Below are 56,119 nucleotides of genomic sequence, written 5' to 3'. Positions count from 1 at the left end.
ACCAGCTCGGCTTCGTAGTCCACCTGCTGCGCTTCCGGCGGCAGCACGATGTCGTCGGAAGCGCCGACGAGGCTGCCGGCGAACTTCGTGAACAGGACCGGGTAGGTCGGCAGGTCGCGGCCGGTCTCCCCCACGTGCGCGTGGTAGTTGAGCCCGACGCAGAAGATCTTGTCCGGGTGCGGGACCACCGGCAGGAGCCGGACGTCGGCGAGGGCGACGGGGCCGCCCTCCGGACGCAGCGTCGCGAGGACGTCGGCCGGCGTGTCCCGGCCGAGCTCGGCGGGCCCGGCCAGCGCCTGGACGAGGTCGCCGTCGACCCGGCCGATCCGGCGCGTGCCGGCGTGTTCGAACGTCACGTACCGCATGTCAGTTTCCCTCCGAGGTCTTGCGCCACTTCGCGAGCTGCCCGCCCCACAGGTTCACGCTGGCGGGGACGGGTTCCCAGCGGCGCGGCGCGCCGTAGGTCACCCGGTCGTCGTGGAACTTCTCCATCTCCGCGGACAGCTCGATGTGGTGCCCCGCGGGGTCGTCGAAGAAGACGAACAGGTTGTTGCCGGGACCGTGCCGGCCCGGGCCCCAGGTGACGTCGACCCCCTCCTCGGTGAGCCGGTCGCACCAGGTCTTGAAGTCCTCCCACTCCGCGAGGTCGTAGGAGTAGTGGTCCAGCCCGGTGTCCGAAGGGGACGCCACGACCGCCAGCGTGTGGTGGTCGCGGTCGCTGCGCAGCCAGGCGAAGCGGCCGTCGGCGAGCTGGTCGGAGATCCGGAAACCGCACACGTCGGTGTAGAAGGCGACCTTGCGCGCGACGTCGCCGGTCGCCAGGGTGACGTGCTGGTACTTGACCGGGCGCCGGCCCGTGTCGGCGCCGTGCTCGCCCGCGCGGCGGACCGGACCGTGGAAGTGCGCGGTGAGGCCGTCGGGGTCGGTGGTCGCGAACCCGGCGGTGCCGGGCTCGGCCTCGTCGAGCAGATCGCCGTCGAGCGGGCGCACCGCGGCACCCGCCTCGCGCAGCCGCTTCTCCAGAGCGTCGAGGCCACCCTCGTCGCGCACCTCGAAGGCGATGTAATCGACGGCCGGCTCGCCCGGGCGCAGGTCGAGCACGTGGTGCCCGCTGCCCCAGCCCAGCCGTGCTCCGCCGTCGGGCAGTTCGCCGTGCGGGCGCAGGCCGAGGATGCGGCCGTAGAATTCGGCGGCGGCCGCGACGTCGGGCACGCACAGCCCGAGGTGCGACGTGGCGGTGCGCCGGAGGCTGCCCGCGGCGGCCCCCTCCGCGAACGTTGTCCTGGTCGGTGTGGTCATCTCGATTCCTCTCGTGGGCCGCCGGCACCGCAGCCGGGCCGGGGTGGTTCGAAGCGGCAGGTGGTTCATCCGGCCGCGGGCAGGGGCGCGCCGGCGGGCTCACGCGCGGTGGCGTGCAGCGCGGCCAGACCGGCCCCGGGGCCGCCGGCGGAAACCTCGGCGGAAACCTCGGCGGCTGACCAGGTGGCCGCCACGAAGCGGTCGGGCCGCAGCAGCACGACGCGTCCGAGGTAGGGCTCGGCTTCCCGGTCGAGGGCGCCGTCGAGGTCGACCAGCACCCGCACTCCCCCGGTCTCGCGGGGCAGCCGGTCGCCCCCGGGAACGAGCGCGACCACCGGTTCGAGCGGCCAGATCTGCGCCGCCGCGCCGGCGAGCACGGCCGCGGGCACGTCGACGCCGAGCAGGGCCCAGCCGGAGCCGAGCACGTCGTCGAACATCCGGGTGCGCCCGGTCCCGGTGTCGTACACCCGCGGCTGGCCGAACGGCACGCCGGCGGCCGGGCCGTTCGCCGGTGCGGGCACGACCAGCCCGTCGAGGTAGCGCAGAGCGGGCCGGTACCGCATCTCCTCGAAGTAGGCACGGCCTTCCGGTTCCCGCAGGATCCGCTCGACGACGCGGTCGCGCCGCTCGGCGAGACGAGCGTCGGTGGTCATGACGATCCGGCCCAGCCGCACCGAAAGCGCGACGGTGGCCCGCGAATGCGGACGGCGTTCGGCGTCGTAGGTGGCGAGCGCCGTCCCGTCGAGCCGCCCGGCCAGCACATCCGCGATCTTCCAGGTCAGGTTGGCCGCGTCCCGGATGCCGGAGTTCAGGCCCTGTCCGGCGAACGGCGGCATCATGTGCGCCGCGTCGCCCAGCAGGAACACCCGGCCGTGCGCGAACCGCTCGGCGACCAGGGCGTGGAACTTGTAGGCGACGCAGCGTTCGACCTGGTCGGCGGTGATCCGGCGGTGGGGGCGCAGCAGCCGGGCGATCAGCTCGAACGGCGGCCGGGCGCCCGCCTCGCCCTCGCCTTCGTGCAGGAGGAACTCGTAGCGGCACCGGCCGCCACGGCCGGGCACGATGACCGTGGGCCGCGCCGGATCGCCGTGGTGCATGCCGTAGCGCTCGTCGTGCGGGTCGCCGAGCACGTCCACGACCAGCCACACGTCGTCGAAACTCCGCCCCGACATCCGGACGCCCGACTGCTCCCGCACCGTCGAACGGCCGCCGTCGCAGCCCAGCACGTAGCGCGCGCGGAAGGTCTCGCCGTCCGCGGTGGCGAGGGTGACCCCGGCGGGGTCCTGGTCGAGCGAGACGACGTCGGTGCTCATCCGCAGCGTCACCTCGGCGCGGCCCCGCAGGTGCTCGGCGAGCTCGCGCTCCAGGTCGGGCTGGGCGAACGGGTTCTTGAACGGGTGCCCGAGCCGGTAGGGCCAGCCGGAGCGGGCCTGGAAGACGGCACGGCCCGCCGCGTCGTAGTACCGGGTGCCGGTGCCCGGCACGATGATCCGCTCGAGCCGAGTGCCCAGCCCCGCCGCCTGGAAGGTGCGCAGCGCCTCGTCGTCGATGCTGATCGCCTTGGGCTCGTCGCTCGTCGACGCGTTGCGCTCCAGCACCGTCACACCGACTCCGCGGGCGGCCAGGAGGGCGGCAGCCGTCATCCCCACGGGGCCCGCCCCGACGACCACCACGTCGGTCGTGATCGGTGTCTGCCAGGTCCGTGTCACCACGGGCCACCTCCGTCCGGTCTCGCTGTCGTCGAGATGACGGTAGCAGAGCTTGTCCTACAAACAAGGACTTGTGTCTCGAATTTAGGGACACTACTGTCCGAGGGACTCAGCGGAGAGGGGTTCGTGATGACAGAACCGAGACCCGGGGCCGCCGCGGCCGGCTCGTGGCAGGTGGTGGTGCTCGGCGCCCTGATCGTCGTGGCCGAGGGCTACGACCTGATCGTCTACGGCGCCCTGCTGCCGAAGCTCGTCGCCGAGCCGGGTTGGCACCTGACCAGCACGAGTGCGGGCTCGATCGGCAGCCTGGTGTACCTGGGCATGCTGGTGGGCGCCCTCGCCGGCGGCCCCGTCTGCGACCGGGTCGGGCGCCGGAACTTCGTCAACGCGTCCGTCGCGTGGTTCACGCTCTGGACCGCGGCGAGCGCGCTCGCCCAAGCGCCGTGGCAGCTCGGCGGCGCGCGGCTGCTCACCGGTGTCGGCATGGGGGCGGTGATCCCCGCCGCGGTCGCGCTGGTCAAGGAGTACAGCCCCGGCCGCCGCACCGGGCTCGTCGTCACCATCCTGATGGCGGGCATTCCCCTCGGCGGCACCGCCGCGTCCCTGCTCGGCATCGGCTTGCTGGGCACGCACGGCTGGCGGCTGATGTTCCTCGTCGGCGCGGCGATCTCACTGCTGATCCTGGTCTTGTCACTGGTGCGGCTGCCCGAATCGGCGGGCTTCGGGACCCGGCAGGACACCGTCGCCGCGCCACGGCCGTCCGCCGTCACCACGTTCGCCGCGCTGTTCCGCGAACGCCGCGCCCTGCTGACCGTGCTGTTCGCCGTGGCCACGTTCGCCAACATGCTCACCTGGTACGGGCTCAACACCTGGCTCACGACGCTGATGCGGGAGCTGCACTACCCGCTGGGCTCGGCGCTGACGTTTTCGTTGTGCCTCAACGCCGGAGCCATCGCCGGTTCGCTGGTGCTGGTGCTGGCCGCCCACCGCTGGGGACTGCGGGTCGTCGCCGCGGTCTGCGGTGCGCTGACGGCGGCGGGCATCCTCGTCTGCGCCGCGGGGCCGCAGCAGACCGGCACGTTGCTGGCGACGATCACGGTGATCGGGGCGAGCACGCAGACGGCGCTCACGCTGATCCTGGCGTCGGTCGCCGACTCGTACCCGACCCGGATGCGCGCGTCGGCCGTCGGCTGGGCCAACGGGACCGGCCGGGCCGGTGCGGTGCTCGCGCCCGCGCTCGGCGGCGCCATCCTCGCCGCCGGGCTCGCGCCGCGGGGCGTCTTCTTCGCCTTCGCCGCCAGTGCCCTGGTCGCCGCGCTGGTGATGGCGATGCTGGCCGCGCAGGGCCGGCGCACCGGCCCGGTCGTGGAGCCGGCACTCGCCGAGGCGCGGTCGTGAACCCCGCCGAAGCGGTGGTGCTCGCCCACCACGCGCTCGCCGCCGCGGGCCAGGGCGACCTCGTGTGGGGTCACGCGGCCCTGCGGGACCCGGCCGGGCGGGGCGTCTGGACGAAGGCGTCGGGCTGGGGGTTCGAGGAGATCACCCGCGACCGCGTGGTGCTGGTCTCGCCTCAGGGCGAAGTCCTCGACGGCACGGGAAAGCGGCACATCGAGTACCCCATCCACACGGAGATCCTGCGAGCCCGCCCCGACGTCGGCTGCGTTGTCCACACCCACCCGCGCGCGGCCACCGCCTTCGCGGCACTCGGCGTGCCGCTGCGCGCGCTCGACCACGACGGGGTCCTGTTCAGCGAGCCCGACGTGCCCCGGTTTTCCGGGACCGGCGGCCTGATCCGCAGCGCCGGGCTCGGCGAGGCGGTCGCCGGCGCGCTCGCGGACGCCAGGGCGCTCCTGCTCCCACGCCACGGCCTGGTCGCCGTCGGCGCCACCGTCGCCGAAGCCGTGATGCACGCGGTGCTGCTCGACCGGGCGTGCCGCACCCAGCTCACCGCGATGGCCGCGGGTGAGCTGCGGGGCTGGTCCGACGCCGCGGAGTGCGCGGCGAAACGGGCCGAGTGCTGGAACCCCACCCAGATCGAAGCCGGCTGGCAGTACTTGCTGCGCACGGCCGGCGCCACCGACGAACCCTTGGAGGAAACCCGATGACCGAGACCGTGGTCGCGCCCGCCGCGCGACGAGCCGAGGAGCTGACCGAGTCGACGCGCGCCCACGACTGGCGGCTGCTCGTCGGCGGCGAACTGGTGCCCGCACGTTCCGGTGCGACCTTCGCCAACCCGTCGCCCGTGACCGGCGAGGTCATCGCGACCGTGCCGGACGCGGACGCCGCCGACGTCGACGCGGCTGTGCGAGCGGCCCGAGCCGCTTTCCCGGCCTGGGCCGCCACGCCGTTGCCCGAACGCGTCGCCGTCGTCCGGGAGATCGCGAACCGGGTCCGCGCGCACGCGGACGAGCTGCGCGCCCTCGACACCTTGGACGGCGGCAACATCATCCGCCTCTCCCGCTCCGACGCCTTTGCGGGCGCGGCGATGCTGGACTTCTTCGCCGACTCGGCGCACGCCCTGACGGGCCAGACCATCCCGGCGTCGGAAGGCGCCGTGCACTACACGACGCTGCAGCCGATCGGCGTCGTCGCGCGGATCGTGCCCTACAACCACCCGATCATGTTCGCCGCGGGCAAGATCGCCGCGCCGCTGGTCGCGGGCAACTGCGTCCTGCTGAAGCCGCCGCACCAGGCGCCCCTGTCCGCGCTGCGGCTGGGTGAGCTCATCGCCGACCTCGTGCCGGCGGGCGTGGTGTCGATCCTGACCGGCGCCGGTCCCGCCACCGGCGACGCGATCGTGCGCAACCCCCACACGCGGCGCATCGCGTTCATCGGCAGCGCCGCGACCGGCCGCAAGATCCAGGAAGCCGCCGCGCAGACCGGTGTGAAGGACGTCAGCCTGGAACTCGGCGGCAAGAACGCCCTGATCGCCTTCCCCGACGCCGACCCGATCGCCGTCGCGGAGTCGGCCGTGCGCGGGATGAACTTCTCGTGGTCCGGCCAGTCGTGCGGCTCGACGTCCCGGCTCGTCGTGCACCACAGCCTGCGCGAGCGGGTCGTGGCCGAAATCGTCCGGCTGATCGGCGAACTGCGCATCGGCGACCCCTTCGACGAAGCCACGGACGTCGGCGCACTGGTGTCGCAGGAGCAGCACGCCAAGGTTCTGCGCTACCTGGACATCGCCCGCGCGGACGGCGCCACCGCGGTCGCCGGCGGCGCCCCGGCCGAAGGCGTCGGGAAGGCCCTGATCGTGCCACCCACGGTGTTCACCGGCGTCACCCCCGACATGCGGGTCGCCCAGGAGGAAGTGTTCGGCCCGCTGCTGTCCGTCCTCGAGTTCGACACCGAGGACGAAGCCGTGGCGATCGCCAACGGCGTCGAATACGGCCTCACCGCCGCCGTCTGGACCGACGACGTCCGCCGCGCCCACCGCGTCGCCGCCGCCGTGGAAGCCGGCTACGTCTGGATCAACGGCTCCTCCCGCCACTACGTCGGCACCCCCTTCGGCGGCTTCAAGTCCTCCGGCATCGGCCGCGAAGAGTGCGTCGAGGAACTCCTGAGCTTCACCGAAACCAAGGCGGTGCATGTCGTGTACCGGTGAGCAGCGGGGCCCTCGGAAGGACTGTGGCCGGCCCGTTCCCGGGCCGGCCACGTGTCAGTTCACTGCGCTCCCAACGCGCACGCACGCCGCGCGTCGGTGGCGGACACCTTGATGGCTTCCAACCCCACTTCACACAAGGCCGGGAACCCGTCGGCAGCGGTATTGCAAACGCTCGTCGACTTCGGACCGACGACGTACCCGGCGCCGGCCAGGTAGAGCTCACAGCTCAACGCCGTCCGCGGCACGGCCGGTGCGGCCGAGGCGGCCGTCGCACCCGCGGCACAAAGTGTGCCGGTCGCGAGCACCGCGATTCCGAGCTTTGCCAGCAGTGTTTTCGCCATATCCCTCTCCCCTGCGGATTGTGTCCACGCCAGGGCAACCAGCGGCGGCAAGAGATCTGTGCGGTTCGGCGAAAATGGTCATGGCCGTTCACCATTTCGCGGCGCGAATCGCCGCCCGGCCTCCGGTCAGCGGGTGAGGGCGGTGTAACCGGAAGCCAGCAAGGCGCCACTGTGGCTGCTGAACTTGTCCGACCGTGCCCGGAAGGTGTAATGCCCACTGACCCCGTTGACCTTCGGGGTCCAGCAGCGGCGCTGCGTCGGGGCGACGTGGCCGTTGCCGCCCGTTGCCGTGTTGTCGCACGTGACGTCACTGACCCATGAGCCGTCACGGTAGGTCTGGAGGTAGGCCTGGGCGTACTCGCTGGCCGTCATAGGACTGCTGTAGATCACGAACGCCCAGTACCGATACGCGCTGTCCCGGCAGAGTTCCACGGTGCCGACCCGCGTGCCGCCGGTCAGTGCCGACACGGGCGCGGTCGCGACGATCGTGCCGTATCCGTCATTGCTCTGACAGTCGGGCGCAGCCTGCGGCTGTGCCGATGCCGGCACCGCCAACCCGAGCACCGCCGCCCCCGCAATCCCCAACGTCGCGATGATCTTTCTGATCATGAGCCCTCCTTTTCTCACGGCCGACTCCGCGTGGTGCGGAAGTACCACGCCAGGATCGAACCTGGTAGCGATCCCGAAATTACCGACCAGTTCTACAAACCCACTACACGCGTTCTACAGCCAATTCCCGAAACAACTACACAAAAAACTGCGGGGCCCGAGAAAACTCCTCGGGCCCCGCAATTCATCCGGCCGCGATCAGCTGGGCACCACGAACAGGTGCGTCATCGCCGAGGTGTGGTTGGGTGTCGAGCCGTTGACTCCGGTTTGGTCGGTGAGGCCGGGGGCCGCGCCGCCGACGGTGCCGGGGTTGCCGCCCAGGTGGGTGGTCGTCACTTTGGCGCTGAGCTGTGTGCAGCCGGGGTTGACGGGCACCTTGGTGTAGAGCGGGATCGCAGCGTGGTTGACGCCCCGCACCACGGTTTCCTCGGTCTGGGCGACGGGTGCGCTCGCGCAGTTCGGGCCGCCGGAGGTGGTGACGGTGAGGGTGAAGCGGGCGGTGGAGTAGTGGATCTTGCTGTCCGGGGTCGGCTCGGGGCCGCGGTGGTACTCGACGTCCGCGATGACGGCGAGGTTCCGGTAGCCCGCGGGCATCGTCGCGTTGACGATCGGGGCGACGGTGCTCGTGGTGACGGGCAGGTTCCCGGCCGGCAGCGACCGCTGCATGGCCGTGCCGTTCACGTCGCCGCCGACGGCGGTCGAGGCGAACCGCAGGGTTCCCGCCACGGTCTCCTGGGCCACCGACGGCGAGGTCGACGCCGTCCGCAGGTACAGCGTGCAGTTCAGGGCGCCGGTCGTCGACGCAGTGACGAGGAACCGGTTGACGATCGTGATGTCGCGCAGCGCCGGGTTCGGGTTGGTGGCCGGGAGGACGTTCTCCCCCATCACGACGTTCGACGCGCCCGCGCCGGAGCACCGGATCTCGTTGTCGATGAGGTTCGCCTGGTCGGCGTTCCAGGCGCGCAGCTCCGAGTAGACGTAAGCGGTCGCGCCGGCGTCGAGCTGCGTGCTGATGGTGGCCAGCGGCACGACCTTCTGGGTCGGCTTCTCGGGCGGCTTCGCCTGCAGGTCGGGTGCGTGGGGAACGCCGGTGATGACCGTCGGGCCGAAGTCCTGGCTGGTCGCGGCGGGCGCGGCGACTGCCGGTGCGGCACCGAGCCCGGTCAGGGTCAGCGCCACGGCCACGACGGCGGCAGCGGACCGGGCCCGCTGTGCGCGGATTCTCATGCGTTCCTCCGAGGCCAAGGCCGTGGCCGTCCCGGTTGCTCGACACGGGCGGGTGGCGGACCGTCCCCCTCGTCGACGGCCCACCACCCGCACCGGAACCACTGGGTCACGAAGAGCCGACGCGAGGTGGCCGCGTTCGTGAGCCCGGAGGAATCTAGACAGCCGCCCCTACACAGCCCCTACACGTCGCCTACAGAGCAGCGCCGGAGGACGAGCGCTGCGGGTGCCTTCTCTGCTACGCTGCGTTGTCGTTTGCTCAGCTTGGGCGGGGAGCTGTGGGAAACACCGCGAGGTTCGGGATCTTGGGCCCGCTGTGCGTGACGAACGCCGGCCGGCCGTTGAAGTCCGCGGGGCCGCGGCAGCGGGCGCTGCTCGCCGCGCTGCTGGTGCGTACCCGTCAGCCGGTCGGTCTCACCGGTCTCGTCGAGGCGATGTGGGGCGAGTGTCCCCCGAACTCGGCCGTCGCGAACGTGCACACCTACGTGAGCCGCCTGCGGCGCGACCTCGCCGAGATCGGCCTTCGGGACCTGCTGGTCACCGACGGTGGCGGGTACCGGTTGCTCGTCGAGCCCGACCAGCTGGACAGCCACGTTTTCCAGGCGGCGGCCGAGGAAGCGCGCACGACGCTGGCCTCCGGCGACACCGTCAAGGCCGTGGCGGTGTGGGAGGACGCGTGGTCGGCGTGGCGCGGCGACCCGCTGGAAGACGTTCCCTGCGCCGGGTGGCTGGAAGCCGAGAAGGTGCGGCTGGAGCAGACGGCCGCCGCGGCCCGCGAAGACTTCGCCGACGCGCGCCTGGCAGTCGGCCAGTACAGCACCCTCATCCCCGAGCTGGCGGCGCTGGTGCGGCAGCTGCCGTTGCGGGAAGGCTTGTGGCAGCGGTTGATGCTCGCCCAGCACCGGGCGGGCCGGCGCGCCGAAGCCCTGGAGACGTACCACGCGCTGCGCGAGGTGCTCGTCGACGCGCTCGGCGTCGAGCCGTGCGGCCCGGTCCAGGAGCTGCACCAGGTGATCCTCAGCGGTGAGCCGGCCGAGGCCGACCACAGCGTGCGGCCGATGCAGCTGCCACCCGACATCGACGACTTCACCGGGCGGGCGGCCGAAACGGCCGAGCTGTGCGGCCTGCTGATCCGGCCGTCGAGGTCGGCGGTGGCCGCCATCACCGGCAAGGCGGGCGTCGGCAAGACCGCGCTGGCGATCCGGGTGGCGCACGAGGTCGGCGAGCACTTCGCCGGCGGTCAGCTCTACGTCCGGCTGGGCGGTGCCGGATCGGCGCCGCAGGAACCCGCGACGGTGCTCGCGAACCTGCTCGTCGCGTTCGGCGTGCACCCCCACGCGGTGCCGGAGGACTTCGAGGCCCGCGCCGCGCTGTACCGGTCCCAGCTGGCCGCGCGGCCGGTGCTGATCGTGCTCGACGACGTCACGAGCATGGCCCAGGTCCGCCCCCTGCTCCCGGGTTCGGCCGGGTCCGCCGTGCTCGTCACGAGCCGCGTGCAGCTGGTGGGCGCGCGGACGGTGCACCTCGACGTGCTCGGCCCCCAGGACTCGGTGCGGCTGCTGTCGTCGATCGCCGGCCCGGCGCGCATGAGCGCGGAGCCGGACGCCACGGCCGCGGTGGCGCGCTACTGCGGCAACCTCCCGCTGGCCCTGCGCATCGCCGCGTCCCGGCTGGCCCGCCGCGGCCAGTGGACGGTCGGACGGCTGGCGGACCGTTTGGCCGACGAGGGCACCCGGCTCAACGAGCTGCGCATCGACGACCTCGAAGCGCGCGCCAGCCTGGCGTGGAGCTACGAGGGGCTGGACGAGGTGCAGCAGCGGGCCTTCCGGCTGCTGGGCCTGCTCGACGTGCCCGACTTCCCCGCCTGGGTGGTCGCCGCGCTGCTGGAGGTGGACCTGTCGGCCGCCGAAGACATCATCGACGGCCTCGCCGACGTCCATCTGGTCGAGCTCGCCGGCACCGACCCGGCCGGTCAGGGCCGCTACCGCTTCCACGACCTGCTGCGGGTGTTCGCCCGCGAACGCGCCAACGCCGTCGAGTCGCCCGCCGACCGGACCGCCGCGCTGCGCCGGGCGTTCGGCGCCTGGCTGGACCGGGCGGTGCGCGCGGAGGCGGGTCTGCCGTGCCGGTTCCTCAAGGTTCAGCTCACGTCCGGGCGACCGCCGACGGCCGAGGAGCAACCGGCCGATCCCCTCGTGTGGCTGGACGCCGAGCGGGAAGCGCTCGTCGCCGTGGTCGACCAGGCCCTCGCGCTGGAGATGACGGCCCTGGCGTGCGACCTCGCCTGCGCGCTGACCACCTTGTTCGACCTGCGCAGCCACTACGACCTGTGGCGGCACACCCACGAGCTCGCGCTGGCGGCGGCCGTGGCCACCGGGGCGCGGCGCAGCCGGGCGATCCTGCACCAGGGCCTCGGCGCGCTGGCGTTCTACCGGGACCGCTACGGCGAGGCGAGCGAGCACTTCGAGCAGGCAAGGGGAATCTTCGCCGAGATCGGCGAGATCCGGGGCCACGCCTACTCGAACCTCGGCCTCGGCAGCGTGCACCTCTACCACGGCAAGCACGACGAGGCGGCGGCCGAGCTGGGGCAGGCGCGGGCCGCCTTCGGCCGGTGCGCGGACGCCAGTGGCGAGGCCTTCGCCCTGCAGGCGCTGAGCATCGTCCACCGCAACCGCGGAAACCTCGAGGCGGCCGCCGAGTGCCTCGACCGCGCGCTGACGACCTTCCGCGGCCTGGGCAGCCGCTACGGCCAGGCGTGCACGTTGTTCAGCCTCGGGCTGCACCACCAGGCCCGGGGCGACCGCGAGCCGACCGAGCGCGCGCTGGTCGAAGCCGTCGAGCTGTTCCGCGCGGCCTCCTGCCCGCGGGACGAAGCGCTGGCCCTGCACGTGCTCGCCGCCACCTGCGCCGCACACGGCGACGCGGACCGGGCGTCGCAGCTCATGGCTCAGTCGCTGACGGTGTTCTCGCCCGAGGACGAGAGTGTCGGCAAGGCCTGTTCCCTGTACAGCCTCGGCTGGGTGGCGCACCGCAACCAGCGCCTCGACGAGGCCGCCGCCTGCTTCGACGAGGCCTCGCGCCTGTTCGAACGGCTCAGCATGCCGCTGCACAACGCCCGCGCCCTCTCCGCGCTGAACGACCTCGGGCTCAGCCTCCCGGGCCGGTGAAGCTGATCGTCTTCGTCAGGTGCCGCTGCAGCACCACGAAGACGAGCAGGCACGGCAGCCCGGTGATCGTGGCGGCGGACATCAGCTCGCCGGCGGTCGGGTTCCCGGACTCCAAAGTGGACAGCCCGACCGTCAGGGTGCGCATCGCGTCGGAGTGCCCGACGACCAGCGGCCACAGGAAGTCGTTCCAGTGCCACAGGAACACGAACACGGCGAGCGTGGCCAGCACCGGACGGCACAACGGCAGCACGATGCTCAGGTACACCCGCCAGTCGCCGGCGCCGTCGACCCGCGCGGCGTCGAAGACCTCGTCGGGCAGGGCCCGGATGAACTGCCGCAGCAACAGCACGGCCTGGGCGTTGGCCAGCGTCGGGACGATCAGGCCCCAGTAGGTGTCGGACCAGCCGAGCTGGGCGATCACCACCAGCGACGGCATCAGCAGCGCCTGGAACGGCACCATCATCGTCGACAGCATCGACCACAGCAGCACTTCGCGGCCGGCGAACCGCTTCCTGGCGAACACGTACGCGGCCATCGACGACGAGAGCAGCACGGCCACCACGGACACCACCGAGTAGACGACCGTGGTGAGCGTCCAGCGCAGGAAGCTCTCGGTCGAGAGCACCTCGGCGAGGTTGTCGAGGGTGAGCGAGGTGGGCAGCCGGTACGGGATCGTCGGCGCGTTGCCCGGGGAAAGGGCGACGACCAGCATCACCACGAAGGGGCCGATCGCCACCAGCGAGGACAGGGTCAGCAGGACGACCGGCCAGATTCCGTGGCGCATCACGGGTTCCGCTCGAAGGCCCGGCGCTGGGTGAGCGACACCAGCAGCACAATCGCCCACAGCGCCACCCCGATCGCGGCGGCGGCGCCGACGTCGAAGTACCGGAACCCGTAGTCGTACACCGCGTACGCGAGCGTGTAGCTGGCCCGCACCGGGCCACCGCCCGTCATCACGTACACGGTGTCGAACACCTGGAAGGCGGCCATGGTCTCCACCACGACGACGAAGAACACCGCCGGCCGCAGCGCGGGCAGCAGGACGTGGCGGAAGCGTTGCCACGCACTGGCGCCGTCCACCTTCGCCGCCTCCAGGCAGTCGGCGGGGACGTTCCGGATGCCCGCGAACAGCACCAGCATCGCGTACCCGAAGCCTTTCCAGACGCCGACCACGGCCAGCGTGGGCAGGACCAGCGCCGGGTGCTGCAGGAACCCGGTGGGTTCGAGGACCCAGCGCCAGACGACGCCGCTCAGCACCAAGCTGGTGGCGTACGGCGCGAACAGCGCCGCGCGGAACAGGCCGCGGCCCCACGGCACGGCGTGCAGCAGGACCGCGGTGCCCAGCGCCACCACGACGGTGAGCGGCACGTAGACGGCGACGTAGCCGAGCGTGGTGCGCAGGCTGCCCAGGAAGATCTCGTCGTGGGCGAGGCTGACGAAGTTCGCCGCGCCCACGAACCGCGAGCCGCCGCCCGGGTGGTAGTCGGACACGCTCAAGCCCACCGCGCCCAGCATCGGCAGGAACCGGAACAGGGCGAACAGCACCAGCACGGGGAGCAGGAAGACGAGCACCGTCAAGGACTCCCGCCATCGCGCCATCACCCGCTGCCGAGCAACGCGTCGACCTCCTCGGCGGCGTCGGCGAGCGCCGCCTCCGGGGTCTTCTCGCCGAGCAACGCGGCCTGCAGGTGGGGTGCGAGCAGGCCCATCACCTTGCGGGCCTGGGGATGGGCGTCGCCGGCCGAGGCGAACGGCAATGCCCGGGCGAAGCTCCGGTGCACGTCGTCGCCCGCCGGTGGCGACGCGTCGGGCCAGGGCGGGAAGAAGCCGGAGTCGGCGCAGAGCTCGCCGACCAGCTCCGGGGACGTCAGGTAGGCGAGCAGTTCCCGTGCCTCGGCCGGCTTCTTCGTGCCGCGCAGCAACGACACCGCGCCGGGCGTCCCGAACGTCACCTCGCTGCGGTCCCGCAGTGGTGCGCCGACGACGGTGTTCTGCGCGCCGATCGCGGCAATGACGTTGCGGGCCGCGGCCTCGGTCATGGCGGGCGACATCGCGGCCCGGCCCGTGGCCACGGCGTCTTCGGCCACGCCGCTGCGCTTGGTCGCCACGTCGTCCGGCAGGCCGTGCACGGCTTCGAGGCCGACCAGGAACTTCAGCGCCGACACGCCCTGCGCCCCCGCGAACGCGCTTTTCGTGCCGTCTGCGGTGAACACGTGGCCGCCGGCCTGCCACAGCAGCGGGTAGAAGGTGAGGTTCAGCGGCTCCTCGGTGGAACCCGAGTAGTCGACGATCGGGACGCCGCGCGCGGCGAGCTTCGGCGCGTCCGCCTCGACCTCGTCCCACGTCCGCGGGAGCCGGGTGATTCCGGCGTCCGCGAACAGCTTCCGGTTGTAGACGGTGGTCGTCACGGTCCGGTACAGCGGCACGCCGTAGGACTGCCCGGCCACCCGCAGCGCGTCGAGCACCGGCGGCGAGTACGCACGTTCGCTGCCGGCGAGCACGTCGTCGACCGGTTGCAGCGTCTTCTCGGCGACGTACTGGGGAATCATGTCCGACTGCAGCAGGACGACGTCCGGGCCGTCGCCCGCCATGAGCGCGGCGCCGAGCTTCTCCTCCCGGCCCGCCCAGGGCTCCAGTTCGATGTCGAGGTCGACGCCGCACTCGCGTTCGAAGCCGCTCTCGACCTTCTGCCAGAAGGCCCGGCTCTGCGCCTGATCGTCGATGACCGGGTTCATCCACAACGTCACCGCGTCGCCGCTGTCCCCGCCGCACGCCGCGAGGGAAGCGGCGGTCAGCACGAGCACCGCGGCGGCTTTGGTGGAGCCGGGTCTCATGCGGCCGGGTCCGTCCCGGCCTCGAGGCCGAAGAGGCGGGCGGCGTTGCGCCCCATCACGTGCTCGTACTCGTCGTCGGTGAGGTCGGCCTCCAGCACCACGCCCATCGCGATGGCGGGATCGACCAGGGTGCTGTCGGTGCCGAACAGCATCTGCCCGAGCGGAACGCGGTCCAGCGCGTAGCGGAACCGGCCGCGGTCGGTGATCGAGCAGCACGGCTCGAGGTAGAGCCGGTCGCTGCGGCGGGCCGCCTCGACGGCCGTGCGCCACGCCGGGCCGCCCATGTGCCCGGCGATCACGCGCAGGTCCGGGTACCGCTCCAGCACGTCGACCAGTCCCAGCACCGTCTCGTCCCACGTGTGGACCAGCACCGGCAGCCCGGCCTCGGCGGCCAGCCCCAGCGCGTCGCGGACCGCCGGCGACATCAGCGGCCGGCCCGGGTAGGTCGTGTGCACCTTGACCCCGACGAACCTTCCCGTGGGCCGGTACTTCTCCAGCTCTCGTGCCGCGGCGGCGAGGTCGTTGGGGTTCACCACGACGTAGCCGAGCAGGCGCGGCTGCGTTTCGAGGACCTCCGCCAGCCGCCGGTTGCCGGAGACCATGTCGTAGGTGACCGCCTCCGACGCCGAGACGACCTGCCGGTCGATGCCGTAGCGGTCCATCAACGCGAGGTTCAGCTCGACGCTCCCCACTTCCGTGCTGAAGAACCAGGGCCCGGTGTGGCCGTGGACATCGATGATCATGCCGGGTCCACCAGCCACGCCGCAGCGGTGCCGCCCGCCACCTGCCGCCATTCCCGGTCGTCGAGCGCGGCCGTGCGCAGCCGCAGCGCCGAGGGCAGGACGTCGTGCAGCGGAGCGCGCGACCCGTAGGCCAGGTGGTGCGCGCCCACCTCCCCCGCGATCCGCTCGATGGAGTCGGGGCCGCACAGCATCCGCGTCGAGGCCACGAACCCCGGCTCGCGGCGGGCGAGCACCACGAAGTCGGCCACTCGGTAGGCGTGTACATCGAGGAAACACACGCGCGCGCCGCGGCCGGCGAACGGCCGCCAGAAGCTGCTGAGGTCCCCGCTCGTCAGGAGCACCATCCCGTGGCCGACCGCGACATCCACGAGGTGCGCCAGCCCCGGCGAGTCCGCCTCGACCCACTGCTCCGGCGGGAAGAGCCGCAGCAGCCGCACCCCGGACTCGACGAGCCGCTCGATCTCGGCCTCCGCGGTCAGCGCGTCGCGCACGTCGACGGCGCCGACCGGGACGAACTCCGCTCGTTCCCGGGCCTTGCGCATCTCGTCGTTGCCGGTGCAGGCGTCGAACAACGCGCCCCGCAACGAACAGACGAGGCCGCGCCGGATCCGGTGTTTCTTGTGGAGCGCGGTCACGGTCTCCAGCGACGCGTCGAGCCGGCGGCTCGGCACCACGCCGAACAGCACGTCGACATCGAGGTCGATCTCCTGCCGTTCGACGGGCACCGGGGGTAAGGGCGATCGGTTCAAGCTTGCTCCCCGTCCGTTGCGGATGGGGGCAGCCTCCTGCGTGGTGCTACAAGATCACTACACACGGGTGCCCGGTCGGCTAGCGCCCGTACACCGCGGCGGTGAAACCGGCCTCGGCCGCGAGCGTGCCGAGGCCGGCGGCGTGGGTGGCCGGCAGGAGGACGAGGGGGTAGCAGTCCGACTCGATGTCGAGGACCGCGAGGGCCGTGCCGGTGGTGAGGAGCTGCTTTCCGGCCGCTTCGAGGAATTCGTAGGTGGGCAGGTCGAGCTCGGCGAGGGCCTTCCAGAGCTCGTCGGCCGCCGGCGCGGAGCGCAGGGCGAGCAGCCGCCCGGCGATCTCGTCGGGGGCTTCCTTCCAGTCGACCTCGGCGAGCAGGCCGTGGTCGGTGAGGGCGTCGACCAGGGCGATCCACGGCAGGAGCTCGAACGGTTCGTCGATGCCGCGCTCGTCGAGGCGCTCGGCGTGGTCCCGGACGTAGGCGTCGGGGTCGTCGTGGGCGGCCAGCGCTCGCTCGGCCACCTGCGGGGCGTTCGGTGCCAGCAGGGTGGCGACCTCGGCGAGGGCGGCACGGGTCGGGGTGGTCATCGACGTCCTCCGCGGGGCCGGGTGGTTCAACGCCAGGATGATCGCACCCCGGAGTGGCCGGGCGTCGCCTCGCCCGGGGTGTCGGCCGCGCAGGGCACGGCGACGGCACGTGTGAGACCCGCCGAATCCGGCCCGGCACCAGCGGAAACACCCCTATACTCGGCGCCTGTGATCGACGTCCGACCGCCGGCGCCGGAACGAGCTCGGGCGTTCCTGGACGACCGGAGACCCCCGACTCCCTGCCTCGTGATCGACCTCGACGCGGTGCGGGACAACCACGACCGGCTGCGCGAGGCGCTGCCCGAAGCGCGGATGTACTACGCGGTGAAGGCGAACCCGGCGCCGGAGGTCGTGCGGTTGCTCGTCCGGGCCGGCGCGGGGTTCGACGTCGCCGGCCGCGAGGAGATCGAGCTCTGCCTCGCGCAGGGCGCCCGGCCCGAGCTGATCTCGTACGGCAACACCGTGAAGAAGGCGCGGGACATCGCGTTCGCGTTCCGGGCCGGGGTTCGCCGGTTCACCTTCGACAGCACCGAAGACCTCGGCAACCTGGCCGAGCACGCGCCCGGGTCGACGGTGTCGTGCCGCGTGCTCGTGGACAGCTCGGGCTCGCAGACGCCGTTCGGCCGGAAGTTCGGCTGTGCGCCGGAGATGGCGGCAGACCTGCTCACGCGCGCGGCCGCCCTCGGGCTGGACCCGGAAGGCGTCGCGTTCCACGTCGGCTCCCAGCACCTCGACCCGCGGGCGTGGGACGCCGGGATCGCCACCGCCGCGAGGGTCACCCGCGAGGTGGCGGCGCATGGCATCGCGTTGCGCGGCTTGAACATCGGCGGCGGGCTGCCGGGCCGGTACACCGCCACTCCCCCGCCGCTCGCCGACTACGCGGCGGCCATCCGCGCGTCGATCGCACGGCACTTCCCCGTGGCGCCGGACCTCGCGTTCGAGCCCGGGCGGGCGGTGGTGGCCGACGCCGGGCTGATCCGCAGCGAGGTCGTGCTGGTGTCGCGCAAGTCCGCGGCCGACGAGAAGCGCTGGGTGTACCTGGACATCGGCCGGTACGGCGGGCTGGCCGAGACCGAGAACGAGGCCATCGCCTACCGCCTGGAGACCGCGCACGACGGAACTCCCGACGGCCCGGTCGTCGTCGCCGGCCCCACGTGCGACGGCGACGACGTGCTCTACCTCCGCACTCCGTACCGCCTGCCGCTCGGGTTGGCGGCCGGGGACCACGTCGACATCCTGAGCGCGGGTGCGTACACGCAGAGCTACTCTTCGGTGTCGTTCAACGGGTTCCCGCCGTTGAAGACGTACTTCCTCGGCGGAGAACCGGACGAGATCGGCGAGTTCGCCGGCCGGCACGTGCTCGCGGAGTTCTCCGGAGTGGCGGCCGGGCTGCTCGACGACGTCGAGTTCCTGTGCGAGAGCTTGGAACGCGCGCTGCGCAAGGCGGGCGCGACCGTGCGCGAGGTGACGTCCACGCGCTTCGCCCCGCAGGGCGTGACCGTGGTCGCGCTGCTGTCGGAGTCGCACGCGTCGATCCACTCCTACCCCGAGCGCGGGTCGGTGTTCGTCGACGTGTTCACGTGCGGTCGCCGCGCGGACCCCGAACTGGCCGTGCAGCTGCTGCAGGACATGCTCGGCGCGACGGCGGCCCGGACCAGCACCATCCACAGAGGACAGGACACCCGGTGAACATCACGGAACCGATCGGCGCCGGCCTGACGCGGATCTGGCAGGTCTCGGACGTGCTCGTCGACACCCGCACCGACTACCAGCACCTGGTGATCGGCAAGACCGCCCAGGGCATCTCGCTGTTCTGCGACGACGAGCGGCAGAGCACCGAGCTGAGCCAGCTCGTCTACCACGAGGCCCTGCTCGTGCCCGCGCTGCTGCTGGCCGCCGAGGTGAACCGCGTGCTGGTCGTCGGGTCCAGCGAAGGCGTGGTGTGTCAGCTGGCGGTGCGGGCGGGCGCGTCGGTCGTCGACCACGTGGACATCGACGCCCGAGCGGTGCGGCTGTGCGCGGAGCACCTGCCCTACGGCTACTCGGCTGAGGAACTGTCCACCGCCGAGCGCGGCGACGGCGCGATCCGCGTGCACTACGCCGACGGCTGGGAGTTCGTCCGCACCGCCACCGCGAAGTACGACATCGTGGTGGTCGACCTGCCCGACGAACAGGACAGCACCGACGCACAGCACAACCGCTTGTACGGCACCGATTTCCTGCGCCTGTGCCGGAACCTGCTCACGCCCGGCGGGGTCGTCGCGTACCAGGGCGGCTGCCCGACGCTGTGGCGCAACGCGACCCTGGTGAAGTGCTGGCGGCGGTTCACGGAGACGTTCGCCGCACCCGTGTACTTCGGCTCGGACGAACACGAGTGGGCGTTCCTCTTCGGCACCCGACTCGACGCGCCGGTGGACACCATGGTGCGCCGCTGGCCGACCCTGCCGTACCGCCCGCAGACGATCGACGAGCTCACCCTGCGCGGAGCCACGGTGCCACCGCTCGGTCTCCGCCGCTGATCGGCTGGTGCTCCCCCGCTCGCGCAAGGAGGCGCCGGGCGAGTCCGAAGGTCCAGATCAGACCTGCGCGAGCTTCCGTTTCGAAGCAACCACCTGCGGAGCACCGCATCGCGCGCACATCACGGCGCGCCGGGCGCGTTTGGCGACCAGTACGCCGGGCGCCGCGGCCTCGAACTCCTGCACCACGGCGTGCGACTTGCACGTGGCGCCTCCACAGTGGACGCAGCAGCCGATCGCCGGGGTGGTCGTGTCGGTTTCGGTGCAGTCGATACAGATCACAGCAGGTTCTCCTGTCCAGAGTGGTGCCACGGGGTCACCCGGCCGGCATCGGGGTGCCGGGGCGGAGGTTCACTTCCGTGGTGAGGTGCCTTCAGCCTCGCGGCTGAATTTGATTCAGTCAAGAAAAGGCGAGTTGTCCTCCGTCACAGCAGGTTCGCGACGACGTCGGGCAGCAGGCGGAGGAACGCGCCCATCGCGGCGCTCTCGTAGGCGCCGGCGCGGCGGAGCAGGACGACCGTGCGCGGGGGAAAGCCGGGGTCGAGCGGGATCGCCGTGAGGTCGGGGTGGTCGTGGGCCAGGACGTCGGGCAGGACGGTCGCGACGGGGCTGCGCCGCACGATTTCCAGCAGCGCCTGGATCGAGTGGGCTTCCACGGTGATCCGGGGATTGACGCCGTGCCGCGCGAAGTACGCGTCGATGTGGGTGCGGGTGACGAAGTCGCGGGTGAGCAGCGCGAGTTCCGGATCTTCGAGCGAAGCGGCCGCGCGGCCGCGGACGAGGCTCAGCGTCTCCTCGAACAGCGCCGTGGCACTGATGCCCGGCGTGACGCTGTCGCCGAACCCGATGCCGGCGTCGAGGTCGTCGGCGAGCAGGCGGGCCTCGATCTCGTCCTGCGCGCGCTCCTCGATCGTGAGGGTCACGCCCGGGTGGCGGGTGCGCAGTTCGGCTGCCAGCGGGCCGACGAGGTAGGTGGTGAACGTCGGCGTCGTCGCCAGGCGCAGGTGGCCGCGGGAGAGGTCCTGCACGTCGTGCACGGCGCGTTCACCGGAGGCCAGGTCGCGCAGGGCTTCCCGGACGTGGCGCACGTAGGCCTCGCCGGCGTCGGTGGGCCGCACCGCGCGGCCCGTGCGGTCCAGCAGCTGCACGCCCAGCGCGCGTTCGAGCTGTTTGATCTGCTGCGACAACGTCGGTTGCGAGACGTGCAGTTCCTCGGCGGCACGGGTGAAACTGCCGCACTCGACGACAGCGAGCAGGTAGCGAAGGTGCCGCAGTTCCGGTGCCATGAACCCCACTATAGGCGGCAGCAATAGGGATCATCCGATCTGCGACTTGGCGCCTATACGGCCTCGTCAGGCATCGTGAAAGCCAAGCCCACCACGGAGGTGATCCGAATGCAGGACACGGCAGAAGGCGTCCGGCACTTTCAGCAGGACGTCTACCCGCACAAGGCGCAGTTGTTCGAGCACCTGGCCACCCACCACAAGCCGGACACGCTGTTCATCGGCTGTTCCGACGCGCGGGTCGTGCCGGAGCTCATCACGAGCAGCGAGCCCGGTGAGCTGTTCGTGATCCGCACCGCCGGCAACCTGGTCCCCGCCTACCACCCCGGCGCGGACCCGGTCACCGCCAGCATCGAGTACGCCGTCGCCGCCCTGGGTGTCACCGACGTCATCGTCTGCGGCCACAGCGCCTGCGGTGCCATGACGGCTCTGGCCGAGAACCACGACCTCTCGGCGACCCCCGCCGTCGCCGGCTGGCTCGAACAGGCCGACGCTTCCCGGGCCCGGGTGAAAACCCCGGGCGACGTCCCGGAACTGGTGCGCCAGAACGTGCTCGCCCAGCTGGCCACCCTGGCCACCCACCCCTCGGTCGCCCGCGGCCTCGCCACGCGGACGCTCGGCCTCCACGGCTGGGTCTTCGACATCCCCACCGGCCGCGTCGACGTCCTCGACGCGGCCTGAAACCCCACCACGAAAGGAAAACCGTCCCGTGCTGCACACCCAGATCGACCCCACCGCCCGCGAAGTCCTCGCCATCGCCGCCGTCGAGGCCAAGACCCGCAAGGACCTGTCCTGGCAGCAGATCGCGGACGCCGCCGGGCTTTCGGTCGCGTTCGTCACCGCGGCCGTGCTCGGCCAGCACCCCCTGCCCGAGCCGTCGGCCCGGGCGGTCGCCGAGCTGCTGGACCTCGACGCCGACGCCGTGACCCTGCTGCAGGCCGTGCCCACGCGCGGCTCGATCCCCGGGGGCGTGCCCACCGACCCGACGATCTACCGCTTCTACGAGATGATCCAGGTCTACGGCACCACCCTCAAAGCCCTGGTGCACGAGCAGTTCGGCGACGGCATCATCAGCGCGATCAACTTCAAGCTCGACGTGCGCAAGGAAGCCGACCCCGAGGGCGGCGAGCGGGCCGTGATCACGCTCAACGGCAAGTACCTGCCGACCAAGCCGTTCTGATCCGTCCGATGTGGACAAACCCGGGCCTCGTCGCCCCGAGGAAGGATCGGTGAGGAAACCGATGTCCGGTCCGCTCGGCGGGTTGCGGAAACCCTTTCCCCTCAACCTGTTCGGCGTCGCCTTCGGACTGTCGGGCCTGGCCGGGACCTGGACGGTCACCGCCGGCGCCACGGCCGCGATCACCACCGCCTGGTGGCTGGTCGCGGCCGCGGTCTGGCTGGGCAGTGCGCTGCGCTACGGCCTCGCCGCCGGAACCGCGCGGCGGATGCTCGACGACCACGCCCACCCCGTGCTCGGTCCCTTCGCCGCGCTCGTGCCCGTCACCGGAATGCTGCTCGGCAGCCAGCTTTCCCGGTTCGCACCGCAAGCCGGACGAGTCGTGGTGCTCGTCATGGTCGCCGCGGCCGCCACGATCGGCGCGCTGTACCTGACCAGAGCCCTGACCGGCCGGCTCGACCTCGACAGCCAGCACGCCGGCCACCTGCTCCCCACCGTCGCCGCCGGGCTGATCGGCGGCCAGTCCCTCGCCACCGTCGGCCTCGACGACGCCGCCCTTGCCGCCTTCGCCGTCGGCATGCTGATGTGGGTCCTCCTCGGCGCGACGATCCTCGCGCGCCTCGCGTCCCGGCCACCACTGCCCGACGCACTCGTCCCCACCCACGCGATCTTCGCCGCCCCACCAGCGGTCGCGGGCAACGCGTGGTTCACCCTCAACGGCGGCGCCCCCGACCTGTTCGAACACGCGCTGCTCGGCGTGTTCGCCCTGTTCTTCCTGTCCCAGCTGACCCTGCTCCCCCGCTACACCCGCCTGCCCTTCACCCACGGCTTCTGGGCCCTGACCTTCACCATCGCCGCCGGCGGCACCTACGGCATCCACTGGCTCACCGCCACCCACGCCGCCGGCGCCACCTCGTGGACCGTCCTCGCCGTCACGACGGCGCTCATCGCGTCGATCGCGGTGCGGTCGATCGCGCTCGCGATCCGCGGCACCCAGCCGGCTGTCCGACGCGTGCGGGCGGCACGGTTGCCGGCGGTCTCGCTACGTTGGCAGCACACAAGAGGGGGTAGTGCTGATGGTGGACTGGGCCCGGTTGTCCCACGCGTACGGACCGGCGACGGACGTGCCGGCCATGCTGGCGGGAATGGTGTCGGCCGACGAACTTGACCGCGGCGTGGCACTCGACCAGTTCGAGGGCGCGGTGTTCCACCAGCAGTCCCTTTACGACAGCACGGTCGCGTCCCTGCCTTTCCTGCTGGACGCCGTGGCCACGCCGGGGCTGCCGGGGCGCGGCGAGATCCTGGAGCTGCTGGCCGCCATCGGCCGGGGCGCGGCGGCCGGTAGCAGCCGGCATTCGTCCGAGGCGGCGCGCACATTGGCCGCAGCGGCGCCACGGCTGCGCGGCCTGCTCACCGACGCCGACGCCCGCGTCCGGGCCGCCGTCGCGGAGGTGCTGGCGCTCGACGCGGGCAGTGCACCCGCGCTGGTGCAACGGCTGGCGGCCGACCCGGATGCCGAAGTCCGAGCCGCGTTGGCGCGGGCGCTGGGCGGCGCCGTGCGCGCCGGACACGTTTCCGAACCGGACGCCGAGTCGATCGGCGAAGCCTTGTCCGCGGCGGGAGCCGACCCGTCGCCGCTCGTGGGCATCGCCGCGCTCGCGGCGGCCGGCGGCCTGCCCGGACCGCTGCCCGCGGGGTTCGTCGCACGGCTGACCGAAGTGCTGGACGCCGCCTACGGCGAAGGGGAACCGCCACCCCCACCGCCGGAGGCGGTCCCCGGGACGTTGCGCGGCATGCTCGCCGAGCGCCGGAACGCGGAACTCGCCCTTCGGCCGTCGCCGCACCTGGCGGACCTGACCTCGGAAACCAGCTGGGTGATGGGTGATCACGTCGGCGAACGCGTCGCCTTCCTGGCCGCTCAGCTGCGCGCACCCCGCTGGGTGCAGCGGGGCGACGCGCTGCGCTCGGTCCACGCGCTGGCCCGGGGCTGGCGCGGGGACTACCGCGAACTGGCCGCCCTGACCGGCGAGCAGCTGCGGGACCGCCGGTTGATCGAAGCCGCCGCGAACACGTTGTGGTACCTGCGCGAGCTCGCCGCCCCCGCGGCAGATGACCTCGTCGCCTGTCTCGCCGAGATGGCCCGCGAGGTGACGGGCTACGTGCCCGGCGGCGAGCCCGCGTGGCTGCGGCTGTGGCCGGGTGCGCGCGATTCCGAGCCCAGCCAGGTCATCACCGCCCTTGCCCTGATCGGCGACGTCCGGGTGCTGCCCGCGCTGGGCTGGCTGCTCGACCACGAGGACATGCCGCCGTACCTGGGCAGTTCCCTCGAGGTGTTCGGGCCGGCGGCCGCCGAGCTGCTGCCGTCGATCCGCCGCAGGTTGCGAGACCTGCCCGTGCTCGAACACGACGTCCGGCGCGACCGGTTGCTGGACGCCGTGGGCGCGATGGGAGCCGCTGCCGCGCCCGCGGTACCGGAACTGCTCGGGCTCGAAGCGAGCTACCCGGTCGTCAAGGCGCTCGGCCGGATCGGCCCGGCCGCCGCCGAGGCCGGACCGATGCTGCGCACTCTCGCCGAACGCGGCGACCGGGCGGCAGCCCTGGCGTTGTGGCAGATCGAAGGCGACGCCGACCTCGCCCTGCGGCTGTCCGGGCCCCAGCTGGAACCCGGCGCCCCGGATGCCGCGGCCGGCGCGTCCACGTGCAAGACGCTGGGGCCGGCCGCGATCGCGTACGCACCGCAACTGCGCCGGTTGCTCGACCACGAGGCCGACTGGACTCGCCACCACGCGGCGTACGCCTGGTGGCGAGTCACCGGGGACCCCGAGCCGGTTCTGCCGGTGTTCGCCGCCCTGTGGGAGGCCAGTGTCGCCCAGCGGCCCGCGATCGCCGCGTGTCTCGGCGAAATCGGATTCGCGGGCGAAGCGGAACCGTTGCTGCGCAACGAACTGGCGTCCACGCGGCGAAGTGGGGTGACGCGGATCGCCGAACCGTTCGACATCGTGGACGCGCTCATCATCTCGGCCGACGAGACCCTCCTGGGCGACTGCCGTGCGGCGCTGGGGAACCGGGCACCCTGAAGCCCGGTCAGGTGGCCTCGCCACTGCGGCCGTGATCACGGCGGCAACCGGAACCTCAGGAAGACCGGCCCGCCCCCTCCGTCATGGTGCAGCGCAGGCGTTCCCGCTCACGGTCGTCCGACGTGTCCGCGCGGGCGGGGCGCGGGTGGTGCCGCCGACCGGCGGCGAGGACGAAGCGGGGCCGGTGCAGGGTCGACAGGTCGGTGGTCGGGTCGCCGGTCACGGCGATGAGATCCGCGCTCAGGCCGGGAGCCAGCCGGCCGGTCACCGCGGACAGGCCGCAGACCGAGGCGGCGACGTCGGTGGCGCTCGCCAGGACGCTGCGGGGTGGCAGGCCCGATTCCGCCAGCAGGTCGAGGCCGTCGGCGTAGCGGTCGAAGTGGACGAGGGGGATCCCGGCGTCCGTGCCGGCCACGATGGTCGCGCCGAGGGCCACCAACCGGCTCAGGTTGTCGAGCACGGCGTCGCGTTCGTCCCAGGGGCAGAAGTACTCCGCGGCGGTGCAGGCGGAGTTCATGGTGGGGCTCACGGCGATGCCGCCGGCGACGATGCGGGCCGCGATGGCCGGGTCGAAGCGCGTGCCGGTGCGGGTGACCCAGCCGCAGTGTTCGATGCAGTCGACGCCGGCCGTCACGGCGCGGTCGATGCCCTCCACGCCCAGGGCGTGGGTCGTCACCGGGAGGCCGAGCGCGTGGGCCTCGGTCACCAGCGCGGTGAGCTCCGCGGTGGTGTAGCGCGCTTCCGACGGGTGACTGCCCGGCGTCATGAACCCGCCGGTGGTCATGACCTTGATCAGGTCGACGCCGTCCTCGGCGTGGCGTTGCACCCGCATGCGCAGTTCGGCGACGCCGTCCGCGACGCCGCCCATGGACTCGGCGTGGCCGCCGGTCACGGTGATCGGCGCGTTCGCGGCGAGGATCCGGGGTGCCGCCTCGGGCAGCGTCGGCAGGAGGTCGCGGATCTCGGTGCCGAGCGTGCCGGGCGCGCCGAGATCGCGCGCGGTGGTGACGCCGGCGTCCAGCAACCGCCGGGCATTGGCGATCATGCGGTGGCGCAAGGTTTCCTCGTCGTCCGGCCCGGCGAGGCTGACGGCGCCGGCGGCGGGATCGAGGGCCAGGTGCACGTGGCAGTCGATCAGGCCCGGCATGAGCGTCGTGCCGCCGAGGTCGGTGGTGTCGTCGGCCCGCGGCGCCGAAGCGCGCGGGCCGGCGTAGGTGATCAGGCCGTCCTCGACGCACACCGCCGCGTCCTCGATCAGCGGTGCCGCCGAGCCGGTCAGCAGGCGCGCGGCCGTGTAGCGCTCGCTCATGCCGACCGCCGGTACTCCGCCAGCGCCGCGCAGAACCTCTCGACGTCTTCGCTGGAGTTGTAGTAGTGGAACGCGGCCCGCAGGATCGACCCGCGCGGCGACGTGACGATCCGCCGCTCGGCGAGGAACCGGCCCAGCGCGTCGGGATCGGCGTCGACGACGGCGACCTGCGGCCCCGGCCGGGCGTCGGGCATCGGACGGCTGAGCACCTCGCCCGCGTCGGCCAGCCGCGCGGTGGCCTCCTCGACGAGGCTCGCCACGTGCCGCCAGCGGGTCACCGGGTCCACCTCGGCCAGCACCTGGAGCCCGGCCTGGGCCGCGTACACCGCGGGAATACCCGGAGTGCCGGACTCGAAACGGCGCGCCGCGGCCGGGCCGTCGAGCGCCACCGGGTCGAAGCCGAACGGGTCGGTCCGGCCGAACCAGCCGGTCATCGTCGGCCGCTGCTCGTCCTCGACGCCGGCGCGGGCGTACAGCGCAGCGACGCCCGGCAGCCCGAGCAGGTACTTCAGCGTGCCGGTCACCAGGTAGTCGCAGTCGATCTCGGCGACGTCGACCGGCACGACACCCGTCGCCTGGTACGCGTCGACGAGCACCCGCGCGCCGACCTCGCGGGCCAGCTTGGCGATCTCGTTGACCGGCTGCAGCGATCCGTTGGTGTAGAGCGCCAACGGAACTGACACGAGCCGCGTGCGCTCGTCGATCTGCGCGCGGTAGGCCTCGACCACACCGAGCTCGCGCATCGCCGCGTCGTCGACCCAGCGCATCTGCCCTTCGCCCGGCCGGCACGCGTGCAGCACCTGGCCGACGCTGGGGAACTCGGCGGACATCGACACGACGACGTCCTCGTCGGCGAACCGCAACGCGCCGACGGCCTGGTACGCGGCGTGCGAAGCCGAAGGCACCAAAGCGATCTCGTCCGCGCTCGCGCCGAGGAAGGCCGCGATCGACGCCCGCAGACGCTCCACTTCGGACATCCACGGTCCCCACGGCGCTCCCTGGTCGCGCAGCAGGTACGCGAACTCGGCCAGCGCGGCGGTCACCCGGGTGGCGATGGCGCCCTGGCTGCACGACGCGAGGTGCGTCGTGTCGACGAGACTGGGGAACTGCTCTCGGAACCGCTGCGGGTCCACGAGTCACCTCCGTGCACGCTGATGGTCTTGGTCAGTCACAGTGAACATGCGAAAGCCTGGCTGCGCAATACCCGGGATGCCGGTTGACGGAGCAGGGGCCATCACCCACACTGATGCGAATTCATCACAGCTGAACACCTCGCCGTGTCCCCTCAGGAGCGCCCATGTCCGAACCCAAGCACCCGGCCCGCCGCCGGTGGCACTGGTTACTGCTGCTGATCCCGTTCGTCTGGTGCATCGCCGCCATCCCGCTGGCCAACCGCGTCGGCTACCTGTTCGGCTCGATCCCCTTCCTGCTGGTGTGGATGACCCTCGGCGTCCTCGCCGGGTCCGCCGCCATCGGCGCCGTCTACGTCATCGATCGCCGCAACGGCGATCTGGACCGGTTCTAGGAGCGCGCGATGGCCCTGATCCTGGCGTTGGTGATCGCGGTCGGCTCGATCGCGTGGGGCACGGTCGCCGCGGCCCGCGGCCGGAAGATGAACCTGCAGGAGTGGTCGGTCGGGAGCCGGCGCTTCGGCACCTGGCTGTTCTGGTTCCTGATGGTCGGCGAGACGTTCACGACCTTCGCGCTGCTGGGCGCGTCCCAGAGCGTGTTCAGCAACGGCGCGCCCGGCTACTACGTGCTGGGCACCATGGTGCTCACCGCGGCCGTCGGCTACTGGGTGGTGCCGCGGATCTGGCGCGCGGGCAAGCAGCACGGCCTGGTCACCATGGGCGACTACTTCACGACCCGGTTCTCCGCGCCGTGGTTCGGTGGGCTGATCGCGGTGTTCGGCATCGTCTCGCTGCTGCTCTACGCACAGGTGCAGCTGACCGGCCTCAGCCTCATCCTGGGCAGCCTGTTCGGCGACAGCCTGCCGTCGCTGGCCTACGTCGTCGCCGGCGGCGTGCTCGTGGCTGCGTTCGTGCTCGTCGGCGGGATGCGCGGCGCGGCGTTCACCGCCGTGGTCAAGGACGTGCTGCTCATCGCCGTGCTGCTGGTGATCGCGGTCGGCGCGGCGAGCGCGGCCGGGGCGAGCGGGCCGCTCGGGGTGTTCGACACCCTCAAGGACACCCAGCCACACGCGGCCACGCTGCCCGGCATCAAGGGCACCGCGGCGACGAACACGTGGTGGTGGATGAGCTTCCTGCTGATCACGCCGCTCGGCTCGTTCGCGCTGCCGCACATGTTCCAGGTGTCCTACACCGCCAAGGACGTGGCGACGATCCGGCGCAACCAGGTGATCCAGCCGCTGTACTCGCTGTTCTACGTGCTGATCGTGCTCATCGCGGTGGCCGCCGTGCTGGCCCTGCCGAACCTGCCCGACAAGCAGGCCAACGCGTCGCTGCTGATCTTCGTCCACGACAAGTTCCCGAGCTGGGTGATCGGGCTGCTCGGCGGCGCGGGGATTCTCGTCGCGCTGGTGCCGACCGCGGTGCTGGTGCTCACCGCCAGCAGCCTGTTCACGCGCAACGTGGTGGGCGGCGTCTCGAAGAAGCTGGCCGGTTCGCTCACGATCTCCCGGGCCGGCGTGGTGGTCTTCACCGCGATCGTGGTGCTGCTCGTGGCCCAGAGCAGTTCGAAGCTGCTGACCATCATGACCAACGTGTACAGCGCCGTCGGGCAGCTGGCTCCGGCGCTGTTCCTGTCCATGCTGTGGCGGCGCGTCACGGCCGTCGGGCTGGCGGCGGGGGCGGTGTGCGGCGGGCTGATCGTCGGCGTTCCACAGCTGGGGGCGCTCTTCGCGCAGACGGTGCCGCCGGGCACGGTCATCGGCCTGCCCGCCCTGGTGGTCAACGTCGTCGTCACGGTGCTGGTCAGCCTGGTCACGCGAGCTCCCGCCGCGGCGGCGGTCGACACCGGGACCGGCGACAGCGCGCCGGCCGAGGACCGGCAGCCCGTCGGTGAGGCCGCGCTGCGTTGATGGCGGCTCCGGACACCTTCCGGCCCCGGGCGCGCGCCCGGGGCCGGACACACCGCGGCCCGGCCGGGCGACCGACGATAATGGCCGGATGACCATGACCCGGATCCGTGAGTTCCGCACCCTCCGGGGCCTGACCGTCCGCGAGCTGGCGGACCGGGCCTCGGTGTCCACCGGGCTGATCAGCCAGGTCGAACGCGGCGTCACCGACCCGAGCCTGGAGACCATGCGGCGGATCGCCGAGGTCCTCGAGGTGCCCCTGTTCAGTCTCTTCCAGGACGGCGAGCACGACACCGTCGCCGTCATCCGGCGCGAGAACCGCTACCGCATCTCCTCGCCGCACCACGCGATCACCTACACCCGCGTCTCCCCCGGCGGCGCCAAGCTCGAGGTGCTCGAAGGCCGGCTGGAGCCGGGCGCGGTCTCGGCGGACACCCTGCGCTCGCACCCGTCGGAGGAGTGCGTCGTCGTGCTCACCGGCCGCCTGACGGTCGAGGTCGGGGACCAGGTGCACGAACTGAAGACGGGCGACAGCTGCCACTTCGACTCGAACATCCCCCACCGCTTCCGCAACGACGGGCGGACGAGCGCCCGGTTCATGGTGAGTGTGACGCCGCCGAGCTACTGACGACGGGCTCGCGGCCGGGCCTAGAGGTCCGTGGCGCGCGGGTGCTGCGGTTCGTAGATCCCCACCTGACTGCCGCCCGGGAGCCGGAAGCCGCTCAACCGCCCCCACCGTTCTTCTTCGACCGGTGCGCACGCGACGCCGGCGGCGGCCAGGTCGGCCAGCGTCGCGTCCAGGTCGTCGCACATGAGGTACAGCTCGTGGGACGGCGGGCCGTCGGTGGGGTGGACGGCGAGCTCGGCGGGCGGGAGCTTGAAGATCAGCCAGCCACCGCCGGCGTCGACGTGGGGGAAGCCGAGGACGTCGCGGAGGAAGGCGCGGTCCGCGTCGGCGTCGTGGCTGGAGACGATCACGTGGGCTCCGCTGATGGGCATGCGGTCACTGTCGCACACCCCACCCCGCGAAGGCTCATTCCCGCAGGAAACCCGCGGTCACCTCGTCGTCGGCGAGCACGTCGTCGCCGTAGAGGTCCTGGAGCCAGTTCGTCTGGTAGATCGTGTCGAGGTAGCGCTCGCCGAGGTCCGGCGCGATGGCGACGGCCGTGAGCCCGTGCCCCTCGTGTTCGGGGAGCCAGCGCATGGCGCCGCTGACGACCGTGCCCGTGGAGCCGCCGAAGAGGAACCCCCTGCGGGCCAGGCGGTGGCAGCTGCGGATGGTGTCGGCCTCCTCGACGGCGATCACCTCGTCCACATAGGACTCGTCGAGCAGCGCCGGCCGGACGCTGGTGCCGAGGCCGGGGATCATCCGGCGGCCCGGCGCGCCCCCGAACGTCACGGAGCCGGCGCTGTCCACCGCGACGATGTGGACCGGCCGGGGCCACTCGCGGAAGAACCGCGCGCAGCCCATCAGCGTGCCCGTGGTGCCCGCGCCGACGAACAGCACGTCGAGTTTCGGGAACTGGCGGGCGATCTCCGGCGCGGTGGTCCGGTAGTGCGCCTTCCAGTTGCCCGGGTTGGCGTACTGGTTGAGCCACACGTACCGCTCGTCGGTGGCACACAGCTCCCGCACCAGCGCGAGCCGCGCCCCCAGGAAACCACCGTCGGCGGCGGGCTCCGCGATGATGTGCACGCGGCTGCCCAGCGCCTCCATCAGGCGCCGGCTGGCCAGGTTGCAGCGCGAGTCGGTGACGCAGAGGAACCGGTAGCCCTTGCTGGCGGCGACCATGCTGAGCGCCACGCCGAGGTTGCCCGACGACGACTCGACGAGGATCGAGTCCCGCGTCAGGAGTCCCTGCCACTCCGCGGCCTCGACCATCTCGGTCGCGGCCTTGAGCTTGATCGACCCGGCGAAGTTGAACCCCTCGCACTTGAGGAACAACGAGTGCCCGAAGATCGACTCGAGGTCGACGTAGAGCTCTTCCTCGTTGAAGTCCGTGGGATCGGATATCACGGTCACGATGACCCCCTCCCTGGTGGCTCGTCAGCCGTACCGGCGCAGTTCGTGGAAGAAATCCGGGATGACGGTCAACTCGCCGGCCCGGACCACCTCGTCGTAGACGTACTTGCCCACCGCGAGGTCGAGGACCCCGAGCCCGAACGGCGAGAACACCACGGGCCGGTCGACCGGCACGGAGACACGGCCGGCCAGCACGTCGTCCAGCGTGCCGTCGAGGAACTCGCGCCCGCCCGTGAGCTGCTCGGCCAGGTGCGGCGACGTACCGGCCTTGAGGCAGTGCTCGACGTCGTCGACGAAGTTGGCCGTGCTCAGCAGGAGCTCCGGCGCGAGATCACGCAGGGAAACGTGCAGCACCACCGGATCGTGGTCGAACCACGACCGCTCGGACACGTGCGGCCGGCCCGCCACGGTGGCGAACACGACCAGGTCGCTCGCGCGGATCAGCGACTCCGCCGACTCGTGCACCGTGATCCGCCCGCCGGAACCCGACCGCTCGAGGTACCCGCGGAACCCCGCGCCGCTCTCGGCCGACAGGTCGTGCACACCGATTTCGGCGAACTCCCAGCCGGTGCCGGCCAGGAAGGTGTGCACGTAGCGCGCGATGAGCCCCGTCCCGACGAACCCGACCCGGGTCGGCCGCGGCCGCCCCCGGCTGAGCGCCTCCGCGGCGCACGCGGCCAGCGCGGCGGTCCGCGTGGCGCTGATGATGGAACTTTCCAGGCACGCGAACGGGTATCCGGTGTCGTGGTCGTTGAGGATCAGCACCGCGGATGCCCGCGGAATGCCGGAAGCGACGTTCTCGGGGAAGCTCGAGATCCACTTCAGACCGTCCACTCGCACCTGTCCGCCGATCGAGGCCGGCAGCGCGATGATCCGGGACGCCGGGCGGTCGGGGAAGCGCAGGAAGTACGACGGCGGGTTCACCGTGCCGCCCGCGCTGTGCAGCCGGTAGGTGGCCTCGACCAGGTCCACGATCTCCCGCTCGCGCCCCGCGAGCGTTTGCCGCACCTGGCCGCCGCCGATCACGGCGAACGGGGGCACCGCGGTCGGCCCGCCGGCTTCGGCGCGGGCCGGGGTGGGTCGGATCGCCGTCATCTCGCACCCGCTTCGGCACTCGGCCCGAGGTCGGCCAGCCGCACCGGCTCGGCCAGCCCCACGAGGACCTCGCGGGGACCCTCGAACGGCTCCCGGCTGTGCGCGGTCCGGATGTTGTCCACCAGCATCAGGTCGCCGGCCTGCCACGGCTCGCGCACGGTGTTGGCCTCGTAGACCTGGTTGAGCAGCGCCACCACGTCCTCGCCGATCGGGTCGCCGCCCCCGAAGCTCGTGTTGAACGGCAGCGCGTCGGCGCCGTAGACGTCGACCAGGTACTCGCGGATCTCGGGATCCATCGTCCACTCGTTGAGGAACGCGACCTGGTTGAACCAGCAACGCCGGCCGGTGACCGGGTGGGGCACGATCGCGCTGCGCCGCTGCCGGGTCCGCAACCCGCCGTCGGGCTGCCACTCGAACTCGATCGCGTTGCCACGGCAGTAGTCCTCGACTTCCGCCCGGTCGTCGGTGCCGAACGACTCGGCGACGGTCGCGCCGATCTCGTCGTTGTAGCTGCGGGTGAGCAGCCAGCCTTCCTGCTCGAACCGGCGGACGAGGTCCGCGGGCAGCGCGTCGAGCACGGTCGGCGAGTCGGAGACCGCCGTGGCGCCGCCTTCGGTGGGCGCGCCGAGGCACGCGAACAGCAGCAGGCCGGGGAACTCGAGCCGGTAGCTGAGCTCGTGGTGCATGCACATCGGCTGGTTCGACGGCCACGCCGACGACGAGTACACCCCGGCCGAGTAGACCTCGCGCGCCGCGAAGGCCTCGCGATCCTTCATCCGGCCGCCGGCGAGCCGCTCGAACACGACGGCGACGTCGGCGGGGCCGCTCAGCCCGAGGCCGCGCACGAGCACGCAGCCGTGCTCGGCGACAGCCGCGCGCAGCGTGTCGCGGCGCTCGCTCGCCCAGTCCGGCGCACCGGCACCCGGTTCGGCCGGCAGCAGTGGAACCCCGCCCGGGCTCAGCTGCACTTCGGCGAGCGATGCCGACGTTGAGGAAACCATCTCTTGTCCTTTCGGCTCGAAGTCACGTGACGGGTACCGGTTCGACGGCGCGCAGCACGATCCGCGCGGTCTCGGCCGGGTTGGTGCGCGGGAAGTAGTGGCCGCCGCCGGCGATCGCCCGCACGTCGACGTGCTCGGCCAGCAGCCGCCATTCGCCGTGGCGATCGCGGAAGTCCACGGTGATCGGGTCGTCGTCCGCGGCGACGACGGTGACCGGGGTGGCCAGCTTCGCCGCCGGCGGGTTCGCCAGCGCGGAGGCGAGGTAGCTGTGCGCGGACACGCAGTCGTGCCGGAACGCCGCGCCGACCTGCTCGGCCCGCTGTGCGTCGAGCGCGCCGAGCGCGGGGTCGCCGCTGTCCGCGGCCAGCTCCGCGGCGATCGCGGCGTCGCTCAGCCGGCCCAGCTCGCTGATCGAGGCCCGCCGTTCGTCGGCGTCGCCGAGCAGCTGCGCGCCCACGAACAACCGCCGCACGTCCACCCCGCGCCCGGCGAGCCGCCGGGCCGTCTCGAAGGCGAACGCGGCGCCCGAGGAGTGGCCCCACAACACCACACGTTTCGGGGCGAGGTGCTCGATTTCGGCGACGACCTGGTCGACCACCCGCACCATCGGCGCGAACGCCTCGCGGTCGGCGGCCAGGTCGTGCCCGGGCAGCTCCACGGCGTACACCGCGAGGCCGCTCCCCCGCAGCGCCGACGCCAGCGGCCGGAAGTTCACCGAGTTGCCGCCGGCGTGCGGGAAGCAGACGAGCACGGCGTCGGGCGCCGCGGCCGGCTCGGTGAGCGGCTGCAGCAGCCCGCCGGCCTCGTCACCGGCCTGGTCGTCGAGGAGCGCGGCCTGGTCGGCCAGCACCGGGTGCCGGGTGATCTCGGCGAGCGACAGCGCACGGTCCAGTGCGACGGCCAGCTTCACCGCCGAGAGCGACGTGCCGCCCCGGTCGAAGAAGTGGTCCCGCCGGCCGATCTTCTCCGGCGCGAGCCCGAGCACACCGGCCCACGCGGCCGCGAGCCGTTGCTCGGCGGGGGTCGCCGGAGCGTCGTGGACTTCGTCGGCGCCTTCGAGCTCCGCCGCCAACGCGGTCAGCGCCTTCTTGTCGATCTTTCCGTTGGCGGTCAAGGGAAGCTGCTCGCGCCAGTGGAACGCCGACGGGACCATGTAGGCGGGCAACGAACTGCTCAACCGAGCGTGCAGCGTCTCGTCGGACAGCGCCTCGGTGGCGGAGTAGAACGCGACCAGGTGCTTGCCCTGGCCGTCGCGCTCGGCGACCACCACGGCGCCGTCGCCGACCCCGGGCACGCGCAGCAGCGCGTTCTCGACCTCGCCGATCTCGATCCGGAAGCCGGAGATCTTCACCTGGCTGTCGCGGCGGCCCAGGAACTCCAGCCGGCCCCCGGGCAGCCAGCGGCCGCGGTCCCCGCTGCGGTAGAGCCGTTCTCCGACCCGGTGCGGATCGGGCAGGAACGCCGCGCGGGTGCGGGCGAGGTCGTTCACGTACCCGCGGCCCACGCACACGCCGGAGAACACGATCTCGCCGGGCGCGCCCAGCGGCACCGGCTGCAGGTGCTCGTCGACGACGTAGACGTGCACGTTGTTCACCGGCCGCCCGAGCGGGACACGGCCTTCCGGCGGCCGGTCCATGACCTCGTGGTTGGTGTCGTCCGAGGTCTCGGTGAGGCCGTAGGCGTTGACCAGCCGGACGTCCGGGTACGCCGCGAACCAGCGCTGCACCAGCTCCTTCTTCAGTGCCTCGCCGGTCACCGACACGCACCGCAGGTCCGGCAGCGGACGCGGATGACTCTCCACAAAGGACAGGACGGCTTCGAGGTACGACGGAACGACCTGCGCCACCGCGACCCGGCCCCGCGCGATCCGCTCGACGAACCGCTCGGCGTCGAGGATCACCTCCTGCTCGACGATCAGCGTCCGCCCGCCGACCACCAGCGGCGCCAGCAGCTGCCACAACGAGATGTCGAAGCACTGGGGCGCGGTCTGCGCCACGACCTGGCCCTCGGTGATCCCCAGGTCGTCGATCTTGGCGTGCAGGTGGTTCAGCATCCCCGCGTGCTCGCACATCGCGCCCTTGGGCTCACCGGTCGAGCCCGAGGTGAAGTAGATGTAGGCGAGCTGGCGCGGCGTCACGTCGATCCCGAGGTCGGTGCCGGACCGGTGCTCGGCGCAGGCCGCCTCGACGTCCAGCCGGACCGCGCCGGACAGCAGCTCCAGCGCGTGGTCCAGCGTGTCGCTGCTGCCGCGTTCGGTGAGCACCAGTTCGCAGCCGGCCCGCCGCAGCGTCTTCGCGATCCGCTCGGGCGGGAAGTGCGGTTCGACCGGCAGGTACACGCCCCCGGCCTTGAACACGGCCAGCACGGCGGTGAGCCAGCCGAGGTTCCGCTCGGTCACCACGGCCACCACGCTCTCCCGTCGCAGCCCCCGCGCGAGCAGTGCCCGCGCCAGCCGGTTGGCCCGCTCGTTGAGCTCGCGGTAGGTCCACGACTGCTCGCCGTGCACGGCCGCGAGCGCGTCCGGGTGCTCCCGCACCCGGTGCTCGAACAGCTCGTGCGCCCGCCGGTCGGGCAGCGGCCGCCGCGGGCCGGCGAGCCCGTCGAGCTGGAACCGCAGCTCGTCCGGGGCGAGCAGGCTCTGCGGCGCGTGCTCGGTGTCCGGGGCCGCCACCAGGCGCGCGAGCGCGGCCACGTGGTACCCGGCGATCCGGGCCGCGGCGGTCGCGTCGAGCACGTCGGCGCGGTAACGCACGTCGAGACGCCTTCCCCGGTTCGCGAAGCCGACGCGCAGCACCGTCGTCCCCGTGAGCTCACCGTCGCCGGAGGGGTCGAACACGGTCTCCGTGACCGGGCCGGGCACCCCCAGGTCGCGCCGCAGCTCGTCCACCGGGAAATACCCGTGCTCAAGCAGCTGTGACTCGGCCCGGTACGTCTCCGTCACCAGTTCCCGCCACGTCTCCGGCTCCGTCGTCAGGCGGCACGGCACCGGCGCACCGGCCCGCACCGCGTAGCCGGTCACGACCTCGCGTTCACCGGTCAGCGCCGCGAGCACCCTGGCGTGCGCGGCGAGCAGCACCGCGCTGCCCGGAATCCCCAGCTCCCGCGCCAGCCGGCGCACTCCGGCCGCCACCGGGCCGGGCAGCCGCACGGTCGTCGTCCCCGCGCCGGTGTCCGAACCCGAGGTCCAGCGCGGCACCGTCGTGGCCCCGCCGGCCACGAGCACGTCGCGCCAGAACCGGAAATCCGCTCTGGGCAGTGGCTCTCCCATGTGTTCCCCTCCGCTCACCGTGGCCACGGGCTCGGCCGCCACGTTCCGTCGGCGATGATCGCTTTTCCGTTGTGTCCGTCCGGGACGCGGCGCCGTGGGCTCGGGCGCCGCTTGCCGTTGGTACCGGCGAGGTGCTCGATCGACTTGCCGTTGGTGCCGGCGAGGTGCTCGATCGACTTGCCGTTGTGGCCTTCCCGTCGCCGGTGCCGGCCGGCCGCGACCCGGCCGTCGGCTTCCCGGCCCGACCCGATCTCCCGGGCCGGGTTGCCTTCCCAGCGGGTGTGCGGCGGGACGTCCTCGCCCTTCATCAGGAAGGAGTCGGCCGCGAGCACCGAACCCTCGCCCATGGTCGCTCCGTAGTGGACCCACGCGCCGACCCCGACGGTGCTGCGCGAACCGACGAGGATGCGGTCGGCCTTGAAGGCACCGTCCTCCTGGGAATGGCATTGCACGTGCGAGCCGACGTTGAGGGTGACCTCGTCGCCGAACGTCACCAGGGTCTTCTCCGGCATCGCCGCGCCGTCGTCGAACACGCGCTTCCCCACCTTGACCCCGAGCAGCCGCCAGGCCAGGTTCTTGAACGGCGTGCCGTTGAGGGCCTGGACGTGCACTGTGGACGCCGCCGCCTTCCAGAACCGCTCGTGGCGCCAGAACCGGCGGTCGTAGATCGAGCAGTACAGCGGCCGCAGCGGGTGGACGACGATGGACGCGCGTTCCACCAGCGTGAAGTACAGGGAGCTGAACAGCAGCGCGGCGACCGAGGCCAGCGCCACCGCCGAAACCCCGAAGCGCGGGTAGAGCTCCGCCGAGGCCCAGCCGAGGAGCGTGACCGCGAAGAAGTAGAACCAGCGCACCAGGAGGAACATCACGGCGGTGACGGCGTTGTGGCGGTTCTTCGCGGCCAGCCGGCGGCGGAACTCCTCGCCCGTGCGCAGGTGGTCGAACTGGTGGTCGCGGGCCACCGTGCGCGGGATCTCGAAGCTCGGCGAGCCCAGCAGCCCGACGTTCTCGCGGACGGGGCCGTCGACCGGCACGAGGACCTTGGTCGCGAGCAGGCAGTTCTCCCCCGTCCGGCCCTGCGCGGGGTAGACGATCACGTTGCCGAGGAAGTTGTGCGCGCCGATCGCCGCGCGGGACACCTTGAACGACGAACTCGAGTAGTCGGCGTTCACGATCGACAGCCCGTCCGCGACCATCGTGCCGCCGCCGACGGAGCTCTGGAACGGCGTCTCGTGCTTGATCGCCGTGCCGAAGTTCGAGCCGGTCTGCTCGACGTCGGGCATCCGGTAACCGAGGTAGCGCAGGTAGTGCACGATCGCGGAGCTGTCGCCGAAGACGGTCATGAAGAACTTGAGGTTGGTGATCAGCCGGATCGCCCGCAGGATCGAGTAGCGCAGGGTGTACATCCGGTAGACCTTGTCCGGTTTGAGCGCGAGGCTGAGCACGCGCGGCACGACGGCGACGAACAACAGCCCGAGCAGCGAGACGCCGAAGAAGATCACGAAGGTGATCGCCAGCGCGCTGCCGTAGAACGCCCAGCTCCCGAAGGAGATCGCGGGGGCGCCGAGCATCGGGGTGAGCTGCGGGACCTTGTCGATGAGCAGGTCCGCGCCGCCGACCGCCAGCGGGAGGTACACGAGCAGCGTGGTCAGCAGCTGCGAGACGCCGTAGGAGAACCGGCGCACGCGGCCGCAGCGGGCGGGCCCGACCCCGCGGTAGTCCGCCTCCGCCCGCAGCGCCGGCGACCCGTGCCAGCGCTCGCCGGCCGGCACCGCCTGGCCGGGGTGCAGCGACGACACGTGCCCCAGCTGGGAGCCGTCGCCCATCGAGGTGCCGATGTCGAGCACCGACAGCTCACCCACGAACACGTCCTTGCCCAGCGTCACCGAACCGGTCTGGAGCACACCGGCTTCGGCCCGGTAGCCGGTGAAGAAGGAGTCCTTCCGGATCACCGAGCCCGCGCCGATCGTGAGCAGGTCGGTGCACACGGGCACGTTGCGCGAGAAGATCGCGACACCCCGGCCGATCTTCGCGCCCAGCGCCTTCAGATACAGCACGTACAGCGGCGAGCCCAGGAACAGCAGCGCCACCAGATTCCGCTGCACCAGCGTCTTGACGAGCCAGAATCGGAAGTAGTCGAGCGTCCACACGCGAATGCGCCGCGGCTTCCACCGGCCGACGAGCACCCACTTCGCCACAACCGGCAGCAGGCACAGGCCGATCAGGCTCGCCCCGCCGAACAGCACGAGCCGCAGGTAGGCCTCCAGCAGGTTCGCCGAGCCGTAGACCCACGAAGCACCGCGTACCACCAGGAGCGCGGCGAGATAGGAATAACCCAGGAAAGTCACGAACTGGAGCAGTCCGCAGAGGACGTACGCGACCGCACCGGCGCGGGGGCGGTCGGCGGCCGGCGGCTCGGCCAGTTCCCGGCTTTGCGCTTCGGCGTGTTCCTCGCCCTCCGGCTCCGCCTCGGCGGGCTCGTCGTCGTGCAGCGCGGTCGCCAGACTGCGCGCGGTCGGGTTGGCGTAGACGTCTTTCATCGACGCTGACGGCACGTCCGCACGCTTGCGGACCCGCGCACAGAAGTGCGCCATCACCAGCGAGTTCGCACCGAGGTCGTCGAAGAAGTGACTCTCGGCCGACACCTGGTCGACCTTGGCCACGTCCGCGAGCACCTCGGTGTAGACGCGCTCGGTGCGATCGGGGGTGATGGCGTGCCGGCCACTCCCCCGTCGAGATTCTGCCCAGTCCCCCGTCAGGAATTCGTCAGATTTCCCCAGGCGCCGGGCTTGGTTCTTCCCACCTGTTTTCTCCCGCCTCCACGTCCCCGACCGGCCGGACGTACCGGCGTCGTCTCGGGTCCGTTCGCCACCCACTGTAATCCCCACCCGCGTGCCGTCGACCCCGAAACAGTCCTTACGAGCACATTACGTCGCCCGGTCCGGAGTTCTCCCGACAACGTCTTCCGAGGTAGTGGATAATTTCGGCGGCATCCGGGCCGGGCGAGCGGACCCGCGGACAATCTTTTTGATCCACCAGGGGGTTTGCAGACCGTGCCGGGTCCGTCGCGTCGGGTGCAAGATCACGACCGACGCGGCCGGGAAGCGTTTCCCGACCGGGCCGTTACATTGATTCCGGATTTGTTTTTCAAGCGGCGGCGCCGGTTTGATCATTCACCAACGCGAATTTGATCTTTACTGTCCGTCACCGGCGAGTCTGCGCAAGGAAGAAACGGGGGACGAAATACTCCAACCCACCGGAACCGCTCTATTCGCGGCGTTGCACGAATGTGATCCCGCGGGCCGCCCGGGCGCCCGCGGAACCCGTTGTGTCCGCCGTGGACACCGGCTTTCCGGCTGCACCGGTCCGGCCGGCGCCCCGCGACCGCGTGGCCTCGTCGGTGACCAGGTCGTCGACGAACAGGACACGGCCCCGGCTGGCCACGAGTGTGCGGTACCCGACCGGCGGCCGTCCGGACGGCGTGGAGGCGATCAGGTAGCGCAGCCCCTGCACATGTCCTTCGGTCACCAGTTCCTCGAACAGTTCGTCGGACAACGCGGGCGGCGGCAGCAGCAGGTCGTCGGTCACCCGCGGATCGTCGGCCGGTCCCAGCTCCCGGAACACCAGCTCGGCGTCGACCATCGACGTGCGGCTCCTCACTCTTCCAGCCCGCCGCCGGTGCCGGCACCTGGTCCACTTCCCCACCGGCCCGGTGGACCGGTCCCCGCGGAAGCAGTGACTTCGACCGGCAAAACCTAGATCCGTCAAATCCAGGATGTGCGCCATCCAGAAATTCCGGCCCACCCGCGAACTCGTCACGAACTCCACCGGACAGTCGAAAGGATTTTTCGCCGCACCGCAACCACATTCCCCTTCCCGCCCCCGGTCACGGGACGTGCGCGGCCCGGCAACCGTCCCTAGACTGGCGGTACCGGTCGGTGACACAACCTGGAACGAGTGACGACGCCACGGACGCGCGGGGCAGTGGCCGATCCGCTGCCGGCAAGACCAGGGCCCGGACGAACGGGAACCGGTACGGGCCGAGCGCTTGCCGTCGGACGTCGGTGATGGACCGGAGGTGGTTCCGCACGATGAACGATGCGCATCGGTTCGATCCGAAGGCGGCGGGTCCCGCCGGCGGCGCCGTGTTCGCGGCGTGGGAGCGGTTCGTGCAGGGCGAGGACCAGGTCCCCGGCGTCCGGCCGGTGGTGGCGATCTCCTGGCACCGGTGCCGGGAGCGGTACCGCGTCGATCCGCACCTGACCGAGGCCCCGGTCGCCGTCGCCGAACGCGGGCACAACCCCGAACACGATGCCGTCTTCGCCGAGCTGGGTTTCCGGGCCGCCTCCGTGGCCCACGAGATGGGGAGCATGCCCGGCGTCGTCAGTGTCACCGACGCGGCCGGGCGGATCCTCGGCGACTGGGGCGACCCGGGCACGCTCGCCCGAGCCGCCGACCTCAACCTCGCGCCCTGGTTCTGCTGGTCCGAATGCGCGGCGGGCACGAACGGCATGGGCACGGCGCTGGAGGCGCACGGCCCGGTGCTGATCAGCGGCGCGGAGCACTGGTGCCAGGCGTTCCACAACTGGGTCGGCGCGGGCATCGCGGTGCGCGACGTGGTGACCGGCGAGCCGATCGGGGGCCTGAACCTCTCGTGCTGGCGCAGCCAGCTCCCTCCGAGCGCCGGCGGGTGGCTGGCGAACGCGGTCGCCCAGACCCAGAGCGCCCTGAAGCGGCGCGCCCGCGACAGCGGCGCCGAGCTGGTCGCGGCCTACACCCAGGCCAGCGCCCGCTCCGGCACGCCGCTCGCCGCGGTCGACACCGCGGGCAAGGCCGTGATCGCGGACGACACGGCGAGCGTGCTGATGGGCGTCCCGGCGTCGACCCCGGCGATCGACTCCACGCTGCGCTGGAACCCCGGGCTCCCGGAACTGATCGCCGCCGCCCGGCACGCCACCAAGCAGGCGGCCCACAACCCTGACTGGGTCGGCTCGACGCAGATCTTCACCCACCTCTCCGACGAGCCGGCCGCGATCAGCATCCGGCCCGTGTTCTCCTCCGCTCGGCTGATCGGGCACCTGGTTTCGTTCGGGGTCTCCGACGGAGTGCCGCTGCCCCCGGCGGACGCGGGCGCGCGCCCGCGCGTGCGGCCTCGCCGGGTGGTCGGGATGCGGGACAGCCGGATGGTGCTGCTGCACCTGCCGGAAGTCTCCTTCGCCGAATCGGAGGGCAACGACGTGTGGCTGTCCACCGCGCAGGGCCGGTTGCGAGCCGCTTCGCCGAGCCTGGACAAGCTCGACACCGAACTGGCCGAGGCCGGCTTCCTGCGGGTACACCGCCGGTACGTGGTCAACCTCAGCCGCATCCGGGAGATCGAGCGCGGCCACAAGGGCGAGCTGCGGCTCGTCATGGACGACCGCGCGAACGAGATGGTGCCGGTCTCCCGCCGCAACGCTCCGGCCGTGCGCCGCGCGCTGGACCTCTGAGCACCACCCGCACCACCCGGAAGGATCCACCGGTGTCCGACAGTCCCGAAGCCGTTGCCGGCGAGCCGGCCGACCGCAGCGCGGGCGGCCTCGGTCTCCCCGGCGCGGCCGCGCGAAGCGGCCGCCCTGCCGCGCCCGCGGGCACCCGCGACTGGTGGCCGAACCGGCTCGATCTGAACGTCCTCCGGAAGAACCCCGCCGCGGCCGACCCCCTGGGACGGGACTTCGACTACGCCGCCGAGTTCCGGACCCTCGACCTCGACACCCTAACGAACGACATCGACGAGGTGCTCACGACCTCGCAGGCGTGGTGGCCCGCCGACTTCGGCCACTACGGCCCGCTCGTGATCCGCATGGTCTGGCACTGCGCCGGGACCTACCGCATCGACGACGGCCGCGGCGGCGCCGCGACGGGCATGCAGCGCTTCGCCCCGCAGAACAGCTGGCCGGACAACCGCAACCTCGACAAGGCGCGCCGGCTGCTCTGGCCGGTGAAGAAGAAGTACGGGCGCAAGATCTCCTGGGCCGACCTGATGGTCTTCGCCGGCAACCGCGCCCTGGAGACGATGGGCTTCACCACCTTCGGCTTCGCCGGCGGGCGGACGGACGTCTGGGAGTCCGACGACGACGTCTACTGGGGTCCCGAGCACGTCTGGCTGGGCGACGAGCGGCACGGCGGCGTCCGGGACCTGGAGACCCCGCTCGCCGCCGCGCAGATGGGTTTGATCTACGTCAACCCCGAGGGACCGCACACCGTCCCGGACCCGCTCACCGCGGCGCACGAGATCCGCGAGACGTTCCGGCGCATGGCGATGAACGACGAGGAGACCGTCGCGCTCATCGCCGGCGGGCACACGTTCGGCAAGACCCACGGTGCCGCCGAGCCCGACACCCACCTCGGCCCCGAACCCGAAGGCGCCGCCCTGGAGGAGCAGGGCCTCGGCTGGCGGAGCGGGTACGGCACCGGCAAGGGCGCGGACACCATCTCCAGCGGGCTCGAGGGCACGTGGACCCCCACTCCGACGAGGTGGGACAACAGCTTCTTCGAGACCCTGTTCGGCTACGAGTGGGACCTGGAGCTGAGCCCCGCCGGGCTGTGGCAGTGGATCCCGCGAGACGGCGGCGGCGCCGGAACCGTGCCCGATGCCCACGACCCGGCGAAAACGCACGCCCCGACCATCCTGACGACGGATCTGGCGCTGCGGACGGACCCGGTCTACGAACCGATCGCCCGGCGTTTCCGGGAAAACCCGGATCTGCTCGCGGACGCGTTCGCCCGGGCGTGGTTCAAGCTGACGCACGTCGACCTCGGCCCGGTGCAGCGCTACCTCGGACCGCTGGTCCCGCACGAAACCCTGCTCTGGCAGGACCCGATCCCCGCGGTGGACCACGAACTCGTCTCCGCGACGGACATCGCCGCGCTCAAGCGCGAGATCCTCGACTGCGGGCTGTCGATCTCCGACCTCGTTTCCACGGCGTGGGCGTCGGCCTCGACGTTCCGCGTCAGCGACAAGCGGGGTGGTGCGAACGGGGCGCGCCTGCGGCTCGAACCGCAGCGGAGCTGGCCGGTCAACGAGCCCGACCGGCTGGCGCGGGTGCTGAGCGCCCTGGAGGAGATCCAGAAGTCTTTTGCCGGCCGGCAGAACGGCGACAAGAAGATCTCGCTCGCCGACCTCATCGTGCTCGGCGGGGCCGCCGCAGTCGAGCGGGCCGCCGCGAACGCGGGCCACGACGTCGAAGTCCCCTTCACCCCGGGCCGCATGGACGCGACGCAGGAGTGGACCGACGTCGAGTCTTTCGCCGCGCTCGAACCGGCCGCCGACGGATTCCGCAACCACACGGCAAAAGGCGGCCGGGTTCCACCGGAACACCGGCTCGTCGACCGCGCGAACCTGCTCAGCCTGAACGTGCGGGAGATGACGGTTCTCGTGGGCGGTCTGCGAGTCCTCGGGGCGAACCACCGGCAGTCGCCGCTGGGCGTCTTCACCTCCCGCCCCGGGTCGCTGACCAACGATTTCTTCGTGAACCTCCTCGACCCCGGGGTGGAGTGGCGGCCGGGATCGGGTTCGCTCGCGGAAACCTTCGAGGGCCGCGACCGGACCACCGGCGAGCTCAAGTGGACAGCCGGTCGCGTCGACCTCGTTTTCGGTTCGAACTCCGAGCTGCGGGCACTCGCGGAGGTCTACGCGAGTGATGACGCGGAGGCGCACTTCGTGCGTGACTTCGTTGCGGCATGGGACAAAGTCATGAACCTCGACCGGTACGACCTCCGGCCGTGACCGGGCCGCACATTCGGCAGGGCGAATTTTTCACCGGCAGCCACGGGCGGGACCCAGGACGGGATTCCGGAGACCCAGACCTGGCTCAACGGAGCCGAATCGCGGGTGAACGGTCGCCGATTCGGGGTGAACGGCGCGCGCCGAGCCGGCCACCCCGCTCGCTTGTCCGCGTGTTTTCTCCGGCGTAGCGTGCCTGTCGAGGACCGATTTCGGATCGGACGTCGGATGACGCGGGGAAAAGTGATCGAAATCTGAAAAATTTCCGTGCGGAAATGCGCGTCGCCGCGCCCGAGCACCTTCGATGCGACCGATACGAAATCGGCATGAAGATCGGGATGAGGAAGGTGAAGGCCGATGACGACAGCGCCGGAGCGGACCGACTTGCTCAAAGAGCTCGGGCTGGACGTGCAGAACCACGCAACGCTGGGTCGCGTGCTGGGGACCGGGAAGATCGCACGGGCCAGCGAAGGAGCGGATGGCCGAATGAAGGCCACCATTCGCATCAACGAGGACGAGCTGATGTGGGATCCCTCCATTCTCGTGATGCCCCACGGCGGGGATATCGACCTGGAGCTCGTCAACGACGACAAGAACACCCACTGCGCGCTCCTGCCGAGCAATGGCGACCGGAAATTCATCTGGCTGGTGAACCATTCGCGCGGCCGGGCGACGCTCAACCTCGACGGCCCGGGCTACTACTGGTACAGCTCGCCCACCGGCAACGACGAGGGCCGCGGGCTGACCGGGGCCATCGTCGTCCTGGGCGACGCGCCACCGGAGGCGCGCCTGGACCGACCCGACCAGCCGCAGCCGTAGGGAGGAAGAGGACATGACGACCTCGGAAGACTACGTCGACGCCGGAGAGGCCATCGACCAGGGAAACCTGAGCTACAAGATCCCGGGCGGTGACAACGCTCCGCCCGTCACGGCCGGCGTGAACTACGAGCGCATTCTCAACGCCCGCAACGAACCGCACAACTGGCTGACCTACTACGGTGCCTACGACGGGCAGCGCTACAGCCCGCTGGACCAGATCAACACGGAGACCGTCAAGCGACTCGTCCCCGCCTGGGTGTTCCAGGCCGGCACGACCGGCCTGATCGCCGGCGCGTCGACCTACTCGTTCGAGGCCGCCCCGATCGTGGTCGACGGGATCATGTTCGTGACCGGCTGGGACGGCTGGATCTGGGCCCTGGACGCGAAAACGGGGGTGGAGATCTGGCGGTACAAGCACGCCGTGCCGTTCGACGTGTCGCTGTGCTGCGGGAACGTCAACCGCGGCTGCGCCGTGGCACAGGGCAAGGTCTTCTTCGTCACCGCCAACGCCCGTCTCCTCGCGCTCGACGCGACGACCGGGAAAATGGTGTGGGCCAAGACCTACGGCGACGTGCGGGCCGGTGAGAGTGCCACCGTCGCGCCGCTGATCGTGAAGAACATGGTCATCGTGGGCAGCTCCGGCGGCGAGTTCGGCGTGCGCGGTCACCTGGACGCGTTCGACCTCGAATCCGGCGAGCACCAGTGGCGCTGCTACATGGTGCCGAAGCCCGGCGAACCGGGCTCCGAGACCTGGCCCACCGACGGCGAGGCCTGGGCGCGCGGCGGCGCGAACTGCTGGGTCACCAGCACGTTCGACCCGGAGACGAACCTGCTCTACGTGGGCACCGGCAACCCGGCACCCGACTTCGACGGTGAGGTCCGGGAAGGCGACAACCTCTACACCGACAGCATCGTCGCCGTCGACGTCGACAGCGGGCAGATCCGCTGGCACCACCAGTGCACGCCGCACGATCTGTGGGACTACGACAGCATCGCCGAGTGCATCCTGTTCGAGAAGGACGGCCGCAAGCTCCTCGGGCACTTCGACAAGAACGGCTACTTCTACGTCCTCGACCGCACGAACGGCGACCTGATCCAGGTCACCCCGTTCGTGGACCGCATCACGTGGGGCGCGGTCACGCGGGACGGCCGGGTCACGGCCAAGCTGTACCCCGAGAAGGAGGGCGAACCGGTCCACTTCTACCCGGGTCCGGCCGGTGCCAAGGAGTGGACCCACGCGTCCTACAGCCCGAAGACCGAGCTCTTCTACGTGCCGGTGCAGGACACCGGGGCCACGGCCACCCGGCGCCGCCGGGAGTTCAAGGAGAGCATCCCCTATTGGGGCGCCGGGGTTCAGGTGGACGCCGACGACATGACCGGGTCGATCAGCGCGTTCGACGGCAACGGCGAGGAGAAGTGGCGCTGGCGCAACGAACTGCCGATGTGCGCCTCGACGCTGGCCACCGGCGGCGACCTGGTGTTCGCCGGCGAAGCCACCGGCGAGCTCAACGCGCTCGACGCGCGCTCCGGGGAGCTGCTCTGGCAGTTCCAGTGCGGAAGCGGCCACCACAGCAGCCCGACGACGTACTCGGTGGACGGACGGCAGTACATCGCCGTGCCCGTCGGCTGGGGCGGATGGGCCGAGGGGTTCCTCCCCGGCATGTTGGGTGCGGGACACGGAAGCGCCCTGTTCGTCTTCGCCCTTCCGGAATCCGCATGAGACACGGGAGAACCCGCCCCGATACGGGCAGAGGAGGTGAGTCCATGGAGTCTCGACTCGATGTGTGGGAGACGCCCGAGTTCGACGAGATCGGAGTCGCGCCCGAGGTGACCATGTACATCGCTCAGCTGGACGACTAGAGGACACGGGCGGCGCCGGGCTTCGGCCCGGCGCCCTCCGCTCGTTCGGACGACCACGGACGGAGTGCCGGGATGTGGCTGCGGGTGCTGGGCTCGGCTGCGGGAGGCGGTTCCCCGCAGTGGAACTGCGGCTGCCCGGTCTGCGCCGCCGTCCGGTCCGGGGCCGCACGCCCGCGTACCCAGTCCTCGGTCGCGGTGAGCGCCGACCGCCGATCCTGGTTCCTGATCAACGCCTCGCCCGACGTCCGCGGCCAGATCGAGGCGTTCCCCGGGCTGTGGCCGGACGAGGACCGGGTTTCGCCGCTGAAGGCGGTACTGCTCACCGACGCCGAGCTGGACCACACGCTGGGCTTGCTGTTGCTGCGCGAGGCCCGTGGTCTGCGGCTGTGCGCGACGCCTGCGGTGCACAAGACGTTGCGCGACGGCTCGGGGCTGCTCCGCACACTGGAGCTCTACTGCCCGGTCGAGTGGCGCGCGGTGGTCCCCGGGGCCGACGTGCCGCTGGCCGACGGGCTGTCCTGCCGCGCGTTCGACGTGCCCACCACCAAACGGGATCGCTTCGGCCCCGCGGCGGACCACGGCCGTGTGGTGGGCTACCGGCTGACCGACGAACGCGGCGGCGGCAGTCTGGTCTACCTGCCCGGGGTGCAGGCGCTGACCCCGGCGCTGCGGGCGGAGATCGCCGGCTGCGCGTGCCTGCTGATCGACGGGACCTGCTGGCGGGACGACGAACTGGTGCGGCTCGGCCTGGCCGGCAAGACGTCACGCGAGATGGGCCACCTGCCGATCGACGGCCCGGACGGCACGCTGGCGCAGCTCCCGTCGCTGGACATCGGGCGGGTGATCTTCGTGCACCTGAACAACACCAACCCCGTACTGCTGGAAGACACGGCCGAGCGGCGCCTGGTGGCGGCCGCCGGCATGGAGGTGGCCGTGGACGGACTCGAGGTCGAGGTGTAGGGCATGACAACGACAACCGGGAACTCAACCGGGACAGCAGCCGCGACGACCGACGAGTTCGTCGAGACGCTGCGCGCCCACTCCCGCCGCTACCACGACCAGCACCCGTTCCACGTCCGGATGAACGCCGGCCGGCTGAGCCGCGCGCAGATCCGGGGCTGGGTGGCCAACCGGTTCTACTACCAGGAGAACATCCCCCGCAAAGACGCGGCGATCCTCTCCAACTGCCCCGATCTCGAAGTCCGCCGCCGCTGGATCCGCCGGATCCTCGACCACGACGGCCGCCACGCCGGGGAAGGCGGCATCGAGGCGTGGCTGCGCCTCGGCGAGGCCGCCGGGCTCACCCGCGAAGAAGTCCTGGACCACCGGCACCTGGTCCCGGGGGTGCGGTTCGCGGTCGACGCCTACGTCACCTTCACCCGCACCCGCCCCTGGGTGGAGGCGGTCGCGTCGTCGCTCACCGAGCTGTTCGCCCCCGACCTGATGGCCGAGCGGCTCGCCGCGTTCGAGCGGTGGTACCCGTGGATCGCGCCCGAGGGCCTCGCCTACTTCCGCGCCCGCCTGGAGCAGGCTCCGCGCGACTGCGAGCACGCTCTCGAAGTGGTCACCGCGCACTGCCGGTCCGCCGAGTCCCAGGCCCGCGCCGTCGACGCCCTGTCGTTCAAGTGCGACGTCCTGTGGAGCCTGATGGACGCGATCGACCGAAGCCACCCGGAGTGAACGCCATGGACTCGACCACCCGCACCGAAATGTCCACATCGGACCGGCCACGACTGGCGCGCCACGTCCGGCTGGCGTTCAACCCGGCCCGGCAGCAGCACGTCCTGCAGCTCCCCGAGACCGTGGTGGTGCTCAACCGCACCGGCGCGGCCATCCTCCAGCTGTGCGACGGGCGGCGCACGGTGGCCGAGATCGTGGCCGAGCTGGGTGAGCGGTACGAGAGCGTCCCCGCCGACGAGGTGCGGCGGTTCCTGACCCGGCTCGTCGCCCGGCGCTGTGTGGAGCCGTCCGATGGATAACCCCTTCGGCCTGCTGGCCGAGCTCACCTACCGCTGCCCGCTGGCCTGCGCGTACTGCTCGAACCCGCTGAACCTCGCCGACTACACCGACGAACTGGCGACGGACGAGTGGCTGCGCGTGCTGGCCGAGGCCGCCGAGCTGGGAGTGCTGCAGTGCCACCTGTCCGGCGGGGAACCGTTGCTGCGCCGCGATCTGGTGGAGATCGTGGCGCGGGCCCACGAGCTCGGCCTCTACACCAACCTCGTGACGAGCGCCCTCGGGCTCTCGCGGCCGAGAGCGGAGCAGCTGCGGGCCGCCGGTCTGGACCACGTGCAGATCAGCGTCCAGGCCGACGAACCCGTCGTGTCCGACCGCATCGCCGGGACCCCGTCCTTCCGCCGCAAGATCGAGGCCATGGGCGTGGTCAAGGAGCTGGGGTGGCCGCTCACCGTGAACGTGGTGCTGCACCGGCAAAATATCGACCGGATCGCCGACGTGCTCGCGCTGGCCGAGCAGGTGGGCGCCGACCGGGTCGAGCTGGCCAACACCCAGTACTACGGCTGGGCGTTGCGCAACCGGGCCGCGCTGCTGCCGAGCCGCGAACAGCTCGACGCGGCCGAGGTCGTCGTGCGGGCCGCCCGCGAGCGGCTGCGGGACCGCATGGACGTGCTCTACGTCCTGCCCGACTACTACAGCCGCTACCCGAAGCCCTGCATGGGCGGCTGGGCGTCGCGGCAGCTGACCGTGACGCCGAACGGCGACGTCCTGCCGTGCCCGGCCGCCCAGTCCCTGCCGTTGCCGCGCGCGAACATCCGGGAGGATCCGCTGGGGCGGATCTGGGCCGAGGCCCCGGTGATGACCGCGTTCCGGGGCACGGACTGGATGCCGGATCCCTGCCGCAGCTGCGATCGGCGGGAGATCGACTTCGGTGGTTGCCGCTGCCAGGCGTTCCAGCTCACGGGCGACGCGGCCCGGACCGACCCGGTGTGCCACCTGTCACCCGACCACGACCTCGTGGCCCGGGTGGTCGAGACCGCGAACGCCGATGCGCGGACCGACCTTCCGGTGGTCCCCCGTCCGCACCGCGCCGGCCGTTCGCGCGTGTGACGCTCAATCCGCTTCGACCGGTGCGCCGCCGAACACGGCGAAGCTGACGGCCCAGTAGGCGATGTAGAGCGCGAGCAGCACGAACCCGTGCCAGCGCTTGAGCTGTCGGGTGGAGAGGAAGTACGCCGCGAGCGCGGTCATCCCGACGAGGACCGGGAGGTGCCAGGACAGCACATTGCCGTCGACGACGATGCTGCCGCCGGCGAGCAGGACGATGCCGAGCTTCGCGGTGACGCCGAAGACGACGCTGCCGATGACGTTGCCGACCCCGAGTTCGGGCGCGCCTTTGCGGGTGGGTTCGACGGTCAGGAAGATGTCTTCGAGCGTGAGCACGAGGGTCGCGATCGTCGCGCCGAAGAGGGCACCCTGGATGTGGTAGTCCTCCAGGATGCCCTTGGTGCCGTAACTGGTGATGGCGGCGCCGGCGACCAAGCCCGCCAGCGCGACCACGGCCAGCGTGATCGCGGCCCAGCCGGGGAGCGGGCGTTCTTTGGTGAACGGCACCGTCACGACGAACGGGGGCTTGTCGGTGGGCACGTCGGCGGGGTCGCGCGGAGCCGAGGTCGCGTCGGCGCTTCCGCCGGAGCCCGCCCCGACTTCCAGCTTCTCGAGGATCTCGGCGTTGCGGAAGACCGGCGTGCTCCGCTTGAGCTCCCGGGTGGCCACGTAGCCGATGAAGAGCACGAACAGCAGCACGAGCACCACGCCGTAGATCGGCGTGAGGGGCGCGAAGACCAGGAAGGGAATCAGCACCAGCGGCGCGACGGCGAACAGCGCGAGGTACGGGCGCGGAATGTTCACCTTCGTCGGCGAAATGATCGCGGCGAGGGCGAGCACGATTCCGATCATCGAGATGGCCGTGCCGAATACGGTGCCGAGCGCGACGTCACCCAGATCTTCGACGTTCAGCGCCACGCCGAGCGCGACGTCGTCGAATTCGATCCCGGTGAAGACGATCGCGAGCAGGAACAACGAGATGTGCAGGCCGGCCGCGGCGCCGACGAGGTAGGTGATCAGCTTTTCCGCGCTGTAGATCAGCAACGCCGCACCGGCGACGAAGATCAGGATCGACATGGTACCGGCATTCCTTTCCGAGAGGGCCGAAAAGGTCAGTGCTCGGGTAGACCGGCAGCCGGTCAGTTCCCCAGGCATCGATCGTCGCAGGTCGCCGTCGATTCGGCTACATTCAATCGACCCTGTGAAATTGTGGAGAACAATGCGCCCGTTCGGCGGTGGAATTCGCCGGTTTCGCGGTGTCGGCCGCAATGCCGGTGGCGCAGCCGGGACACGCGTTCGCGGGTGGCAGGATGCGGGCATGCGAGTGACGCGCTACGACGCGGCCCAGGAGGTCCGGCGAGGGCGGGTGGACACGAACACCGTCGCGCGCCTGGACGAGGTCGGCGGGTTCGCCGAGGTGCTCGACGTGCTCGGCCAGTTACGCGGTGAAGACGCGACCGCGCGGGTGCTGTGCACGCTCGACGACGTTGACCAGTGCCTGTACACGAGCCTGCACGCGACCGAGGACGAACGGCTCTGGTTCGACGACGGCGAAGACGAGGATCCGGCCGTGCGGCGAAAGGTGGACGACGCACGGGCGGCGCACGTCGCCGCGGCTCTCGAGGCGTCGCGGGTTGCGTGGGAGGAGCTGCCGGGGCAGCGCATGGGCGGTGAGGTCGACGTCGCGGCGCTGGTGGCGGTGAACCGGGCGCCGGACGGGTTCCTGGACGACGTCGTGCTCGTGCAGCGGGTGCCCGTGGCGCGCGACGACCTGGCCATCGCGGGAATCCCGAACGGCTACTTCACCTCCGACTGGAGCGTGTTCCAGAACCACGCGATCGTCCGGCGGATGGCGGCGCACGGCTACCGCCACTTCGGGATCGGGGCCTCGCTGCTCGGGTTCGACCGCGCGGTCGCGCCCTCGCCCGAGGAGGCCACCGCGGTCGTCGCCGACCTGACGCACCTTTACGGCGCGCCCGGCGTGGCCGCGTGGGACGAGCTCGCCGGGCTGCTGCCGGAGCGGCGCCTGCTGCTGCTCGGCTACACGGAGAACTTCCCCGACCTGGTCGGCTAGCTCGTCCGGACCGCCGCGCGCGCCCGGGCCCGCGGGTGCACCGTGAAGCCGCTCGGCTTGAGCGTGAGGGACTCCGCGATCTTCAGCTCATAGGCCGGATCGGCCTCGAAGTCGTAGCGCTGCACCACCATGCCGAGCGCCAGCACCGCTTCGTGCAGCGCGAACTGCCGACCGATGCACGCGCGTTCCCCCGTGCCGAACGGTTTGTACGCCTGCGCCGGGCGTTTCTTCACGGCCGCGGGCTCGAAGCGGTCCGGGTCGAACTTCTCGGGGTCGGGCCCCCACACCGCCGGGTCGCGGTGGACCAGCGGCAGCGGCACGATCACCCAGTCGCCCTTGCGCATCCGGTACTTCCCGCCGAGCAGCACGTCTTCGCGGGCCTCGCGCGAGTAGCCGGGCGCGGTCGGCCAGAGCCGCATGGCCTCGTCGAGCACGCGGCGCACGTAACGCAGCTTCGCGACGTCGCCGAACCCCGGGTCGCGATCGCCCCACACCGCGTCGACCTCGGCACGCGCCTTGGCGAGGACCTCGGGGTTGCGGGTGAGGTAGTACAGCGCGAACGACAGCGCGCCGGACGTCGTCTCGTGGCCCGCGACGACGAACGTGATGGCCTGGTTGCGGATGTTCACCGGGTCGAGGCGCTCGCCCGTCATCGGGTGGCCCTCGGTGAGCATGAGGCCGAGCAGGTCGCGGCTCTCGCCCCCTTCGCGGCGGCGGGCCTCGATGACCTCGTCGACGAGGTTGTTCATCGTCGCGATGTCCGCCTTGTTCTGGGCGGGCGACCCGGCGAACGCGCGCCGCACGAACGGGAGCTTCACGTTCTGCAGCTGCGCGAACCGCAGCGCACGGAGCATCGCCGTGACGAAGGGGTGCGGCTCGGCGCGCTCGAACGAGCCGAACCGGTAGCCGAAGCCGGCGCGCCCGATCGTCTCGAGGGTCAGGCGGGTCATGTCGGCGGCGACGTCGACCGGGCCGCTCGCGCGGTCCCACGCGTCCGTGAGCTCGTGCGCGACCTCCAGCATCACCGGGTGGTAGCGGCGCATCGCGTCGGCCGAGAACGCCGGCTGCAGGATGTCGTGGGCCAGCCGCCAGTTCGGTTCGTGCGTGTGGGCGGTGAACAGCCCGTCGCCCGCCACCGCGCGCAGGTTCTCGATGCCGAGGCCGACGTGCTTGCCGAACTTGGTCTCGTCGTTGAGCTGCGTGACCACGTCGACGCCGCCGGCGAAGACGATCTCGAACCCGAAGATCTTGCGCGTGAAGACGGGCCCGACCTGCTGCCCGACGCGCAGGGTGTCCTGCAGCGGCGTGCGCGGGTTCGACCCGAGCAGGTCGCCGATCACCGGCAGCCGGCCCGGCCGGTGCGGAATCCCGGTGGTGTCCACGTTCGCTCCCCTATTGAACCCAGATCCAATAACGTCACGATCCCCCGCTACTGAACCCGTGTCAAGTAAGCTCGCGTGATGCGGACACGGCTGAGCACGCAGCAGCGGCGCGAGCAGCTCCTGGGCATCGGCGCCGGGCTGTTCGCGAACCGGCCGTACGACGACGTCTGGATCGAAGAGGTCGCCGAGATCGCGCACGTCTCACGCGGCCTGCTGTACCACTACTTCCCCACGAAAAAGGACTTCTTCGCGGAGATCGTCCGCCGCCAGCGCGACCAGCTGCTGGCCATGAGCGAGCCCGACCCGGCCCTGCCGGTGACCGACCAGCTCAGCGCCGGGCTCGACGTGTACCTGGAGTTCGCCCGCACCCACCCCGACGGCTACCGCATCGTCCACCGCTCCGCCGGCGACGCCGACCGCGAGATCCGGGAAATCCGCGAAGCCGGCATGGCCGCCAACACCGAACGCATCCTGACCGCGATCGCCCTGCTCCGCCCGATCACCGACGCGACCCGGCTCGCGGTACGCGGCTGGCTCGCCTTCGTGTCCACCCTGATCCTCGACTGGCTCGACCAGCCGAAGGTCACCCACGAGGAACTCCGCGACATCTGCGTGCGAACCCTGTTCGCGGCGGTCGACGTCACGGTGTGACCGGCGGGTCAGTCCACAGTGGCGGGGGCCCGGTCACCGAGCGGACCGGCTGTTCGCGGTGCAGCACGTCCGCTCGGATCCCGGCGAAGGGCTCCTCGCTGTCGTGCACGGAACGCGGCGTGCGGAGGGTCGGACTATCCGCGCGTAGTGGCATCGCCGACCACCATTTCGAAGAGGCGTAAGCACGCCTCTTCCTCACTTTCGAAGCACTGCTCGCCTATCCGCTTTCCCCGTTCGGCATAAGACACACACCACCTCGACCCCCGCCGTTCCATGACGTACTGCTCGTCCGCGTAACCATCGTTGATCGAGTAGGAATTCTGCGCGACGCCTTCTTCGGCCAAGGCCCGCACAAGTTCGTCGCGGTTCACCGTCCTTGCCTACCAGTGCTCGGCAGTGAGTGGGTGACGTGGTCCTCCCACGCCTGCAGCGCCTCGGCCGGTGCGGAGGCGCGGGAGGCCGGCAAGGCCCTCGTCCGCGATGCGCAGGGCGGCCCATTCGGCCGCGTCGCCGGCGTCGGCGAGGATCGGTTCCTTGATCCGCCGATGGCACTCGTCGACGAGCGAGGGCGGGCGGGGTGATGCGGTCGAAACTCCGGGATTCCCGGATTCCACGATCGACATCGTAACGGGATTCGTCGACAGTCGGCAGAAACCCGGGTCAGATCTCCTTCTGGTGGCCGGTCAGCGTGATGTGACCTTCGGCCCGGATCCGCTCGATCATGTGCGGGTAGTGGAGCTCGAAAGCCGGACGCTCGGACCGGATCCGCGGCAGCTCGGTGAAGTTGTGCCGCGGCGGCGGGCACGACGTGGCCCATTCGAGGGAGTTGCCGTAGCCCCAGGGGTCGTCGACCGTGACAACCTCGCCGTAGCGGTAGCTCTTGAACACGTTCCACAGGAACGGCAGCATCGAGGCGCCGAGGATGTAGGCGCTGATCGTCGAAACGGTGTTGAGCACGGTGAAGCCGTCCGTGGACAGGTAGTCGGCGTAGCGGCGGGGCATGCCTTCGGCGCCGAGCCAGTGCTGCACCAGGAACGTGCCGTGGAAGCCGATGAACGTGGTCCAGAAGTGCCACTTGCCGAGCTTCTCGTCCATCATCCGGCCGGTGAACTTGGGGAACCAGAAGTAGATCCCGGCGAACGTCGCGAACACGATCGTGCCGTAGAGCACGTAGTGGAAGTGCGCCACCACGAAATACGTGTCGGACACGTGGAAGTCGATCGGCGGCGCCGCCAGCATCACGCCGGTGAGGCCGCCGAAGAGGAACGTGACGATGAAGCCCATCGAGAAGATCATCGGCGTCTCGAACGAAAGCTGGCCCTTCCACATCGTGCCGATCCAGTTGAAGAACTTCACGCCCGTGGGCACGGCGATCAGGAACGTCATGAACGAGAAGAACGGCAGCAGCACCGCACCCGTGGCGTACATGTGGTGCGCCCACACCGCGGCCGAGAGCGCCGAGATGGCGATGGTCGCGAAGACCAGGCCACGGTAGCCGAAAATCGGTTTCCGGCTGAACACCGGGAAGATCTCCGACACGATCCCGAAGAACGGCAGCGCGACGATGTACACCTCGGGATGACCGAAGAACCAGAACAGGTGCTGCCACAGGATCACCCCGCCGTTGGCCGGGTCGAAGACATGCGCGCCCAGGTGCCGGTCGGCCAGCAGCCCCAGCAACGCGGAGGTGAGGATGGGGAACGCGACGAGGATCAGGATGCTCGTGATGAGGATGTTCCAGGTGAAGATCGGCATCCGGAACATCGTCATCCCGGGCGCGCGCAGGCAGATCACCGTGGTGACCATGTTGACCGCGCCCAGGATCGTGCCCAGGCCGCCCACCACCAGCCCGGAGATCCACAG

At 71.4% G+C, this 56,119-nt stretch carries 51 protein-coding genes and 1 pseudogene (2 of these 52 running past the window's edge); 25 read left to right on the top strand and 27 right to left on the bottom strand.

Features of this window, described 5'->3' with window-relative positions; genetic code table 11:
- The 3 genes from ACQPXB_RS19860 to ACQPXB_RS19850 all read right to left on the bottom strand — a co-directional run.
- Window positions 1-365, bottom strand: partial view of a fumarylacetoacetate hydrolase family protein gene (locus tag ACQPXB_RS19860; RefSeq protein WP_432854304.1) — the 5' end (the start) only. The gene continues 490 nt to the left of window position 1, outside the view; the window shows 365 of its 855 coding nt (coding positions 1-365); the start codon lies at window positions 363-365; its stop codon lies beyond the left edge, outside the window.
- A gap of 1 nt (window position 366) precedes the next feature.
- Window positions 367-1,299 (bottom strand): VOC family protein, encoded by a 933-nt coding sequence (locus ACQPXB_RS19855; protein ID WP_432854301.1) that lies wholly within the window; start codon window positions 1,297-1,299, stop codon window positions 367-369.
- 65 nt (window positions 1,300-1,364) lie between these two features.
- Window positions 1,365-3,008: an FAD-dependent monooxygenase gene (locus ACQPXB_RS19850; RefSeq protein ID WP_432854298.1), complete on the bottom strand. Its 1,644-nt coding sequence runs from the start codon at window positions 3,006-3,008 to the stop codon at window positions 1,365-1,367.
- 129 nt (window positions 3,009-3,137) lie between these two features.
- On the opposite strand from ACQPXB_RS19850, the gene ACQPXB_RS19845 reads away from it, so the two are divergent.
- The 3 genes from ACQPXB_RS19845 to ACQPXB_RS19835 are packed head-to-tail and all read left to right on the top strand — an operon-like array spanning window position 3,138 to window position 6,609.
- Window positions 3,138-4,406, top strand: coding sequence for an MFS transporter (locus tag ACQPXB_RS19845; protein ID WP_432854295.1), 1,269 nt, complete (start codon window positions 3,138-3,140; stop codon window positions 4,404-4,406).
- A complete protein-coding gene (locus tag ACQPXB_RS19840; RefSeq protein ID WP_386955243.1) occupies window positions 4,403-5,113 on the top strand; it encodes a class II aldolase/adducin family protein in 711 nt (236 codons plus the stop codon). Before ACQPXB_RS19845 ends, ACQPXB_RS19840 begins: the two co-directional genes overlap by 4 nt.
- Window positions 5,110-6,609 carry an aldehyde dehydrogenase family protein gene (locus tag ACQPXB_RS19835; RefSeq protein ID WP_432854292.1) on the top strand — a complete coding sequence of 500 codons (1,500 nt, stop codon included), beginning with the start codon at window positions 5,110-5,112 and terminating at the stop codon, window positions 6,607-6,609. Before ACQPXB_RS19840 ends, ACQPXB_RS19835 begins: the two co-directional genes overlap by 4 nt.
- Before the next feature lie 59 nt (window positions 6,610-6,668).
- Here ACQPXB_RS19835 and ACQPXB_RS19830 read toward each other — a convergent pair whose 3' ends face one another.
- The 3 genes from ACQPXB_RS19830 to ACQPXB_RS19820 all read right to left on the bottom strand — a co-directional run bounded on the left by ACQPXB_RS19830 (window position 6,669) and on the right by ACQPXB_RS19820 (window position 8,786).
- The gene (locus tag ACQPXB_RS19830; RefSeq protein ID WP_432854289.1) at window positions 6,669-6,950 is read right to left on the bottom strand and encodes a hypothetical protein; all 282 of its coding nucleotides are present in this window, start codon (window positions 6,948-6,950) and stop codon (window positions 6,669-6,671) included.
- A 126-nt stretch (window positions 6,951-7,076) separates the two neighbouring features.
- Complete coding sequence (locus ACQPXB_RS19825; protein WP_366581699.1) at window positions 7,077-7,559, bottom strand: hypothetical protein; 483 nt, start codon at window positions 7,557-7,559, stop codon at window positions 7,077-7,079.
- A gap of 198 nt (window positions 7,560-7,757) precedes the next feature.
- Complete coding sequence (locus ACQPXB_RS19820; RefSeq protein WP_432854286.1) at window positions 7,758-8,786, bottom strand: hypothetical protein; 1,029 nt, start codon at window positions 8,784-8,786, stop codon at window positions 7,758-7,760.
- A gap of 302 nt (window positions 8,787-9,088) precedes the next feature.
- On the opposite strand from ACQPXB_RS19820, the gene ACQPXB_RS19815 reads away from it, so the two are divergent.
- Entirely contained in the window at window positions 9,089-11,950 is a 2,862-nt protein-coding gene (locus tag ACQPXB_RS19815) for a BTAD domain-containing putative transcriptional regulator (RefSeq protein ID WP_432854283.1), read from the top strand.
- Here the strand turns inward: ACQPXB_RS19815 and ACQPXB_RS19810 are convergent.
- The 6 genes from ACQPXB_RS19810 to ACQPXB_RS19785 all read right to left on the bottom strand — a co-directional run bounded on the left by ACQPXB_RS19810 (window position 11,931) and on the right by ACQPXB_RS19785 (window position 16,862).
- The gene (locus ACQPXB_RS19810; RefSeq protein WP_432854281.1) at window positions 11,931-12,734 is read right to left on the bottom strand and encodes a carbohydrate ABC transporter permease; all 804 of its coding nucleotides are present in this window, start codon (window positions 12,732-12,734) and stop codon (window positions 11,931-11,933) included. The genes ACQPXB_RS19815 and ACQPXB_RS19810 overlap by 20 nt on opposite strands.
- Window positions 12,734-13,549: a carbohydrate ABC transporter permease gene (locus ACQPXB_RS19805; RefSeq protein WP_432854278.1), complete on the bottom strand. Its 816-nt coding sequence runs from the start codon at window positions 13,547-13,549 to the stop codon at window positions 12,734-12,736. Before ACQPXB_RS19805 ends, ACQPXB_RS19810 begins: the two co-directional genes overlap by 1 nt.
- A complete protein-coding gene (locus tag ACQPXB_RS19800) occupies window positions 13,549-14,784 on the bottom strand; it encodes an extracellular solute-binding protein (protein ID WP_432854275.1) in 1,236 nt (411 codons plus the stop codon). The genes ACQPXB_RS19805 and ACQPXB_RS19800 overlap by 1 nt, the downstream gene beginning before the upstream one ends.
- Window positions 14,781-15,527, bottom strand: a complete 747-nt coding sequence (locus ACQPXB_RS19795) for an amidohydrolase family protein (RefSeq protein WP_432854272.1) — start codon at window positions 15,525-15,527, stop codon at window positions 14,781-14,783. Before ACQPXB_RS19795 ends, ACQPXB_RS19800 begins: the two co-directional genes overlap by 4 nt.
- Window positions 15,524-16,252: a hypothetical protein gene (locus ACQPXB_RS19790; RefSeq protein WP_432854269.1), complete on the bottom strand. Its 729-nt coding sequence runs from the start codon at window positions 16,250-16,252 to the stop codon at window positions 15,524-15,526. Before ACQPXB_RS19790 ends, ACQPXB_RS19795 begins: the two co-directional genes overlap by 4 nt.
- Before the next feature lie 103 nt (window positions 16,253-16,355).
- On the bottom strand, window positions 16,356-16,862 hold the full coding sequence (locus tag ACQPXB_RS19785) for a DUF6630 family protein (RefSeq protein WP_432854266.1): 507 nt from the start codon (window positions 16,860-16,862) through the stop codon (window positions 16,356-16,358).
- On the opposite strand from ACQPXB_RS19785, the pseudogene ACQPXB_RS19780 reads away from it, so the two are divergent.
- The 3 genes and pseudogenes from ACQPXB_RS19780 to ACQPXB_RS19770 form a co-directional block, all read left to right on the top strand.
- A pseudogene (locus ACQPXB_RS19780) lies at window positions 16,770-18,098 on the top strand (type III PLP-dependent enzyme); the annotation flags it as partial. The gene ACQPXB_RS19785 and the pseudogene ACQPXB_RS19780 overlap by 93 nt on opposite strands.
- Before the next feature lie 60 nt (window positions 18,099-18,158).
- Window positions 18,159-18,551 carry an adenosylmethionine decarboxylase gene (gene speD, locus ACQPXB_RS19775; RefSeq protein ID WP_432856704.1) on the top strand — a complete coding sequence of 131 codons (393 nt, stop codon included), beginning with the start codon at window positions 18,159-18,161 and terminating at the stop codon, window positions 18,549-18,551.
- A complete protein-coding gene (locus tag ACQPXB_RS19770) occupies window positions 18,548-19,381 on the top strand; it encodes a spermidine synthase (RefSeq protein WP_432854263.1) in 834 nt (277 codons plus the stop codon). The genes speD and ACQPXB_RS19770 overlap by 4 nt, the downstream gene beginning before the upstream one ends.
- A 57-nt stretch (window positions 19,382-19,438) precedes the next feature.
- Here ACQPXB_RS19770 and ACQPXB_RS19765 read toward each other — a convergent pair whose 3' ends face one another.
- Window positions 19,439-19,660 carry a DUF2180 family protein gene (locus ACQPXB_RS19765; RefSeq protein ID WP_366581688.1) on the bottom strand — a complete coding sequence of 74 codons (222 nt, stop codon included), beginning with the start codon at window positions 19,658-19,660 and terminating at the stop codon, window positions 19,439-19,441.
- Window positions 19,661-19,803: 143 nt separating this feature from the next.
- Complete coding sequence (cynR, locus tag ACQPXB_RS19760) at window positions 19,804-20,664, bottom strand: transcriptional regulator CynR (protein ID WP_432854260.1); 861 nt, start codon at window positions 20,662-20,664, stop codon at window positions 19,804-19,806.
- A gap of 108 nt (window positions 20,665-20,772) precedes the next feature.
- Between cynR and ACQPXB_RS19755 the strand changes: the two genes are divergently transcribed.
- From ACQPXB_RS19755 to ACQPXB_RS19740, 4 genes are read left to right on the top strand one after another with little or no spacing between them, the layout of a single operon-like run.
- On the top strand, window positions 20,773-21,342 hold the full coding sequence (locus ACQPXB_RS19755) for a carbonic anhydrase (RefSeq protein ID WP_432854257.1): 570 nt from the start codon (window positions 20,773-20,775) through the stop codon (window positions 21,340-21,342).
- 28 nt (window positions 21,343-21,370) lie between these two features.
- On the top strand, window positions 21,371-21,841 hold the full coding sequence (gene cynS / locus ACQPXB_RS19750; RefSeq protein ID WP_366581685.1) for a cyanase: 471 nt from the start codon (window positions 21,371-21,373) through the stop codon (window positions 21,839-21,841).
- A 49-nt stretch (window positions 21,842-21,890) separates the two neighbouring features.
- A complete protein-coding gene (locus ACQPXB_RS19745; protein ID WP_432854254.1) occupies window positions 21,891-23,006 on the top strand; it encodes a hypothetical protein in 1,116 nt (371 codons plus the stop codon).
- Window positions 22,915-24,915: a hypothetical protein gene (locus ACQPXB_RS19740; protein WP_432854251.1), complete on the top strand. Its 2,001-nt coding sequence runs from the start codon at window positions 22,915-22,917 to the stop codon at window positions 24,913-24,915. The genes ACQPXB_RS19745 and ACQPXB_RS19740 overlap by 92 nt, the downstream gene beginning before the upstream one ends.
- 55 nt (window positions 24,916-24,970) lie before the next feature.
- On the opposite strand, the gene ACQPXB_RS19735 is transcribed toward ACQPXB_RS19740, so the two are convergent.
- Both ACQPXB_RS19735 and ACQPXB_RS19730 read right to left on the bottom strand, forming a co-directional pair.
- Window positions 24,971-26,224 carry an amidohydrolase family protein gene (locus ACQPXB_RS19735; protein WP_432854248.1) on the bottom strand — a complete coding sequence of 418 codons (1,254 nt, stop codon included), beginning with the start codon at window positions 26,222-26,224 and terminating at the stop codon, window positions 24,971-24,973.
- Complete coding sequence (locus ACQPXB_RS19730; RefSeq protein WP_432854246.1) at window positions 26,221-27,357, bottom strand: aminotransferase class V-fold PLP-dependent enzyme; 1,137 nt, start codon at window positions 27,355-27,357, stop codon at window positions 26,221-26,223. The genes ACQPXB_RS19735 and ACQPXB_RS19730 overlap by 4 nt, the downstream gene beginning before the upstream one ends.
- A 164-nt stretch (window positions 27,358-27,521) precedes the next feature.
- Between ACQPXB_RS19730 and ACQPXB_RS19725 the strand changes: the two genes are divergently transcribed.
- From ACQPXB_RS19725 to ACQPXB_RS19715, 3 genes are all read left to right on the top strand, one after another.
- On the top strand, window positions 27,522-27,749 hold the full coding sequence (locus ACQPXB_RS19725; RefSeq protein ID WP_432854243.1) for a DUF3311 domain-containing protein: 228 nt from the start codon (window positions 27,522-27,524) through the stop codon (window positions 27,747-27,749).
- Window positions 27,750-27,758: 9 nt separating this feature from the next.
- Complete coding sequence (locus tag ACQPXB_RS19720) at window positions 27,759-29,264, top strand: sodium:solute symporter family protein (protein WP_432854240.1); 1,506 nt, start codon at window positions 27,759-27,761, stop codon at window positions 29,262-29,264.
- Between the two features lie 88 nt (window positions 29,265-29,352).
- Window positions 29,353-29,889, top strand: coding sequence for a helix-turn-helix domain-containing protein (locus tag ACQPXB_RS19715; RefSeq protein WP_366581678.1), 537 nt, complete (start codon window positions 29,353-29,355; stop codon window positions 29,887-29,889).
- Window positions 29,890-29,909: 20 nt separating this feature from the next.
- On the opposite strand, the gene ACQPXB_RS19710 is transcribed toward ACQPXB_RS19715, so the two are convergent.
- From ACQPXB_RS19710 to ACQPXB_RS19680, 7 genes are all read right to left on the bottom strand, one after another.
- Window positions 29,910-30,260: a VOC family protein gene (locus ACQPXB_RS19710; protein ID WP_432854237.1), complete on the bottom strand. Its 351-nt coding sequence runs from the start codon at window positions 30,258-30,260 to the stop codon at window positions 29,910-29,912.
- Between the two features lie 34 nt (window positions 30,261-30,294).
- Window positions 30,295-31,281, bottom strand: coding sequence for a 2,3-diaminopropionate biosynthesis protein SbnA (gene sbnA, locus ACQPXB_RS19705; RefSeq protein WP_366581676.1), 987 nt, complete (start codon window positions 31,279-31,281; stop codon window positions 30,295-30,297).
- 24 nt (window positions 31,282-31,305) lie between these two features.
- Window positions 31,306-32,376, bottom strand: coding sequence for a 2,3-diaminopropionate biosynthesis protein SbnB (sbnB, locus tag ACQPXB_RS19700; protein ID WP_432854234.1), 1,071 nt, complete (start codon window positions 32,374-32,376; stop codon window positions 31,306-31,308).
- Complete coding sequence (locus ACQPXB_RS19695; RefSeq protein WP_432854231.1) at window positions 32,373-33,377, bottom strand: TauD/TfdA family dioxygenase; 1,005 nt, start codon at window positions 33,375-33,377, stop codon at window positions 32,373-32,375. Before ACQPXB_RS19695 ends, sbnB begins: the two co-directional genes overlap by 4 nt.
- A 22-nt stretch (window positions 33,378-33,399) precedes the next feature.
- Complete coding sequence (locus tag ACQPXB_RS19690; protein WP_432854228.1) at window positions 33,400-36,645, bottom strand: non-ribosomal peptide synthetase; 3,246 nt, start codon at window positions 36,643-36,645, stop codon at window positions 33,400-33,402.
- 14 nt (window positions 36,646-36,659) lie between these two features.
- Window positions 36,660-39,356, bottom strand: coding sequence for a Pls/PosA family non-ribosomal peptide synthetase (locus ACQPXB_RS19685; RefSeq protein ID WP_432856701.1), 2,697 nt, complete (start codon window positions 39,354-39,356; stop codon window positions 36,660-36,662).
- Window positions 39,357-39,912: 556 nt separating this feature from the next.
- Window positions 39,913-40,287, bottom strand: coding sequence for a hypothetical protein (locus ACQPXB_RS19680; RefSeq protein WP_432854225.1), 375 nt, complete (start codon window positions 40,285-40,287; stop codon window positions 39,913-39,915).
- 449 nt (window positions 40,288-40,736) lie between these two features.
- Between ACQPXB_RS19680 and ACQPXB_RS19675 the strand changes: the two genes are divergently transcribed.
- The 9 genes from ACQPXB_RS19675 (at window position 40,737) to pqqE (ending at window position 50,152) form a co-directional block, all read left to right on the top strand.
- Complete coding sequence (locus tag ACQPXB_RS19675; RefSeq protein ID WP_432854222.1) at window positions 40,737-42,131, top strand: LytTR family transcriptional regulator DNA-binding domain-containing protein; 1,395 nt, start codon at window positions 40,737-40,739, stop codon at window positions 42,129-42,131.
- Window positions 42,132-42,163: 32 nt separating this feature from the next.
- Window positions 42,164-44,410 carry a catalase/peroxidase HPI gene (katG, locus tag ACQPXB_RS19670; RefSeq protein ID WP_432854219.1) on the top strand — a complete coding sequence of 749 codons (2,247 nt, stop codon included), beginning with the start codon at window positions 42,164-42,166 and terminating at the stop codon, window positions 44,408-44,410.
- Window positions 44,411-44,764: 354 nt separating this feature from the next.
- On the top strand, window positions 44,765-45,226 hold the full coding sequence (locus ACQPXB_RS19665) for an MSMEG_3727 family PQQ-associated protein (protein ID WP_366581670.1): 462 nt from the start codon (window positions 44,765-44,767) through the stop codon (window positions 45,224-45,226).
- A gap of 13 nt (window positions 45,227-45,239) precedes the next feature.
- Window positions 45,240-46,946, top strand: a complete 1,707-nt coding sequence (locus tag ACQPXB_RS19660) for a PQQ-dependent dehydrogenase, methanol/ethanol family (RefSeq protein WP_432854216.1) — start codon at window positions 45,240-45,242, stop codon at window positions 46,944-46,946.
- A gap of 44 nt (window positions 46,947-46,990) precedes the next feature.
- On the top strand, window positions 46,991-47,086 hold the full coding sequence (gene pqqA, locus ACQPXB_RS19655) for a pyrroloquinoline quinone precursor peptide PqqA (protein WP_220239625.1): 96 nt from the start codon (window positions 46,991-46,993) through the stop codon (window positions 47,084-47,086).
- 72 nt (window positions 47,087-47,158) lie between these two features.
- Window positions 47,159-48,046 (top strand): pyrroloquinoline quinone biosynthesis protein PqqB, encoded by an 888-nt coding sequence (gene pqqB / locus ACQPXB_RS19650; protein ID WP_432854213.1) that lies wholly within the window; start codon window positions 47,159-47,161, stop codon window positions 48,044-48,046.
- 3 nt (window positions 48,047-48,049) lie between these two features.
- On the top strand, window positions 48,050-48,766 hold the full coding sequence (gene pqqC, locus ACQPXB_RS19645) for a pyrroloquinoline-quinone synthase PqqC (RefSeq protein WP_386955288.1): 717 nt from the start codon (window positions 48,050-48,052) through the stop codon (window positions 48,764-48,766).
- A gap of 5 nt (window positions 48,767-48,771) precedes the next feature.
- Window positions 48,772-49,065, top strand: a complete 294-nt coding sequence (gene pqqD, locus ACQPXB_RS19640; RefSeq protein WP_366581666.1) for a pyrroloquinoline quinone biosynthesis peptide chaperone PqqD — start codon at window positions 48,772-48,774, stop codon at window positions 49,063-49,065.
- Entirely contained in the window at window positions 49,058-50,152 is a 1,095-nt protein-coding gene (gene pqqE / locus ACQPXB_RS19635; RefSeq protein WP_366581665.1) for a pyrroloquinoline quinone biosynthesis protein PqqE, read from the top strand. Before pqqD ends, pqqE begins: the two co-directional genes overlap by 8 nt.
- A 3-nt stretch (window positions 50,153-50,155) precedes the next feature.
- On the opposite strand, the gene ACQPXB_RS19630 is transcribed toward pqqE, so the two are convergent.
- Complete coding sequence (locus ACQPXB_RS19630; protein WP_366581664.1) at window positions 50,156-51,226, bottom strand: sodium:calcium antiporter; 1,071 nt, start codon at window positions 51,224-51,226, stop codon at window positions 50,156-50,158.
- Between the two features lie 241 nt (window positions 51,227-51,467).
- On the opposite strand from ACQPXB_RS19630, the gene ACQPXB_RS19625 reads away from it, so the two are divergent.
- Complete coding sequence (locus ACQPXB_RS19625; protein WP_432854208.1) at window positions 51,468-52,223, top strand: hypothetical protein; 756 nt, start codon at window positions 51,468-51,470, stop codon at window positions 52,221-52,223.
- On the opposite strand, the gene ACQPXB_RS19620 is transcribed toward ACQPXB_RS19625, so the two are convergent.
- Window positions 52,220-53,605: a cytochrome P450 gene (locus ACQPXB_RS19620; protein WP_432854205.1), complete on the bottom strand. Its 1,386-nt coding sequence runs from the start codon at window positions 53,603-53,605 to the stop codon at window positions 52,220-52,222. The genes ACQPXB_RS19625 and ACQPXB_RS19620 overlap by 4 nt on opposite strands.
- A gap of 78 nt (window positions 53,606-53,683) precedes the next feature.
- Between ACQPXB_RS19620 and ACQPXB_RS19615 the strand changes: the two genes are divergently transcribed.
- On the top strand, window positions 53,684-54,256 hold the full coding sequence (locus tag ACQPXB_RS19615) for a TetR/AcrR family transcriptional regulator (RefSeq protein WP_366581661.1): 573 nt from the start codon (window positions 53,684-53,686) through the stop codon (window positions 54,254-54,256).
- Window positions 54,257-54,390: 134 nt separating this feature from the next.
- On the opposite strand, the gene ACQPXB_RS19610 is transcribed toward ACQPXB_RS19615, so the two are convergent.
- Both ACQPXB_RS19610 and ctaD read right to left on the bottom strand, forming a co-directional pair.
- Window positions 54,391-54,627: a hypothetical protein gene (locus ACQPXB_RS19610; protein ID WP_386955298.1), complete on the bottom strand. Its 237-nt coding sequence runs from the start codon at window positions 54,625-54,627 to the stop codon at window positions 54,391-54,393.
- Between the two features lie 289 nt (window positions 54,628-54,916).
- Window positions 54,917-56,119, bottom strand: the 3' portion of a protein-coding gene (ctaD, locus tag ACQPXB_RS19605; protein ID WP_432854201.1) for an aa3-type cytochrome oxidase subunit I. The gene runs 513 nt beyond the window's last position; the window shows 1,203 of its 1,716 coding nt (coding positions 514-1,716); its start codon lies beyond the right edge, outside the window; the stop codon is at window positions 54,917-54,919.

The organism is Amycolatopsis sp. CA-161197, from assembly GCF_050942255.1.
GTDB lineage: Bacteria > Actinomycetota > Actinomycetes > Mycobacteriales > Pseudonocardiaceae > Amycolatopsis.
This window is presented reverse-complemented; position numbering and strand designations above follow the sequence as displayed.

Bases quoted from the DNA above. Each gene is read 5' to 3' on its own strand.
- ACQPXB_RS19845 (WP_432854295.1), top strand. From the start codon at position 3,138: ATGACAGAACCGAGACCCGGGGCCGCCGCGGCCGGCTCGTGGCAGGTG.
- cynR (WP_432854260.1), bottom strand. From the start codon at position 20,664: ATGGCACCGGAACTGCGGCACCTTCGCTACCTGCTCGCTGTCGTCGAG.
- sbnB (WP_432854234.1), bottom strand. From the start codon at position 32,376: ATGACGGCGATCCGACCCACCCCGGCCCGCGCCGAAGCCGGCGGGCCG.
- pqqA (WP_220239625.1), top strand. From the start codon at position 46,991: ATGGAGTCTCGACTCGATGTGTGGGAGACGCCCGAGTTCGACGAGATC.
- ACQPXB_RS19805 (WP_432854278.1), bottom strand. From the start codon at position 13,549: ATGGCGCGATGGCGGGAGTCCTTGACGGTGCTCGTCTTCCTGCTCCCC.
- ACQPXB_RS19820 (WP_432854286.1), bottom strand. From the start codon at position 8,786: ATGAGAATCCGCGCACAGCGGGCCCGGTCCGCTGCCGCCGTCGTGGCC.
- pqqB (WP_432854213.1), top strand. From the start codon at position 47,159: ATGTGGCTGCGGGTGCTGGGCTCGGCTGCGGGAGGCGGTTCCCCGCAG.
- ACQPXB_RS19715 (WP_366581678.1), top strand. From the start codon at position 29,353: ATGACCATGACCCGGATCCGTGAGTTCCGCACCCTCCGGGGCCTGACC.
- ACQPXB_RS19690 (WP_432854228.1), bottom strand. From the start codon at position 36,645: ATGGGAGAGCCACTGCCCAGAGCGGATTTCCGGTTCTGGCGCGACGTG.
- ACQPXB_RS19825 (WP_366581699.1), bottom strand. From the start codon at position 7,559: ATGATCAGAAAGATCATCGCGACGTTGGGGATTGCGGGGGCGGCGGTG.
- ACQPXB_RS19720 (WP_432854240.1), top strand. From the start codon at position 27,759: ATGGCCCTGATCCTGGCGTTGGTGATCGCGGTCGGCTCGATCGCGTGG.
- ACQPXB_RS19810 (WP_432854281.1), bottom strand. From the start codon at position 12,734: ATGCGCCACGGAATCTGGCCGGTCGTCCTGCTGACCCTGTCCTCGCTG.
- ACQPXB_RS19785 (WP_432854266.1), bottom strand. From the start codon at position 16,862: ATGACCACCCCGACCCGTGCCGCCCTCGCCGAGGTCGCCACCCTGCTG.
- ACQPXB_RS19795 (WP_432854272.1), bottom strand. From the start codon at position 15,527: ATGATCATCGATGTCCACGGCCACACCGGGCCCTGGTTCTTCAGCACG.
- ACQPXB_RS19835 (WP_432854292.1), top strand. From the start codon at position 5,110: ATGACCGAGACCGTGGTCGCGCCCGCCGCGCGACGAGCCGAGGAGCTG.
- ACQPXB_RS19630 (WP_366581664.1), bottom strand. From the start codon at position 51,226: ATGTCGATCCTGATCTTCGTCGCCGGTGCGGCGTTGCTGATCTACAGC.
- pqqD (WP_366581666.1), top strand. From the start codon at position 48,772: ATGGACTCGACCACCCGCACCGAAATGTCCACATCGGACCGGCCACGA.
- ACQPXB_RS19625 (WP_432854208.1), top strand. From the start codon at position 51,468: ATGCGAGTGACGCGCTACGACGCGGCCCAGGAGGTCCGGCGAGGGCGG.
- ACQPXB_RS19615 (WP_366581661.1), top strand. From the start codon at position 53,684: ATGCGGACACGGCTGAGCACGCAGCAGCGGCGCGAGCAGCTCCTGGGC.
- ACQPXB_RS19800 (WP_432854275.1), bottom strand. From the start codon at position 14,784: ATGAGACCCGGCTCCACCAAAGCCGCCGCGGTGCTCGTGCTGACCGCC.
- pqqE (WP_366581665.1), top strand. From the start codon at position 49,058: ATGGATAACCCCTTCGGCCTGCTGGCCGAGCTCACCTACCGCTGCCCG.
- ACQPXB_RS19695 (WP_432854231.1), bottom strand. From the start codon at position 33,377: ATGGTTTCCTCAACGTCGGCATCGCTCGCCGAAGTGCAGCTGAGCCCG.
- ACQPXB_RS19725 (WP_432854243.1), top strand. From the start codon at position 27,522: ATGTCCGAACCCAAGCACCCGGCCCGCCGCCGGTGGCACTGGTTACTG.
- ACQPXB_RS19755 (WP_432854257.1), top strand. From the start codon at position 20,773: ATGCAGGACACGGCAGAAGGCGTCCGGCACTTTCAGCAGGACGTCTAC.
- ACQPXB_RS19665 (WP_366581670.1), top strand. From the start codon at position 44,765: ATGACGACAGCGCCGGAGCGGACCGACTTGCTCAAAGAGCTCGGGCTG.
- ACQPXB_RS19680 (WP_432854225.1), bottom strand. From the start codon at position 40,287: ATGGTCGACGCCGAGCTGGTGTTCCGGGAGCTGGGACCGGCCGACGAT.
- ACQPXB_RS19710 (WP_432854237.1), bottom strand. From the start codon at position 30,260: ATGCCCATCAGCGGAGCCCACGTGATCGTCTCCAGCCACGACGCCGAC.
- ACQPXB_RS19830 (WP_432854289.1), bottom strand. From the start codon at position 6,950: ATGGCGAAAACACTGCTGGCAAAGCTCGGAATCGCGGTGCTCGCGACC.
- ACQPXB_RS19740 (WP_432854251.1), top strand. From the start codon at position 22,915: ATGGTGGACTGGGCCCGGTTGTCCCACGCGTACGGACCGGCGACGGAC.
- ACQPXB_RS19660 (WP_432854216.1), top strand. From the start codon at position 45,240: ATGACGACCTCGGAAGACTACGTCGACGCCGGAGAGGCCATCGACCAG.
- ACQPXB_RS19855 (WP_432854301.1), bottom strand. From the start codon at position 1,299: ATGACCACACCGACCAGGACAACGTTCGCGGAGGGGGCCGCCGCGGGC.
- pqqC (WP_386955288.1), top strand. From the start codon at position 48,050: ATGACAACGACAACCGGGAACTCAACCGGGACAGCAGCCGCGACGACC.
- ACQPXB_RS19735 (WP_432854248.1), bottom strand. From the start codon at position 26,224: ATGAGCGAGCGCTACACGGCCGCGCGCCTGCTGACCGGCTCGGCGGCA.
- ACQPXB_RS19675 (WP_432854222.1), top strand. From the start codon at position 40,737: ATGAACGATGCGCATCGGTTCGATCCGAAGGCGGCGGGTCCCGCCGGC.